The 54840-nt window shown below is 57.4% G+C and carries 60 protein-coding genes (2 of these 60 running past the window's edge); 28 read left to right on the top strand and 32 right to left on the bottom strand.

Features of this window, described 5'->3' with window-relative positions; translation table 11 throughout:
• Positions 1-363 carry the 5' portion of a BLUF domain-containing protein gene (locus tag ABJM11_RS03150; RefSeq protein ID WP_348294694.1) on the bottom strand. Its footprint begins 204 nt before the window's first position, so only the first 363 of its 567 coding nucleotides appear in the window; it begins with the start codon at positions 361-363; the stop codon falls past the left edge of the window.
• A 232-nt stretch (positions 364-595) separates the two neighbouring features.
• Here ABJM11_RS03150 and ABJM11_RS03145 point away from each other — a divergent pair, with 232 nt between their 5' ends.
• From ABJM11_RS03145 to ABJM11_RS03125, 5 genes are all read left to right on the top strand, one after another.
• On the top strand, positions 596-1213 hold the full coding sequence (locus ABJM11_RS03145) for a trimeric intracellular cation channel family protein (protein WP_348294695.1): 618 nt from the start codon (positions 596-598) through the stop codon (positions 1211-1213).
• 130 nt (positions 1214-1343) lie between these two features.
• Entirely contained in the window at positions 1344-2642 is a 1299-nt protein-coding gene (locus ABJM11_RS03140) for an NCS2 family permease (protein WP_348294696.1), read from the top strand.
• A 27-nt stretch (positions 2643-2669) separates the two neighbouring features.
• Complete coding sequence (locus ABJM11_RS03135; RefSeq protein ID WP_292016654.1) at positions 2670-3212, top strand: adenine phosphoribosyltransferase; 543 nt, start codon at positions 2670-2672, stop codon at positions 3210-3212.
• A 39-nt stretch (positions 3213-3251) separates the two neighbouring features.
• Positions 3252-3914, top strand: a complete 663-nt coding sequence (locus ABJM11_RS03130) for a fumarylacetoacetate hydrolase family protein (protein ID WP_348294698.1) — start codon at positions 3252-3254, stop codon at positions 3912-3914.
• A gap of 62 nt (positions 3915-3976) precedes the next feature.
• A complete protein-coding gene (locus ABJM11_RS03125) occupies positions 3977-5293 on the top strand; it encodes an AarF/ABC1/UbiB kinase family protein (protein ID WP_348294699.1) in 1317 nt (438 codons plus the stop codon).
• Positions 5294-5326: 33 nt separating this feature from the next.
• On the opposite strand, the gene mscL is transcribed toward ABJM11_RS03125, so the two are convergent.
• The 4 genes from mscL to ABJM11_RS03105 form a co-directional block, all read right to left on the bottom strand.
• The gene (gene mscL, locus ABJM11_RS03120) at positions 5327-5734 is read right to left on the bottom strand and encodes a large-conductance mechanosensitive channel protein MscL (protein ID WP_348294700.1); all 408 of its coding nucleotides are present in this window, start codon (positions 5732-5734) and stop codon (positions 5327-5329) included.
• A gap of 111 nt (positions 5735-5845) precedes the next feature.
• Positions 5846-6529: a Sir2 family NAD-dependent protein deacetylase gene (locus ABJM11_RS03115; protein ID WP_348294701.1), complete on the bottom strand. Its 684-nt coding sequence runs from the start codon at positions 6527-6529 to the stop codon at positions 5846-5848.
• Positions 6530-6565: 36 nt separating this feature from the next.
• Entirely contained in the window at positions 6566-7072 is a 507-nt protein-coding gene (locus tag ABJM11_RS03110) for a DUF2244 domain-containing protein (protein ID WP_348294702.1), read from the bottom strand.
• Between the two features lie 41 nt (positions 7073-7113).
• A complete protein-coding gene (locus ABJM11_RS03105; protein WP_348294703.1) occupies positions 7114-8517 on the bottom strand; it encodes an FAD-binding oxidoreductase in 1404 nt (467 codons plus the stop codon).
• 179 nt (positions 8518-8696) lie between these two features.
• On the opposite strand from ABJM11_RS03105, the gene serA reads away from it, so the two are divergent.
• Positions 8697-9926: a phosphoglycerate dehydrogenase gene (serA, locus tag ABJM11_RS03100; protein ID WP_348294704.1), complete on the top strand. Its 1230-nt coding sequence runs from the start codon at positions 8697-8699 to the stop codon at positions 9924-9926.
• A 195-nt stretch (positions 9927-10121) separates the two neighbouring features.
• Positions 10122-10406, top strand: a complete 285-nt coding sequence (locus ABJM11_RS03095) for a hypothetical protein (RefSeq protein ID WP_348294706.1) — start codon at positions 10122-10124, stop codon at positions 10404-10406.
• A 100-nt stretch (positions 10407-10506) separates the two neighbouring features.
• On the opposite strand, the gene ABJM11_RS03090 is transcribed toward ABJM11_RS03095, so the two are convergent.
• Positions 10507-11163, bottom strand: a complete 657-nt coding sequence (locus ABJM11_RS03090) for an OmpA family protein (protein ID WP_348294707.1) — start codon at positions 11161-11163, stop codon at positions 10507-10509.
• Between the two features lie 63 nt (positions 11164-11226).
• Positions 11227-12246 (bottom strand): alpha/beta hydrolase, encoded by a 1020-nt coding sequence (locus tag ABJM11_RS03085; protein ID WP_348294708.1) that lies wholly within the window; start codon positions 12244-12246, stop codon positions 11227-11229.
• A gap of 182 nt (positions 12247-12428) precedes the next feature.
• Here ABJM11_RS03085 and ABJM11_RS03080 point away from each other — a divergent pair, with 182 nt between their 5' ends.
• Positions 12429-13322, top strand: coding sequence for an alpha/beta hydrolase (locus tag ABJM11_RS03080; protein ID WP_348294709.1), 894 nt, complete (start codon positions 12429-12431; stop codon positions 13320-13322).
• Positions 13323-13342: 20 nt separating this feature from the next.
• On the opposite strand, the gene ABJM11_RS03075 is transcribed toward ABJM11_RS03080, so the two are convergent.
• From ABJM11_RS03075 to ABJM11_RS03060, 4 genes are read right to left on the bottom strand one after another with little or no spacing between them, the layout of a single operon-like run.
• On the bottom strand, positions 13343-13621 hold the full coding sequence (locus ABJM11_RS03075) for a GIY-YIG nuclease family protein (RefSeq protein ID WP_348294710.1): 279 nt from the start codon (positions 13619-13621) through the stop codon (positions 13343-13345).
• The gene (locus ABJM11_RS03070; protein ID WP_348294712.1) at positions 13618-14523 is read right to left on the bottom strand and encodes a DMT family transporter; all 906 of its coding nucleotides are present in this window, start codon (positions 14521-14523) and stop codon (positions 13618-13620) included. The genes ABJM11_RS03075 and ABJM11_RS03070 overlap by 4 nt, the downstream gene beginning before the upstream one ends.
• A complete protein-coding gene (locus ABJM11_RS03065; protein ID WP_348294713.1) occupies positions 14516-15901 on the bottom strand; it encodes a sigma-54 dependent transcriptional regulator in 1386 nt (461 codons plus the stop codon). Before ABJM11_RS03065 ends, ABJM11_RS03070 begins: the two co-directional genes overlap by 8 nt.
• Complete coding sequence (locus ABJM11_RS03060) at positions 15891-17393, bottom strand: ATP-binding protein (RefSeq protein WP_348294715.1); 1503 nt, start codon at positions 17391-17393, stop codon at positions 15891-15893. The genes ABJM11_RS03065 and ABJM11_RS03060 overlap by 11 nt, the downstream gene beginning before the upstream one ends.
• Before the next feature lie 241 nt (positions 17394-17634).
• On the opposite strand from ABJM11_RS03060, the gene ABJM11_RS03055 reads away from it, so the two are divergent.
• Both ABJM11_RS03055 and dctP read left to right on the top strand, forming a co-directional pair.
• Positions 17635-18033 (top strand): DUF4168 domain-containing protein, encoded by a 399-nt coding sequence (locus tag ABJM11_RS03055; RefSeq protein WP_348294716.1) that lies wholly within the window; start codon positions 17635-17637, stop codon positions 18031-18033.
• Positions 18034-18179: 146 nt separating this feature from the next.
• Positions 18180-19259 (top strand): TRAP transporter substrate-binding protein DctP, encoded by a 1080-nt coding sequence (gene dctP, locus ABJM11_RS03050; RefSeq protein ID WP_348294717.1) that lies wholly within the window; start codon positions 18180-18182, stop codon positions 19257-19259.
• Between the two features lie 18 nt (positions 19260-19277).
• Here dctP and ABJM11_RS03045 read toward each other — a convergent pair whose 3' ends face one another.
• Entirely contained in the window at positions 19278-20120 is an 843-nt protein-coding gene (locus tag ABJM11_RS03045; RefSeq protein ID WP_348294718.1) for a 23S rRNA (adenine(2030)-N(6))-methyltransferase RlmJ, read from the bottom strand.
• Between the two features lie 117 nt (positions 20121-20237).
• Here ABJM11_RS03045 and ABJM11_RS03040 point away from each other — a divergent pair, with 117 nt between their 5' ends.
• Positions 20238-21551 (top strand): MFS transporter, encoded by a 1314-nt coding sequence (locus ABJM11_RS03040; RefSeq protein ID WP_348294719.1) that lies wholly within the window; start codon positions 20238-20240, stop codon positions 21549-21551.
• A gap of 12 nt (positions 21552-21563) precedes the next feature.
• Here ABJM11_RS03040 and ABJM11_RS03035 read toward each other — a convergent pair whose 3' ends face one another.
• The 6 genes from ABJM11_RS03035 to ABJM11_RS03010 form a co-directional block, all read right to left on the bottom strand.
• The gene (locus ABJM11_RS03035) at positions 21564-21929 is read right to left on the bottom strand and encodes a hypothetical protein (RefSeq protein WP_348294721.1); all 366 of its coding nucleotides are present in this window, start codon (positions 21927-21929) and stop codon (positions 21564-21566) included.
• Between the two features lie 65 nt (positions 21930-21994).
• Complete coding sequence (locus ABJM11_RS03030; RefSeq protein WP_348294722.1) at positions 21995-23635, bottom strand: methyl-accepting chemotaxis protein; 1641 nt, start codon at positions 23633-23635, stop codon at positions 21995-21997.
• A gap of 220 nt (positions 23636-23855) precedes the next feature.
• On the bottom strand, positions 23856-25898 hold the full coding sequence (locus ABJM11_RS03025; RefSeq protein ID WP_348294723.1) for a PhoX family phosphatase: 2043 nt from the start codon (positions 25896-25898) through the stop codon (positions 23856-23858).
• Positions 25899-26119: 221 nt separating this feature from the next.
• On the bottom strand, positions 26120-26422 hold the full coding sequence (locus ABJM11_RS03020) for a hypothetical protein (RefSeq protein WP_348294725.1): 303 nt from the start codon (positions 26420-26422) through the stop codon (positions 26120-26122).
• Between the two features lie 139 nt (positions 26423-26561).
• The gene (locus ABJM11_RS03015) at positions 26562-26822 is read right to left on the bottom strand and encodes a hypothetical protein (protein WP_348294727.1); all 261 of its coding nucleotides are present in this window, start codon (positions 26820-26822) and stop codon (positions 26562-26564) included.
• Between the two features lie 115 nt (positions 26823-26937).
• Entirely contained in the window at positions 26938-28740 is a 1803-nt protein-coding gene (locus tag ABJM11_RS03010) for an acyl-CoA dehydrogenase (protein WP_348294730.1), read from the bottom strand.
• A 258-nt stretch (positions 28741-28998) separates the two neighbouring features.
• Here ABJM11_RS03010 and ABJM11_RS03005 point away from each other — a divergent pair, with 258 nt between their 5' ends.
• Together ABJM11_RS03005 and ABJM11_RS03000 are read left to right on the top strand one after the other, a co-directional pair.
• The gene (locus ABJM11_RS03005) at positions 28999-29994 is read left to right on the top strand and encodes a helix-turn-helix domain-containing protein (protein ID WP_348294732.1); all 996 of its coding nucleotides are present in this window, start codon (positions 28999-29001) and stop codon (positions 29992-29994) included.
• 114 nt (positions 29995-30108) lie between these two features.
• Positions 30109-30273 (top strand): hypothetical protein, encoded by a 165-nt coding sequence (locus ABJM11_RS03000; RefSeq protein WP_348294734.1) that lies wholly within the window; start codon positions 30109-30111, stop codon positions 30271-30273.
• 88 nt (positions 30274-30361) lie between these two features.
• Here the strand turns inward: ABJM11_RS03000 and ABJM11_RS02995 are convergent, their stop codons facing one another.
• The gene (locus ABJM11_RS02995) at positions 30362-32416 is read right to left on the bottom strand and encodes an NADPH-dependent 2,4-dienoyl-CoA reductase (RefSeq protein ID WP_348294736.1); all 2055 of its coding nucleotides are present in this window, start codon (positions 32414-32416) and stop codon (positions 30362-30364) included.
• 72 nt (positions 32417-32488) lie between these two features.
• Between ABJM11_RS02995 and ABJM11_RS02990 the strand changes: the two genes are divergently transcribed.
• From ABJM11_RS02990 to ABJM11_RS02945, 10 genes are all read left to right on the top strand, one after another.
• Positions 32489-33301, top strand: coding sequence for a crotonase/enoyl-CoA hydratase family protein (locus tag ABJM11_RS02990; RefSeq protein WP_348294738.1), 813 nt, complete (start codon positions 32489-32491; stop codon positions 33299-33301).
• 232 nt (positions 33302-33533) lie between these two features.
• Positions 33534-35840, top strand: coding sequence for a putative monovalent cation/H+ antiporter subunit A (locus ABJM11_RS02985; RefSeq protein WP_348294740.1), 2307 nt, complete (start codon positions 33534-33536; stop codon positions 35838-35840).
• The gene (locus ABJM11_RS02980) at positions 35837-36262 is read left to right on the top strand and encodes a Na+/H+ antiporter subunit B (RefSeq protein ID WP_348294742.1); all 426 of its coding nucleotides are present in this window, start codon (positions 35837-35839) and stop codon (positions 36260-36262) included. The genes ABJM11_RS02985 and ABJM11_RS02980 overlap by 4 nt, the downstream gene beginning before the upstream one ends.
• A gap of 46 nt (positions 36263-36308) precedes the next feature.
• Positions 36309-36656: a Na+/H+ antiporter subunit C gene (locus ABJM11_RS02975; RefSeq protein WP_027832816.1), complete on the top strand. Its 348-nt coding sequence runs from the start codon at positions 36309-36311 to the stop codon at positions 36654-36656.
• On the top strand, positions 36653-38167 hold the full coding sequence (locus ABJM11_RS02970; RefSeq protein WP_348294745.1) for a Na+/H+ antiporter subunit D: 1515 nt from the start codon (positions 36653-36655) through the stop codon (positions 38165-38167). Before ABJM11_RS02975 ends, ABJM11_RS02970 begins: the two co-directional genes overlap by 4 nt.
• Positions 38164-38637, top strand: coding sequence for a Na+/H+ antiporter subunit E (locus ABJM11_RS02965; protein WP_348294747.1), 474 nt, complete (start codon positions 38164-38166; stop codon positions 38635-38637). The genes ABJM11_RS02970 and ABJM11_RS02965 overlap by 4 nt, the downstream gene beginning before the upstream one ends.
• A gap of 11 nt (positions 38638-38648) precedes the next feature.
• Complete coding sequence (locus ABJM11_RS02960) at positions 38649-38921, top strand: monovalent cation/H+ antiporter complex subunit F (protein ID WP_348294748.1); 273 nt, start codon at positions 38649-38651, stop codon at positions 38919-38921.
• Positions 38914-39327 carry a monovalent cation/H(+) antiporter subunit G gene (gene mnhG / locus ABJM11_RS02955; protein ID WP_348294749.1) on the top strand — a complete coding sequence of 138 codons (414 nt, stop codon included), beginning with the start codon at positions 38914-38916 and terminating at the stop codon, positions 39325-39327. Before ABJM11_RS02960 ends, mnhG begins: the two co-directional genes overlap by 8 nt.
• Positions 39328-39412: 85 nt before the next feature.
• Complete coding sequence (locus tag ABJM11_RS02950) at positions 39413-39694, top strand: pyrimidine/purine nucleoside phosphorylase (protein ID WP_348294751.1); 282 nt, start codon at positions 39413-39415, stop codon at positions 39692-39694.
• A gap of 171 nt (positions 39695-39865) precedes the next feature.
• Positions 39866-41509: a fatty acid--CoA ligase gene (locus ABJM11_RS02945; protein ID WP_348294753.1), complete on the top strand. Its 1644-nt coding sequence runs from the start codon at positions 39866-39868 to the stop codon at positions 41507-41509.
• 183 nt (positions 41510-41692) lie between these two features.
• On the opposite strand, the gene ABJM11_RS02940 is transcribed toward ABJM11_RS02945, so the two are convergent.
• The 5 genes from ABJM11_RS02940 to ABJM11_RS02920 form a co-directional block, all read right to left on the bottom strand.
• The gene (locus tag ABJM11_RS02940) at positions 41693-42046 is read right to left on the bottom strand and encodes a translation initiation factor Sui1 (RefSeq protein ID WP_348294756.1); all 354 of its coding nucleotides are present in this window, start codon (positions 42044-42046) and stop codon (positions 41693-41695) included.
• A 37-nt stretch (positions 42047-42083) separates the two neighbouring features.
• A complete protein-coding gene (locus ABJM11_RS02935) occupies positions 42084-42608 on the bottom strand; it encodes a DUF4136 domain-containing protein (RefSeq protein ID WP_348294758.1) in 525 nt (174 codons plus the stop codon).
• Between the two features lie 77 nt (positions 42609-42685).
• Positions 42686-43291: a YigZ family protein gene (locus tag ABJM11_RS02930; protein WP_348300482.1), complete on the bottom strand. Its 606-nt coding sequence runs from the start codon at positions 43289-43291 to the stop codon at positions 42686-42688.
• Positions 43292-43298: 7 nt separating this feature from the next.
• On the bottom strand, positions 43299-44624 hold the full coding sequence (locus ABJM11_RS02925; protein ID WP_348294761.1) for a HAMP domain-containing sensor histidine kinase: 1326 nt from the start codon (positions 44622-44624) through the stop codon (positions 43299-43301).
• Positions 44621-45307, bottom strand: a complete 687-nt coding sequence (locus ABJM11_RS02920; protein WP_348294763.1) for a response regulator transcription factor — start codon at positions 45305-45307, stop codon at positions 44621-44623. Before ABJM11_RS02920 ends, ABJM11_RS02925 begins: the two co-directional genes overlap by 4 nt.
• A gap of 201 nt (positions 45308-45508) precedes the next feature.
• On the opposite strand from ABJM11_RS02920, the gene ABJM11_RS02915 reads away from it, so the two are divergent.
• Both ABJM11_RS02915 and ABJM11_RS02910 read left to right on the top strand, forming a co-directional pair.
• A complete protein-coding gene (locus ABJM11_RS02915; protein WP_348294764.1) occupies positions 45509-46678 on the top strand; it encodes a GNAT family N-acetyltransferase in 1170 nt (389 codons plus the stop codon).
• Between the two features lie 44 nt (positions 46679-46722).
• Complete coding sequence (locus ABJM11_RS02910) at positions 46723-47376, top strand: hypothetical protein (RefSeq protein ID WP_348294766.1); 654 nt, start codon at positions 46723-46725, stop codon at positions 47374-47376.
• Between the two features lie 18 nt (positions 47377-47394).
• Here the strand turns inward: ABJM11_RS02910 and ABJM11_RS02905 are convergent, their stop codons facing one another.
• From ABJM11_RS02905 to ABJM11_RS02895, 3 genes are read right to left on the bottom strand one after another with little or no spacing between them, the layout of a single operon-like run.
• Positions 47395-48753 (bottom strand): nicotinate phosphoribosyltransferase, encoded by a 1359-nt coding sequence (locus ABJM11_RS02905; RefSeq protein ID WP_348294767.1) that lies wholly within the window; start codon positions 48751-48753, stop codon positions 47395-47397.
• Positions 48747-49295: an isochorismatase family protein gene (locus ABJM11_RS02900; RefSeq protein ID WP_348294769.1), complete on the bottom strand. Its 549-nt coding sequence runs from the start codon at positions 49293-49295 to the stop codon at positions 48747-48749. Before ABJM11_RS02900 ends, ABJM11_RS02905 begins: the two co-directional genes overlap by 7 nt.
• 55 nt (positions 49296-49350) lie before the next feature.
• Positions 49351-49566 carry a dodecin gene (locus ABJM11_RS02895; RefSeq protein WP_348294770.1) on the bottom strand — a complete coding sequence of 72 codons (216 nt, stop codon included), beginning with the start codon at positions 49564-49566 and terminating at the stop codon, positions 49351-49353.
• A 186-nt stretch (positions 49567-49752) separates the two neighbouring features.
• Here ABJM11_RS02895 and ABJM11_RS02890 point away from each other — a divergent pair, with 186 nt between their 5' ends.
• On the top strand, positions 49753-50574 hold the full coding sequence (locus ABJM11_RS02890; protein WP_348294771.1) for a DUF3750 domain-containing protein: 822 nt from the start codon (positions 49753-49755) through the stop codon (positions 50572-50574).
• A 6-nt stretch (positions 50575-50580) separates the two neighbouring features.
• Here ABJM11_RS02890 and ABJM11_RS02885 read toward each other — a convergent pair whose 3' ends face one another.
• From ABJM11_RS02885 to ABJM11_RS02875, 3 genes are read right to left on the bottom strand one after another with little or no spacing between them, the layout of a single operon-like run.
• Positions 50581-50904, bottom strand: a complete 324-nt coding sequence (locus tag ABJM11_RS02885; protein ID WP_348294772.1) for an AzlD domain-containing protein — start codon at positions 50902-50904, stop codon at positions 50581-50583.
• Positions 50901-51650 (bottom strand): AzlC family ABC transporter permease, encoded by a 750-nt coding sequence (locus tag ABJM11_RS02880; RefSeq protein ID WP_348294774.1) that lies wholly within the window; start codon positions 51648-51650, stop codon positions 50901-50903. Before ABJM11_RS02880 ends, ABJM11_RS02885 begins: the two co-directional genes overlap by 4 nt.
• A gap of 53 nt (positions 51651-51703) precedes the next feature.
• Positions 51704-52558 carry an NAD-dependent protein deacetylase gene (locus ABJM11_RS02875; RefSeq protein WP_348294916.1) on the bottom strand — a complete coding sequence of 285 codons (855 nt, stop codon included), beginning with the start codon at positions 52556-52558 and terminating at the stop codon, positions 51704-51706.
• A 236-nt stretch (positions 52559-52794) separates the two neighbouring features.
• Between ABJM11_RS02875 and ABJM11_RS02870 the strand changes: the two genes are divergently transcribed.
• A complete protein-coding gene (locus tag ABJM11_RS02870; RefSeq protein ID WP_348294776.1) occupies positions 52795-53223 on the top strand; it encodes an organic hydroperoxide resistance protein in 429 nt (142 codons plus the stop codon).
• Here ABJM11_RS02870 and ABJM11_RS02865 read toward each other — a convergent pair.
• Positions 53201-53764, bottom strand: a complete 564-nt coding sequence (locus ABJM11_RS02865; RefSeq protein ID WP_348294778.1) for a DUF1415 domain-containing protein — start codon at positions 53762-53764, stop codon at positions 53201-53203. The two genes, ABJM11_RS02870 and ABJM11_RS02865, sit on opposite strands and share 23 nt — an antisense overlap.
• Before the next feature lie 105 nt (positions 53765-53869).
• Between ABJM11_RS02865 and ABJM11_RS02860 the strand changes: the two genes are divergently transcribed.
• On the top strand, positions 53870-54763 hold the full coding sequence (locus ABJM11_RS02860) for a haloalkane dehalogenase (RefSeq protein WP_348294780.1): 894 nt from the start codon (positions 53870-53872) through the stop codon (positions 54761-54763).
• A gap of 2 nt (positions 54764-54765) precedes the next feature.
• Here ABJM11_RS02860 and ABJM11_RS02855 read toward each other — a convergent pair whose 3' ends face one another.
• Positions 54766-54840, bottom strand: partial view of an ABC-F family ATPase gene (locus ABJM11_RS02855; RefSeq protein WP_348294781.1) — the 3' portion only. 1512 nt of this gene lie beyond the right edge of the window; the window shows 75 of its 1587 coding nt (coding positions 1513-1587); the start codon falls outside the window, past its right edge; its stop codon occupies positions 54766-54768.

The raw sequence follows: 54840 nt of genomic DNA, 5'->3' as shown, positions 1-54840 counted from the left end.
TCGAAATTTACTCATTCCCTGCTCGTCCAGAAACAGGTTTACGTCGGACGACAGTGGCACGTATTTCATGGACCAGTTGGTGAACGTCCGGGCGTCGATCGGCTCTTCCAGAAGCGTAATGATATTGCGGTGCCGCCCGTCACTGGCGATGCGGTCGTAGAGGTTGCGAACGGCCTCTTCCTCGCCTTCAAGATACTGGAAAAACTGATCATCGCCGTAATAGAGGCCGCCAACGATTTCCCTTCTGGCGTTATTCCTCCGGGACTCCATCAGAATCCGGGCAACGTTGGGTTCTACCCCTTTTTCCACAGGCTTGGCCTTGAAAGTGGCTTCACTGGCATAAGCCAGACGTATCAGGGACATAATATTCACTCCGTACTGCATCAAACGGTTAAGGTAGGTGTGAAATACGTCTCAAACGTAGAAGATGGATCATAGACGTTCGTATGGGTCTGTCATTCGGGCGCCGTCATCACCGTTCAGCAGCCTCCGCCCCTACACCATTGCCAGGATGAATCCGCCCGCCTTTTCCGCTATCCTGCGCGCACTGTATCCGGGCTGACACCTCTCCTTCGTTGCTCCCTCAGGGCCAGACATGTTCGATATTATCTACGTGCTTGAAATGATCGGCGTGGTTGCCTTCGCGATCTCCGGCATGATTGTGGCGAGATCCAAGAATATGGATCCGGTGGGTATATTCACGATCGGTTTTGTCACCGCACTTGGCGGCGGCACCCTGCGGGACCTGATGATGGACAACCATCCATTGTACTGGATCCAGCATCAGGAGCAGCCGATTCTGATCCTGGGTATGGCGGTCATATTCAGCTACTGGCACCGCGCCGAACGCATCCGCGAATCCCGGATTGTATTCCCCGACGCTATTGGCCTGGGCGTTTTTTCCATCCTTGGTGCCCAGCTTGCGCTGGATCTTGGTCATTCCTGGTTTGTGGCGTCGCTACTGGGCGTAATGACCGGCACCTTTGGCGGTGCACTGCGCGATACCCTCTGTAATGAAGTGCCTTACATTTTCCGCAAGGACCAGGTTTACGCCTCTATCTCCTTTGCCGGTTGCTGGCTTTACTTCGTCTGCCAGTGGCTGCTGGAGAGTGAGGCACTGGCCCTGACTGCCGGCTTACTGTTCATTACCATCACCCGTATGCTGGCCGTACGCTTCGATATTCGCCTGCAACGGGACAGACATCAGAGTTAAGCAGCCTGCCAATGTTGAATCGTCCCTTGGCGTTGACGGCTCCAGCCGGTAACATTGCCGTTTTTTCACGCAACTCCTGAATCCGATTCTTTCAATCCCCATTCAGCATCCTGTGAGGCAGTCACCCGTCATGCTCGAACGACTATTCCAGCTCCAGGCCCATGGCACCACTGTTCGTCAAGAAGTGATTGCGGGCTTTACCACCTTCCTGACCATGGCTTATATCATCGTGGTCAACCCCAGCATTCTCTCTGCCACCGGCATGGACTTCGGTGCCGTGTTTGTTGCTACCTGCCTGGCAGCCACCATTGGCACCATGATCATGGGGCTATGGGCCAACTACCCGATCGCTCTCGCCCCCGGCATGGGCCTGAATGCGTTCTTCTCGTTCACCGTCGTTGGCAGCATGGGCTACAGCTGGCAGGTGGCACTGGGGGCGGTGTTCATCTCCGGTTTCATCTTTTTCCTGCTGAGCCTCTTCAGGGTCCGGGAATGGATCATCAACAGCATTCCCCTGTCCCTGCGCTTCGGTATTTCGGCGGGCATCGGTTTTTTTCTGGCCCTCATTGCCCTTAAAAATGCCGGAATCGTTATCGATAACCCTGCAACCCTGGTAGGTCTTGGCGACGTCAAGGTGGCGGAGAGCCTGCTGTTCTTTGGCGGTTTCGTACTGATCTGCGCCCTGTCATTCCGGCAGATCACTGGTGCGGTGATGATTGGTATTATCGCCGTGACCGCCGCTGCGATGGCGCTGGGCATGGTGGAATACGACGGCTTCGTTTCAGCACCTCCCAGCCTGGCGCCCACCTTCATGCAACTGGACCTGGCCGGTGCGCTGAATGTAGGCATGATCAGCGTTATCTTCGCCTTCCTGTTCGTCGACCTGTTCGACACCTCCGGCACCCTGATTGGCGCGGCCCAACGCGGCGGGTTGCTGGACAAGAACGGCAAACTGCCCCGTCTTGGTCGCGCGCTGATGTCAGATTCCGTGGCAACCATGTCCGGCGCTGCCCTGGGGACATCCACAACCACCAGCTACATTGAATCCACCGCCGGCATTACCGCCGGAGGCCGCACCGGCCTGACGGCGGTTGTTGTCGCCGCCCTGTTCATGGCGTGCCTGCTGCTGTCGCCCATTGCCAGTATCATACCGGCCTATGCCACCGCCCCGGCTCTGCTGTACGTTGCAGTGCTGATGGCCAGTGGGTTGAAACTGATAGACTGGGACGATGTCACCGAAGCCGCTCCAGCGGTTGTGACCGCACTGATGATGCCGCTGACCTTTTCCATCGCCAATGGCATTGCCCTGGGGTTCATCACCTACGCCCTTCTGAAAGCGTTAAGTGGCCGCTGGTCGGACCTGAACGCCAGCGTGGTGATCATCGCCGTCGTCTTCATCCTGAAATTCACTTTCCTGGACGTGGCGTAAGCCGCGTTTTCAGAGCCCGGACACGCTATGGACTACTTTGCAGAAAGCATCAAGAAAGCCATTCGCACGGTGCCTGACTGGCCCAAGCCAGGGGTCGCCTTTCGCGATATCACCACCGTACTGCAGGACCGCACCGCGTTCCGCAAGCTGATCGATGCCTTCGTACACCGATACCATGGCCACAAGATCGATGCCGTGGCGGCCGTGGATGCCCGTGGTTTCATCATAGGCTCCGCCCTCGCTTACGAGCTCAATGCCTCGCTGGTGCTGGTCCGCAAGAAAGGCAAACTGCCGTTCGACACCCTGGTGGAAGACTACGAACTGGAGTACGGCACAGCGTCTGTGGAACTGCACAAAGACGCTTTCAAACCCGGCGACAATGTGGTTCTGGTCGATGACCTGATTGCCACCGGCGGCACCATGCTGGCGGCCTCGCGCCTGATCCGCCGTATTGGCGCCGAGATTGTGGAAGTGGCCGCCATGATCGACCTTCCCGACCTGGGCGGTTCACGCAAGCTGCAGGAAGAAGGGCTGAAGGTTTATACTGTGTGTTCGTTTGAAGGCGACTAGGGAGCGTCAGCTCCCCTCATCATATTTACGGGAGCAGCCATGCCTGACTATCAGCACCACTGGAAAGACGGGACCCCGGTTCACCTGCCGCTGGGCAAGATAGTCTGCATTGGCCGCAATTACGCGGAGCACGCCCGGGAACTGAATAACCCTGTACCGGATGAGCCCCTGCTCTTCATCAAGCCGGCAACTTCGGCAGTGCACATTACCCGCCCTCTGGACTTCCCCAGGGACCGGGGTGACGTCCATTTTGAAACCGAGCTGGCGGTATTGATCGGCCGGCCGCTGACCAATGCCTCAGCCAGCGAGGCCGAAGGCGCCATTCTCGGCTACGGCCTGGCCCTGGACCTGACCCTTCGGGATGTGCAATCCCGGCTCAAGGAAAAAGGGCAGCCCTGGGAGCGAGCGAAAGCCTTTGACGGCGCCTGCCCTCTGTCACCATTCGTTTCCGTTGACCGCCTTCGCCGGGACCACCTGACCTTCACCCTGGATATCAACCGGGAGCGCCAGCAAACCGGCGACACCCGGGATATGCTGAACCCGATCGTACCGCTGATCGCCTATATGAGCAGCCAGTTCACACTGATGCCCGGCGATGTGGTCCTCACCGGCACGCCAAAGGGCGTCGGACCTCTCGTTTCCGGCCAGATATTATCCCTGGAACTGGAAGATGCCTTGTTTGTGGAGACCACCGTGCTCTAGTCTGGGCGCAGGATACTGTAATCAACCTCAGGTCCATTGGCTTTACAGGACGTATATCAGGCATGGCAAAGAAACCGGTTACCACCCGCAGCGGACGATTTTTCAGACTGGCAGGCATGACGGCCTCTGTGGCCGGGCAATATGCCGGGCAGCGTGCGCGCCGGATATTTCGCAGTGAGGAAGACAATGAAGGCGCCCGCTCGGAAAGCTACACCCGTATGGCGGACCAGATCGTCGACACATTGGGCGAGCTTAAAGGCGCGGTAATGAAGGTCGGGCAAATCGCTTCCCAGACCCAGGACCTCCTGCCCAAAGAGTTTTCCGACGCCCTGGAGCGACTGCAGAAAGAAGCCCCCCCCATGCCCTTCGAGGTGATTGTCGGCCAGGTCGAGAGCGAACTGGGCAAGCCAGTTTCGGAACTGTTCGAGTACCTGCAGGAAAAGCCCTATGCCGCGGCTTCCATTGGTCAGGTCCACCGGGCCCGCCTGCATGACGGCACCGATGTGATCGTCAAAGTTCAATACCCGGGGGTGGACGAATCCTGCGACAGCGACCTGAAACAGTTGCGAATGGCGCTGAAACTGGGTGGACTGCTGCGGATGCCCAAGGAACATGTGGATCAGCTGTTCGGTGAAATCCGGGTGCGGCTCAAGGAAGAACTGGACTACGAGAACGAGGCCCGCAACCTGGAACTCTTCCAGTCATTCCATGCCAACGACGACTGGGTGGTTATTCCAACGGTGTTCGAAAGCCATTCATCACGGCGGGTGCTCACCATGGAACTGGTGGAAGGCGACCATATCAGCGAAGTCACCCCGGAAAAATACGATCAGGGCACCGTTAACCTGATCGGCCACCGCATCTTCACCATGATGGCGGACCAGCTTTTCCGCTACCAGTGCATCCATGGCGACCCCCACGCCGGCAACTTCGCCTACCGGCCGGACGGCACCATTATTCTCTACGACTTCGGCTGCGTGAAAAAACTGAAGCCGGAGATTGTCGAGGCCTATCGCAACGCCCTCATCTCGGCCCTTGAGGAAGACTACGCCGCCCTGGATCAACACCTGATTGCCCTGGGCGCTCGCGTGGAATCCCAGCCGGCGGTGGACGAAGCCTACTATGCCATGTGGCGGGACATCCTCATTCAGCCGTTCCGTAGTGACACACCCTATGATTTCGCTGACTCGGAGCTTCACAAGGACGTCGCCGCCAAGACCACGACCGTGTTCAAGTACCTGGATTATTTCAAACCACCGGTGGAAAGCATCTTCATCGACCGCATGATTGCCGGGCATTACTGGATGATGAAGCGGCTGGGTGTGCAGGCGGCATTTCGGGAAGAGCTGGAAAAATACCTTCGGCAAACGCCGGACTGAGTGGTCACCCGGCCCGGCAGAGTGGCAAAAAAACTACTCGGGTTTCTGTTTCAGCAAATCCCGGATTTCCATCAATAGCTGCTCCTGCGCTGAAGGAGCAGGCGGAGCGGCCGGGGTTTCCGCTTCCTTTTTACGCAGGCTGTTCAGTGCCCTCACGGCGATGAAAACGGCAAGCGCGACGATAACAAAATCGAAAACGGCCTGAATAAAGACGCCATAGCGGAGTGCAACTGCCTCCGCACCTTCCTCGGCGGCTTTGAGTGTAATAACGAGGTTGGAAAAATCCACTCCTCCAATAAGTAGCCCGATTGGTGGCATCATGACATCGGCAACAAACGACGACACAATCTTGCCAAATGCGACACCGATGATAATCCCCACCGCCATATCCATGACGTTACCCTTGACTGCAAACTCCTTGAACTCCTTTACGATGCTCATCGTAATCAACTCCCTGATACCAGACCCGGTTGGCCCTTTAAGACAGCAGAGGGCACGCTCGCACGAGCGTCATTGAATTGTAGCGGAGTTTCGGGCGATCACTGCCGGGAATCAGCGGCATCCAAGTCCGGCCACCCACTGGGATACGCCCTCGCAGGCCCCCTTGCGAATAACCCTCGCCCTGGTGAGGTGCGCAGTCTCACCGGGGTCAATCACCGTCACCGGCACATCGAAATCCACCAGGTCCACCAGGCCTGCGGCGGGATAGACCTGCAGGGATGTGCCCACGATCAGCAGGTAATCGGCGGTGGACACTATCTCTGCTGCGACCTCAATCATCGGCACCTCTTCGCCAAACCACACGATATGCGGCCGAAGCTGGGCACCGCGTTCGCAGGTGTCACCGGACTGGATATCCCGGAAGCCGATATCGTAGACCAGTTCGGGATACTTTGAACTGCGGGCTTTGGTGAGTTCCCCGTGCAGGTGGATGACATTGCTCGAGCCGCCCCGCTCGTGCAGGTTGTCCACATTCTGGGTGATAATGGTGACCCGGTAGTGTCGCTCCAGCTCCGCCAACAGGCGATGGGCTTCATTAGGTTGTGCCGACTCCAGTTGCCGGCGGCGCTCATTGTAAAAACGCAACACCAGTTCCTGGTTCCGGGTAAACGCCTCCGGGGTAGCAACGTCATAAACGCTGTGCTGCTCCCAAAGCCCGCCATTATCGCGGAACGTGGAGAGGCCGCTTTCGGCACTCATGCCCGCACCGGTCAGAACCACAATGTGATCTTTCATAAAGCACCACTTCTGGTCTTCCTGTGGATGGATACTTCAGAACCAGAGCTTCTCGGGCCTGCGCCGTTTTTCCACTCTGAGCCCATGCTTTTCAAGGATAGCAACCAATTCTTCTGTGTCATCAATATTCAGGAAAGGCGCGAGGCAAATTTGCTCTCCCCGGAACTGCAGGTGCAGCTTGGGGGGTGTCCAGGGGTGGCGGGGCACATCCTGCCACACGCGGGTATGGCGACGAGGCAGTTTCCACTCTTTTTCCTTGCGGGTAAGACCTTTTTCAAGCCGGATCAGCTCCGGGGAGAAGGTGAGCACTTCCCGTTTCTGGCATTTGCGGGAGGTGTAGTAAAACCCGGCTGCCAGCGCTGTCAGTTCCAGGCCGGCAAATGGCAACACCGGCCATGCCCCTGCCAGGACCATTCCGGTAGAGATCATCAGTTGAAGGAAGACAGCGGCCAGCCAGACGCGGATGTTTCCCTTCCACGTCATGGACTGGTTGGGGGTCAGGAGAAAACAGTCGCCTTCATCTCGGGAAAGCTGTTCTACCATTGCGGTTACTCCCGGGAACCACCCTCACCGCCTGGGCACCGTCAGTCGAAGATCTTGCCGGGATTCATCACCCGGTTGGGATCGAAGACCTGCTTGATGCCCCTCAGGTAGTCAATTTCAGCGGCGCTGCGGGTGTACTCCAGATACGCTTTCTTGGTCATGCCAACGCCATGTTCGGCAGATACGCTGCCCTGATAGCGCTCGACAATCTCGAAGACCCATTTGTTCACCTGCTGGCACTTCTCGAAGAAATCCTCCCTGGCCATGTCTTCCGGCTTGAGGATATTCAGATGCAGGTTGCCATCGCCGATGTGGCCGAACCAGATGATTTCAAAATCCGGATAGTGCTCTGCCACTACGGCATCAATTTCCTCCAGGAAGCCCGGTACGCGGGAAACCACCACGGAAATATCATTCTTATACGGCGTACGCGGCGCAATGGACTCGGAAATGCGTTCCCGCAGTTGCCAAAGGTTCTGAGCCTGGGTTTCGTTCTGGCTGATCACCCCGTCCAGCACCCAGCCGTTCTCGACGCACTGCTCGAACAGTGTCATCGCGTCGTCCATCACCTGATCAGACACCGCCTCGAACTCCAGCAGCGCATAATAGGGTGCTTCGGTATCGAAGGGGGCCTGCACCTGGCCGTGGGCCAGGACATGCCCCATGGCCTGGTGGGAAAAGAACTCATAAGCGGTCAGATCAATCTGCTTCTGGAAGGTCTGCAGCACATCCATGGTGTTGGTGAGGTCGTTCAGACCCAGCACCAGAACCGTCAGGTTGTCCGGCTTGCGCGACAGCTTCATGGTGGCCTCGGTAATGAACCCCAGGGTCCCTTCAGCACCAATAAACAGGTGGCGCAGGTCATACCCGGTATTGTTCTTCTCGAGATCCTTGTTCAGGTCGAGAATATCGCCCTTGCCGGTGACGACCTTGAGGCCGGCGACCCAGTCCCGGCTCATGCCGTAGCGGATCACTTTGATACCGCCGGCATTGGTGGACAGGTTACCGCCAAGCTGGCTGGAACCGGCAGAGGCAAAATCCACCGGGTAATAAAGGCCGTTTTCTTCCGCAAAATTCTGAAGCTGCTCAGTCACCACGCCTGCCTGGCATTTAACGGTGCGGTCACTGGCGCTGAAATCCAGGATCTGGTTCATGTTGTCAAACGCCACCACAACCTCACCATTGGCGGCGACGGCGCCGGCACTCAGGCCCGTACGTCCGCCCGAAGGAACCAGTGCTACCTGATTTTCATTGGCGAACTTTACCAGTACCTGCACCTGCTCGGTGGTTTTTGGCAGTACGATAGCCACCGGTTTGGGCGGATAGATCCTGGTCCAGTCCTTGCCGTAGTTTTCCAGGTCGGCCGGGTCGGTCAGCACTTTCCCGGGTGCTGGGCCCGTTTCCATCAGGGCGCGAAGGGAGGCAACGATCTGTTCAGAGTTCATGGGTAGTCCGGTCTCGCAAAGGTTAGTCAGGGCGCCAGCAGGCGAAGTTGATTCAGGTAACCTGACGCGCTGTGAAAATCTCTGTTTATGGTATCATACCGCCCCTGTTCTGTGAGCCCGCCCGCCAACAGCGGTGCTCGCGGGTCATTTCACGTGACGAAAGGTTCGGAAGCAAGCCCATGTCAAATACGTCTCTTGAAAAGAGCAAAATCCGCATACTGCTGCTCGAAGGCGTGCACCAGTCGGCCATTGATACGCTGAATGCCGCAGGTTATACGAATATCGAGTATCTGACTCACTCGCTGGCCGAAGATGAGCTGATTGAAAAAATCGCTGACGCTCATTTTGTGGGTATCCGCTCACGCACCCAGCTGACCGAGAAGGTATTCGAGGCCGCCCAGAAACTGGTGGCGGTGGGCTGCTTCTGCATCGGCACCAATCAGGTTAACCTTCAGGCCGCAACCCGTCGCGGCATTGCTGTTTTCAACGCACCCTTTTCCAATACGCGCAGTGTGGCGGAACTGGTTCTTGCCCAAGCCATTCTTCTGCTTCGCGGCGTGCCGGAGAAAAATGCCAAGGCGCATCGCGGCGAGTGGCTGAAGTCGGCCAAAGACAGCTATGAAATCCGTGGCAAGAAGCTCGGCATCATCGGTTACGGCAACATCGGTACCCAGTTCAGTGTGCTGGCGGAAGGCCTGGGCATGGATGTCTACTTTTACGATGTGGTATCGAAGCTCTCCATCGGCAACGCCACCCAGGTCGGTACCATGCAGGAGCTGCTGAACACCTGTGACGTGGTCAGCCTGCACGTACCGGAAACGCCGGCCACCAAGTACATGTTCAAGGCCGAGCAGTTCGCCCAGATGAAGCCTGGCAGTATCCTGATGAACGCCTCCCGGGGCACTGTGGTTGATATCGACGCCCTGGCGGATGCTCTTGGAAGCGGCAAACTTCTCGGCGCGGCTATCGACGTGTTCCCGGTTGAACCCAAGTCCAACGACGAAGAGTTTATCTCCCCGCTGCGGGAGTTCGATAACGTCATCCTGACCCCGCACGTCGGAGGCTCCACCATCGAGGCCCAGGAGAATATTGGGCGCGAAGTGGCAGAGAAGCTGGCCATGTACAGCGACAACGGCACCTCTGTTTCCTCCGTGAACTTCCCGGAAGTGGCGTTACCCTCGCACCCGAACCAGCATCGTCTGCTGCATATCCACGAGAACGTGCCAGGCGTGATGTCGGAAATCAACCAGGTGTTCTCGGAAAACGGGATCAACATCTGCGGCCAGTACCTGCAAACCAAGGAAGATATCGGTTATGTGGTGATCGACGTCGACAAGGAATACGGCGAGCTGGCGCTGGAAAAGCTGTTGAAAGTAAAAGGCACCATCCGCTGCCGGGTACTGTTCTGATTAAGGCACGTACCGCATGACAGAAAGCCGGGGCTGAAAAGTCCCGGCTTTTTTATGGCCAATCAGGCCAAGTCCCGGGGCTGATCGCCTTTTGAAGTAATTTTGAGGATTTTACCCTTGAGATGTCTCCAGATGCAGCCATGATGGAAATGAACGCTTTAACAGTCGTAGCACATTCACTCCAGGGAGCATCTCATGTCACTGAAGGAGTCATTGCAGAAAAAACTGGAAACCCAGACCGAATACTGGAGCAAGCAGATACAAAGCTTGCAGGCGGATGCGGAAGAGAGGATGGCAAAGGCCGAAGATGATCAGGCGGAAGCTGAAATACAGAAAGACTTCTCCGAGCGCATTCAGACCCTGGAAAACCGGGTTGAGGAAGCTCGCAGGAAGATCTCGGAGATTCGGGATTCCGGAGAAGATCAGTTGAACGACCTGAAGGCGCGGATTGATGAGTGGTTGCCTGGCGGCAAAAACTAGATAGCGAATCGAGGTGACAACTTCAGAAGGGGATTCTGCAAGGGATGGAACGGCTCCAGACAAAAGGTCGTCCGGAGCCTCTCAATGTCACTGCATGCCGTTACTGCATCGGCACCAGTGTCAGCTCAACGCGGCGGTTCTGCTCACGGCCAGACGCGGTGTCATTGGACGCAATGGGATAACGCGGTCCATAACCTACTGCCCGTGTGCGCTTGGGCTCTATGCCCTGGTTGAGCAGGAAATCCCGCACTGAGCTTGCACGGCGCTCACTCAGCAACTGGTTGTAGTCCCTGGAGCCGGTGCTGTCGGTGTGGCCTTCGATCTGGATGATGGTCTTGTCGAATTCCTTCAGTACAAGCGCGACGGATTCCAGAGTGTTACTGAAAGACGGCTTGATGGTGGACTGGTCTACATCAAAGGTGATGTTACCCGGCATGACCAGTTCTATTTCGTCGCCGTTACGCACCACGCGAACGCCGGAACCTTCCAGTTTACGGCGCAACTCGGCTTCTTGCTTGTCCATGTAGTAGCCGATACCACCGCCAACCGCGGCGCCGGATGCGGCGCCAATCAATGCACCCTTGCCCCGGTCACTGCTGCTGGAGGTTGCCGCGCCCACGGCCGCGCCGCCAATGGCACCAATGATACTGCCCTTGGTAGCGTTCGACGTTTTCTCTTCCCCGGTGTAGGGGTCGTATGTCATACAGCCGCCCAAACCAACAGTGGCGACAGCAAAAGCAACAATTGTTTTCTTCACGGCATTCTCCAGAGTCTTTCCTGTGTATTACTGAGTGCGGCAAGTCCGCGCCCTTTGTTTTCCCTAACAGGCTTCCGAAAGGAAGCTGTCATGGTCGCCTTCAAAGGTATCCACAATGGTGTTGAATACCGTTGCCTGCAAATCCTGGGCTTCATTCACTAAATGATGACGACCGTCGGGGATACGGAGTTCCTTAACCGCGGCAAATTTATTGCGGATAATCCGCAGATTGTGCTGCCAGTCGACGGTCAGGTCTTTCTCCCCCTGAACCACCGTCACCGGAAAATCGACGGGGCGGGCGGACTCGATATGGGGCACCCACTGTCTCAGCGCCGATACCCAGTCCACGTGTACGGCCCTCGCCTGGAGCGGATCATACTCCTTCAGGAACGTCAGAAAACGGGAGTTTCCACTATTGGCGCCAAACACACGGGCCCATCGTGAAACAAACGGTTTGACCAGACTGTGGAGCACCTTTGCTCCCAGCCACCCCATCGGGCGTATCAGCGGAGCCAGCAACACCACGCGCCGGAAGTCGGAGGTTTCGGCCGTATGGTGATTGGTCAGCAGATAATCAATCAGGATGGCGCCGCCGGTGCTCTGCCCCACGGCGTACCACGGCGCCCTCACCTTGCCTCTCACATTGGCCATCACATCCGTCAGCACCGCCTGGTACTCAAGGAAGCTGCCAATCGCTGCCGGCGTTCCGCTCGACAGTCCGTGGCCCGGCTGATCGTAGGCCAGCACATCAAATCCTGCGCCCAGGCAGCGGTCAATCAGCTGGCTGTACAGCCCCACGTGATCAAAGTAACCATGGAGCACGAACACTGTGCCTTTGGGCTGGCTTTTATCAGGTAGCCGGAAATAGTGCACCATAACCTGATGCCTGTCCGCCAGGACATAGCCCTGATGGTAGGAAACATCCGGATGCTCCACCCAGAGATCCAGGCCGTAGAATCGGCAGTAAGCAGTCATATCCTCGCCAAGCGCTTCCCGGCGCTCGGGATCAAATGGCTCCAGCCTGTCCAGTAACGATGACCTGTTCCAGTTCGGAATTTCTATGGTATCTGTTTTCCAGTACACGTAGAGTTAAACGCCTGTTATCAAATAGGTACAAAAATGCCAGCCTGGCCGCCAGATGCTAAGCCGTTAGGTTAGCACACCAAGACACTTTTGCGGCTGTTAAAGCGGTGGCACCATGGCCATTGCCGCAGCGGTCGCATCCGCCTACGTTATTCCAGAACCATTCAGCCCCGGAGTGAACAATGATACAAACTGCCCTGGAAACCGGACTGCGCCAGACCATGCGCCGCCTGGTCCGGCCTTTGCTGCATCCGGCCGTTCCGGTAGGCATTCAGCGCAGCCTGGTGAGCAAGGCCTACCTGACCTCGATCCCTCCTCGCGGCACTCGCTTTGAGGACATTGAGGCCGAGGGAATTGCCATGACGCGGGTCTGCCACAGTGACAACCCGGATGGAGTCGTGCTGTATTTCCATGGCGGTGGTTATATCATCGGTTCCCCGCGAACCCACCGCGGAATTACCGGCCACCTGGCCAGGGCCAGTGGCACAATGGTGATCGTACCTGACTACCGGCTGGCCCCGGAACACCCTTACCCGGCAGCCCTGGATGACGCGGAATCCGTTTATCTGGCTCTGCTTGATGAGGGCCATCCGCCAGCGTCACTCAGCTTGGCGGGCGACTCCGCCGGTGGTGGGCTCGCTATCGCACTGGCAATGCGCCTGCGTGACAGGGGACTGCCGCTGCCCTCGTCAGTGGTGGTTATGTCGCCATGGACCGATCTTTCCAATGCACACCTGTACGCCCCCGAATGCGAGCCGGTCCTGCAGAGAGCCTGGATCGACAAAGCCGCGCGGCTGTATTGTGGCAGCGAGCCGGTGGCTACCCCTTACGTGTCCCCGGTATACGGGGATTTGTCTGGCTTACCACCCCTGCTGATCCAGGTGGGCAGCCAGGAAATCCTGCTCAACGACGCCCAGCGCCTGGCAGAGGCGGCCAACCGGGACAGCGTTGAAACCCGCCTGGAAATCTACAACAGTCTCTGGCATGTGTTCCAGGTACACGCCGGCCAGCTGGACCGGGCAACCGAAGCACTGGGAACAGCAGGCCAGTTTATCCGGCGACACCTGCCCGGTTAATGGCGGGGCAGCCTGGTCCTTCACCCGGGCATTTCAGGCAATGATAGCTCGCCCCGAATCAGTGCCTCTTTCTGACCACGCGGCCAGCGCTTTATCTGCCACTCAAGCCTGGAGGCGGTTGCCCTGTCACTCGTCTCGGCGAAAAACACCAGCTCAAGGGGACCCTTGCCCCGCAGGCTTCTGGCTCCCTTCGGGGCACCGGCCTGATGTTCGGAAAAACGACGGGGCACATCCGTTGTGATGCCCGTGTACAAAGCCCCCCTGGCCGTTCGCACCATATAGATAAACCACTGGCTCATACGGACGATGCCCTGACCATTTTATCCCTGGCTTTGCGTTGCTGAATCCATAATCCGGCCACAATCAGTACCAGGCCTATGTAGGTGGACGGCAGAATGATTTCGCCGAGAATAAAATAGATAAACACCAGAGACAGAAACGGGGAAATGAAAATCAGGTTACTCACCCGTGCGGTATTTTCAGCTTTTTTCATGGCGTAGGACCAGAGAACGAAGGCAACTCCCATCTCGAAAACACCGACATAAAGAGCGGCGTAAAGCCCGGTATCCAGACTGACGTCGAAACCGTCGGTGATGGCACAGATCACCAGAATCACCGGCAGGCCACACAGAAAGTTCAGAAACAGACCCACCACCGGGTCCCGGGTATCGCGAGTGGCGATAATCCAGTAGGACGCCCACACCAGAGTACTGCCCATGGCATATGCCACGCCGAGAGGGTCGGAGAACGTGAGTGAGAGAACGTCACCACGAGTTGCAATCACAACCACGCCGCTGTAACAGATCAACCCTGCAATAATATCCGCCCTCCTCAGCCGCTGCCCGAGAAAAGGCACCGAGAGGTACGCCAGCACAAGTGCCCATGTGTAGTTAAGGGGTTGTGCCTCCTGGGCAGGGAGCCGGTCAAAGGCGCCGAAAAGCAGGAAGTAGTATAAGCAGGGGTTAATCAGCCCCATGCCAATGGACTGCAGGTACTGGCGTTTACTCAACCGGAAAACCAGATGCCAGCGCCTCTGCACCAGCAGCACCAGTGCCATAACCAGCACCGAAGCGACACAGGCGACAGCCAGCATCTGTATCGGAGTCAGCTCCCGCAATGACAGCTTGAAAGCAGTCGCTACGGTGGACCAGAGCAGAACCGTGCCCAGGCCATAGAGCATGGCCTGTTTCTGGTTAGTCATTGGCCTCATCCTTTTCACTATCCAGCCAGCGGTAAAGGGTGCGGCGGTTAACCCCCAGTATCTGTGCCGCCCGGCGTTTGTTGCCGTCTACGGCATTGATAACACGCCTGACATAGTCCTGATGAACCTGATCCAGGGTGGGCCAGTCTGCCAGGTTTCCCGCGGGCAGCCCCGGCCTCGCGTCAGGCGTGTCAGTCTGCCGTTTGCGTATCCTGACAGGAAGATGCTCTGGCAGAATTGTATCGCCATCGCAAAAGGTCACTGCCCGCTCAATGGCACTGCCAAGTTCCCGGACGTTGCCGGGAAACGGGTAATCGGAGAGGATCTGTGAGGCCACCTCGCTCAGTTGCAGGAAGCCCCGATTGTGTCGTTTTGCGGACTCCCTCAGAAAGTGCATGCCAAGAAGATCCACGTCGTCTCCGCGCTCTCTGAGCGGCGGTACCATCAGGGTCAGCGTTTCCAGCCGGTAATACAGATCTTCCCGGAAATTGCCCTCCTCCACTGCCTTGATCAGATCCTGGTGAGTTGCTGCAACGATGCGCACATCGACTCTCTGTTCCTGGTCGGCGCCCACCGGCTTGATGGTGCCCTCCTGCAGGACGCGCAATAATTTTGCCTGCAATGCCAGGGGCATTTCACCGATCTCGTCCAGAAGCAGCGTGCCACCGTCCGCTTCTGAAAACAGGCCCGGCCGTGATGACCGGGCTCCCGTAAAGGCACCCGCTTCATGGCCGAAGAATTCGCTTTCCATCAACTCGTGAGGAATGCCCGCGCAGTTCACCGGAATAAACGGGCGGTCTCTGCGCTCACTCTCTGCGTGGATAGCGCGGGCAACCAGCTCCTTACCTGTTCCGCTTTCCCCACTGACCAGAACGGCAGCCTGGCTTCTGGCCACCTGCCTGATATCGCTCCTCAGTTGCATCATTGCCCGGCTTTCACCCACAAGACCGAGCGATGTGTCTTCCGGCGACTGCGATTTGTAACGGGCGAGTTCGCTGGTGATGGCGGCATGGGCCAGCAACCGCTTGATTTTCAGCCTTAGATGATCGGTCGATAGCGGTTTGGTGAGAAAGTCATCGGCACCGGCCTTGAGTGCCTCGACGGCCTGATCCACGGTGCCAAAGGCGGTAATGATGATAAAGGGTACTGATCTGCCCTCCGCCTGCAGTTGACGGAGTATCGACAGCCCGTCACCATCAGGAAGCCGTAGATCAGAGACAATCAGGCCGGCATCTGACTCCAGTGCACGCCGGCGTCCTTCTTCGGCGGTTCCTGCACAGGTAACGCGGTAGCCATCCACCTCGAGCTCTTCTGCCAGAAGTGTTCTCAAACTGGCGTCATCTTCCACCAGCAGGATTGACGACGGATTACTGGTCATGACTGACCTCCTTATGAGACTCATCCTGCGGGTAGTCCGGCCAGAAAGTAGACATCCGGCAACCCCCTGACGGGTTCGCGCCAACCTCAATCCGACCGCCGTGCTCCTTGAGCACACTGCCTACCACGGCAAGTCCCAGCCCGGTCCCCTCACCCGCGGCACGGGTACTGAAGAAGGGTTCAAATATCCGGTCTCGCATGGCTTCCTCTATTCCAGGGCCATCATCATCCACCCGTAACTCCCACTGTCCGTCGTGCCTGGCAAGTGTCACAGTCACCATTGAGCGGGCCGCCTGGCAGGCATTACGGATGATATTCACACATGCCATCTGGAGGCGGGTCGGCTCTGCCAGAATGTCTGCCGGGCCCTGGGGTATCTCCGACCGGATCTCCACACCCTGGCACCTGGGCTCTTCACGGATTCGGTCCAGCAGCTCCTTTACGGTTGCCACCAGATCAGTCTTGCGACGAGAGTCGGGGACGTGGCGGAAACAATCCAGCAATTGCTGGATAATCAGTGTCATGCGCTCAACCTGACGTTCTATGTCTTTCAGGTGCCGCCGGTCGCCATCTGCCATCTCCCCCCGCCCGAGTATATTCGCGCGACCCTGGATAACACTCAGGGGAGCCCCAAGCTCATGGGCAACACCGCCGGCCACGCGGCCAATCATTGCAACCTTTTCCTGATATTCCAGTTGCTCCGCCAGCTCCCTTTCACGTGCCACGCTCTCCCGTATTTCGGTTTCCGCATTCATCATGCGCTCGCCCATATTACGCAGGCCTTCGTGAATCTCGCGCAGTTCCCGTGGGCCAGCAGGCTCTTCATCAACCTTCCATCGGCCGGGCGCCATTCGTTCCATGATTCCCAGCAGTCGGCTGACATGGCGTCCCACCGCGCCATAGTGCCCAAGGACCACAACGAAGATGACCATCAGCGATACCATCGACCAGATGGTAACGGCCCAGACACGACTGGACGCCACCAGCTCGTGGAAATCGCTACGTTTACGGGTCACCTGCAGCAGCCCCTGGATTCGGCCATCGGCGGCAATCAACGGCGTGAACTGGGAGAAAACGGAAACACCGTCAACCCGACGAAAGGCGCCCCCAACTTTACCGCTGGCAATAACCCGCTCTGCACTGTCACTGCGGGTGACATCCGAGTCGGCAACCCCCAGGCTCGCCACCTGCTGACCATCCTCATCAAAAACCGAGGCCCCGAACACGCGGCCAATCCGGAAAATCGATTTCAGTGATTCACCCATGACGATTTCATCGCCGTCAGACATGGCCTGTGAAAGAGGACCGCTTACAGCCCGGGCTACCAGCTCCAGATCTTCCCTCAGACGGTCATTGAGATTTTCTTCGACAGCACCAAGCCCCAAGTAGATGGCAACGCCGCTGAACACCATCAACGGAACGACAATACTCAGCACCAGAGTCAGTCGCAGCGAACGGAACATTTTTTGTGCAGTGAGCACAGGCCTTTTCATGAGGAACTCCGACAAAGTGTCACACACCTATGCCACATGTGACATTTGGCCACAACCGAGATTACCCACCAGTAACCTGAAATTTTTACCAAGATATTGATATTAAGGGATTTAATTTCAATTCAGAAAACTGGCACAGGGCTTGATTAGGAGTAATCACAGTCATCCAGAACCGCTCAAGGTTCGACAGAATTGTCTGTGAGACATGCAGACAATCCAATCACTGCAAAAGGAGAAAGTTATGAACAAGCTTCTCGTTTCACTGACCGCATCCCTGGCCCTGCTTGCTGCTGGCCCGGCCATTGCACAGGAAAACCAGCAAAGCCCGGAAGCAGCCGATACTGACGGCGGCTACAGCGACCCGGCTGCTGCAGGCACCCAGAATACGAATTTCTCCGATCAGGAACTGAAGCAGTTTGTCGAAGCCCAGGAGGGTATCAACGACATCCGTGACGAGTACATGGAGAAAATTGAGGCTGCCGACTCCCAGCAGAAAGCCCAGGAACTTCAGATGGAAGCCAACGATGAGATGGTAACCGTGATTGAGGATGCCGGTATGGATATTCCCACCTACAACTCAATCGCTACGGCTTACAACAGCGAGCCACAGGTAAGGAATCGTGTAGACGCGCTGATGTAAACAACGCCCTGTGATCGTACCGTTTATGGGCCCCGCAGTTGCGGGGCTTTTTTGATTGCGGCCGATCAATGGAGGGACAACCACTGCGCCGGCTTATTGTGGTACCTTGCTTCCAGGGATAAGTTGATAACGGCCGGAGACAGGACATGCGACGATTTTGCCATTGGCGAACCCCATTGTTTGCGATGGTTATCCTGCTATTGGCAGGCTGTTCGGACAGCCCATCCCCAACCGCAGCCAGTGACGACGCCGGAGAGAAGCCCACCTACCCGGTCACCTGGCGGTTCGCCCTGGAGGAGATTGAGGGCAGCGTCCAGCATCACTACGCCCTGGAATTGAAAGAGCGCATTGAAAGCATTTCGGACGGCAATATCCTTATCGACATCTTCCCCTACGGCTCGATCGGAACCTCCCTCCAGTTGACGGATCTGGCCCGCGAGGGTTCTGTCCACCTTGCCTTTGCATCGCCGGGACATCTCGCCGATGTGGTTCCGGAAACCGGTGTTTTCACACTCCACTTCCTGCTGTCGGACGACGAACATGTTAACCGGAACATTCTGGCCAGTGACGAGCTGATTCAGGCATTCAGCAAGCCTTACGCCGAACAGAACCTCGAGCTCCACGGCTTCGTACCCGAAGGCTGGATGGTCTGGACTGCAAACAAGCCCCTGAGAGAACCTGCCGATTTCGACGGCCTCGCATTCCGCACCATGGCTTCGAAGATTTCAGCGGAAGCCTACAAGGCGTATGGGGCAACACCCACCCCGGCGCCCTACTCCCAGGTCTACAGTGACCTGCAGTTACGCCGTATAGAAGGACAGGCCAACCCGGTTTTCGCAATCGAAGAAATGGGGTTTTATGAGGTCCAGAGTACCATGACATTTGCCAGGCCAGCCCAGTTCGTCACCTCCGTGGTTTCGAACAGGGACTGGTTCCGATCCCTCCCCGACGATCAGAAGCGCTGGTTGCAAGATGCCCTGAACGAGGTCGCACCTCTTGCCTGGGAGGTACAGGCGGAACTCAATGCCAGCCGCCTTGATACCATTCGTCGGAACAGCGGTATTCGCGTCATTGAACTGACTGAAGAGGAACGGGACCGTTTCCGCAAAGCCAGCCTGCCGGTTCGGGAAACCTATACCCGCATGGCAGGGGAGCGGGGCAAAGCAATTCTGGAGCGTGTCACGGAAATGGTCGACAAGGCCGAGTCTGAAGTCCCTGCTACCTGACCCTACAGGTGCATCGCTTTACTCAGGCACCAGCCAGTTCATGGTCGGGGTAACATCGAGACATTGCCTGGCGGCCACTGCTTCCATCATCGCCGCAAACCTGGCATCAAACCCCCAGGGCGGATTGATTACCAGCATCCCGGAGCCCGACATACCACGCTCCGGAGGCTGGTTCAGCCTTGTTTCACTGCAAAGCACTTTACGCACCGGCCCAGCGGATAGTGCATTTTTAAGTCTTTCGTGGGGACTCCCTGCCAGAATCGGATACCAGATCAGGAAAACTCCGTGGCGACATTTTTGCCAGGCTCGCGTCAGGGTGTCTGCCACAGCTTCATACTCGCTTTTTACTTCGTAGGAAGGATCCGTGAGCACCAGAAGCCTTGGTTGCCTGGGCGGCAGATGACGAAGCAGCCCTTTCAGGCCATCCTCCTGCCAGACTCTCACACCGGAGCGGCCCGCAGCCCACTGAGACAGGGTTTGACCTTCGGCCGGGTGCAGCTCAAAGGCGGTCAGGCTGTCCTGCTCCCGGAGATAACGGTGATACCATTGGGGTGACCCGGGATACCGCCCGATTGTACCACCTGGCCTGGCTCCCGCTGTCAACTCGCCCACAATGGGGAGCCAGTCTTCCGACTGCAACTGTTCCCTGCAGCGCCAGATCTTCTGGACTCCGGCACGTGCCTCACCGGTTTTCAGCGCCCTTTCACCCGCAAGATCATAGCTCGCACTGCCTGCGTGGGTATCGAAGCAGGCAATGGCGGACGGCTTGGCCTGCATCATTCGCAAGACCAGCACCAACGCTGAATGTTTCTGGATATCGGCAAAATTACCAGCGTGGAAAGCGTGGAGGTAACTCAGCATTATAAGGGCTCCCGGTTGATCGACGCTTATTAGGCATCACAGAAACACAGCAGGCAACACTTGAGAACCTGTTCCTGACTGATATCCTTTAGCCCTGTTTTTCGTGAGGACACCGATTTGCAAAATCCGAAAACTGACACTGCCGATCGCCTGTACAACCTGATCGCCAACGAGGAAGACGCTCGTGTCTGCACCGATATTCCCGACGAAGCCTGCCGGGAGGTACCCCGTAACTTTTTCCTGATCCTCGGCAGTAATGTACTGACCAAGCTGGGGGATCTGCTGATCAGCCCCAAGACAGTGCTGGCATGGCTGCTGAGTGCGATCGGTGCGCCTGCACTGGTGGCCTGGCTGGTGCCCATCCGGGAATCCGGTTCGATGGTCCCCCAGATGGTCATCGGTGCGTGGGTAAGGCGAAAGCCGGTGCGCAAATGGTTCTGGACCCTGGGCAGCTTCGGTCAGTCAGCCAGTGTTCTCGCCATGGCCGCAAGTGTCTGGTTTTTGGAGGGCTACGCTGCCGGTTGGGGCGTGTTGGGCGCGCTGGTGCTGTTCTCTCTTGCCCGCGGCTTCTGCTCCATATCGATGAAAGACGTGCAGGGCAAATGCATACCGAAAAAACGCAGGGGCAGGCTGGCCGGTCTTGCCTCCACCATAGGTGGTTCGGCAACTGTGGTTTTGACAGTGGTATTGTTCTGGGATCGTGGAGAGCCCGGCGTGCTCTTCTACACGCTGTTGCTGTTGCTGGCCGCGGGCCTGTGGATCGTCGCAGGTCTTCTGTTTGCGTCGGTAGACGAGTATGAAGGCGAAACCGGCGGCGGAGGCAATGCGCTGCGGGAGGCGGTAAAAAGCCTTTCCCTGTTGCGGGATGATGCTCTGTTCCGCCACTTCGTGATCACCCGCGCCTTGCTGCTGTGTTCGGCACTGGCGTCACCCTATTTCGTCGTGCTTGCCCAAAAGAACACCGACAATGGATGGCTGCTGGGAGTGTTTTTGCTGGCAAGCAGCCTGGCCAGTTCGGTCAGTGCGAGCGTCTGGGGCTGGATGGCCGATACATCTAGCCGTAAGGTTATGATTCGCGGCGGCGCCATGGCCAGCGGCGTGTGCCTGATAGTGGGTATTACGGCGGTGGTTGCCGGAACCGACCTGGGCAGCGTGTGGTTCTACCCTGGTGCTTTTTTCGTACTGAGCATTGCCCACGCCGGTGTCAGGCTGGGCAGAAAAACCTATCTGGTGGATATGGCAGGAGGCAATAAACGGACAGATTATACAGCCGTAAGCAACACCGTTATCGGCTGCCTGCTGTTGCTGACCGGCGGCCTCACTGCGCTGGTATCAATGGTGTCCAACGTGGCGGTGATTCTTGTTCTGGGGCTCATGGGACTGGCGGGCATGCTCAGTGCCTTGCGACTACAGGAAGTGACCGCGGATTGAATCACCGCAGGTTCACAACGGCGACTTGCCGTCATTCAGGGCCAGAGCGCCCTTTACAATGCGGTAGATTATCCAGATGGATATACCCAGTAGCACAAACCAGCCAATGATAAGCGGCGTGGTGACAATGCCGACAACGGTCCATAGCAGCCCGATCCAGAAGGTTCGGATCTGCCAGCGAAAATGGGGCTCAATCCAGGTATCCCTGACATCATTGAGCTTGACGTAATTGATGATAACACCGGCAAGGCCGGTGATACCTCCGACAAAAAACGATAACGCCTGGAGGATATAGACCAGCACGGCCAGGTTGCGACCCGGCTCCTCGCGGCGGGCCACACGGTCTTCATCGGCGGGGATGTATTCAGGCTCGGACAAGGGGCTCTCCTTTTACAGCGTACCGGAAGTGTATCACAGCGCCCGGTCCTGAAAGGCAGCGCTGTTCAGTGACTCTCCGGTTTGTAACCCAGGCGGAAACCGCCCCAGTGCTTGCCGTTCACATAAACCGGCACCGACAGGTCATGCATGATTTCCCCGGTATCGCGCCGATAGGTCTGCAACAGCATACTCTGGGTATGGCTGCCACAACGTGCGCCGGTACGGTCGTTGAACAGCCGCTTGCTGCGGCTCTTCATGAGATCCACTTCCGGGTCGCCTGTCGGGGCATGGGCAAAATCGCGATTATGGGTAGGCACATAACCATCGGGTGCTATGGCAATCGCATACACCATGGACGGATGAGCTGACTTGACGGCCTCCTGCACAGCGGGCAGCTGCTGGTCCGTATACCGGTCATAACTGCTTGAATACTTTTGAGGATCGGTATTAGGTACGGGAGCCCTTTTCTTGTCAAAGAGATCGCCCTCGGACAACTGTCCGTCACGGACTGCCTGCTCGAAGAGTTTGCCGATACGGTCTGCCCCCTGCCGCGCCTGATCATAGAAGGTCCGGTGATAGCTTTCATCACTGTTCAGGGCAAATGCGGCATTCGCCTCTTCCGCCAGTTCCATTAGCGTCGCGGCCTGCTGAGCAAGTGAAGCAACGCTGGAATCACTTTCCGTGATCTGGTCGCGTACGGTCTCAATAGCTCCGGACACCTGCTGCAGACTTTGTTCGTTGTTCTGATCAATCTCGGCGATGCGGGCCACCTGCTGCTGAACCCGGTCCGATTGATCGCGGATCTGGTCCAGCCGCTCACCAACACTTTCAACCGACGCCAGGCCAGCCTCTACACTTTTGGCCAGATCCTCGATCCGCGAGACAATCAGTGAGGTGTCAGAGCGGATTTCCTGAAGGGTTTCAGCCACCTCACCCGTTGCCTGCGCGGTTCGACCAGCCAGCTGCCTGACTTCATCAGCAACAACAGCGAACCCCCGGCCCTGGTCTCCAGCACGGGCGGCTTCGATGGCCGCGTTCAGAGCCAGCAGGTTGGTTTGTTCAGCAATTCCCTGGATGGTAGTGGTAACACCCTGGATCTTATTGGACTTTTCGTTGAGCTCCTGAATCAGCCTCAGGTTCTCACTCGACTGTTCGTGCACCGCTCGCACGCTGTCAATAGCAGATGTCAACGCTTCCCGCCCTTCCGTGCTGACCTGACGATTCTGCAGGGCCATGGTGGCTGCGTCGGTAGCCTGCTGGGCGGATTCCCGCACGCTTTCGGTAATCTGACCGGCATACTCCGCCATCTGGACAGTCTCAGTGACCTGACGGTCCAGGCGAACTTTTAACTGATCTGCTGCAAAAGAAACCTGGGCGGCGGAAATCGCGCTCTTGTCGGCGCTTCCAGCTAACGCCTCAATCAACGCACGGCCAGCCTTCGCCTCAGCAAGGATGCCGGCACACTGTTTACCCAGAGCGCTATCCGCACTCAACTCACCGGTGTTCAGTTGCCTGAGAGAACGCTCAACCGGTTCCAATACCCGCAATACCAGATAAGCGGTGGCCACCACCAGCCCGACGACCAGGCCCGCCAGAACGGACGAGCCGTCCAGCCCGATCAACGACGCCCCCAGTGTGGCCACGATGGCAACAACAACTGCAACCGATACCCCCAACCACAGAACAGGTCGACTGAGCAAACCCATAGCCACCTCTTTATTATCATTATTAATGAATACATCTTTATTGGATATTACCCGAGAGAGTAATGAATTGATCCGCGTTAATAACTGCTACTTTAGTGCAGCAGTTATTGTTTTTCGGCAGGCAGCTACAAATCTGAAACAAAAAAAACGCAACCCCGAAACTTCCAGGCAGAAGAATCCGGGTTGCGTTCGGTTTCATGCGAAAGCGTGGCAGCCGGTATCAGGCGCCGATAACACCTCCGTTATCTCTCGTTACGATCACGGTTGCGTCTCTCGGACGAGCCTCCGCCGCGTTCGGCCAGTTGCCGTCCGGGTGCTGGATATTGACGAACATGGTTTTCACATCCGGTGTCGATACCACGCCGGTCACCTCACACCCCTGAGGCCCTACAAAGAACCGCTTGATTTCACGGGTAACCGGATTGGCCGCCAACATCATGTTGTTCTGGTACGGTGCGGCGTCACTGCCATCGGTCTGGATCCACAGGCGTCCGTTGTCATCAAACCAGAGGCCGTCGGGACTGTTGAAGATATTGGTATCGTCCAGCGTCACCACAGCTTCCCCGTCAACCACGGTTTCGGTTCCCTGTTCTCCGGGGAACACGAAGATGTCCCAGTCAAAACTGGTCGCCGCATGATCGTTGCCGGCCTCCGTCCAGCGGATAATATGCCCCGTAGCGTTCTCAACAATGGGGTTCGCCGCATTCACGTCGTCAAACCCGTCTTTGCCACGATTACTGTTGTTGGTCAGTGTGAAGTAGACCTCGCCGGTGTTCGGGTCAATCGCGCCCCACTCCGGGCGGTCCATTGTTGTGGCGCCTGCTATATCGGCGGCCAGACGGGTGTTGACCAGCACGTCTGCCTGATTCTCGAAGCCGTCGAACTGGATATCGCCCACCATCGTGCCTTCAGCTGCTGCCACCCTGGCGGCAAAGTCAGCATCTTCCAGATCCAGCGCCAGCCAGTCCCCGCTACCGTCGTCATTGAAACGGGCAACATACAGCGTACCCTCATCCAGCAGGTATCCGCCTGCGGTCGCCGCATGATAGGGCTTGGAAGAAACAAACTTGTAGATGTATTCGAAACGGGAGTCATCACCGGAATAGCAGACCACGGGCTCTCCTTCTTTCGCTTGCGCGAAAATCACACCTTCATGGCCGAAACGGCCCAGAGCCGTCCGTTTCTGGGGTTTGCTCTCGGGGGTAAAAGGATCAATCTCAACCATGTAGCCGTACGTATTCGCCTCATTACGATAATCCTCGGCCACTGACGCGCCGGTGGTTGATACATTGAAGCGCATGTATTCATCGGCACTGGTATCCGCCAGCTCCCAGTCATAACGAGAGCTGTCGCCAACACCATGGCGCAGATATTCACGCGGGCGCTGGGCGTCTGCGGTGGCAAAGTAGCCGTGCCAGTTCTCTTCCGCAGCCAGGTATGTTCCCCAGGGTGTGGGGCCCATTGCGCAGTTGTTGAGGGTACCCCGGGTTTCGGTGGCACTCGGGCTGTATCGGGTGATCAGCTTGCTGTAACCACGAACCGGACCACGTATGTCCATGGGGGTGTTGCCGGTGATGCGCCGGTTGAATGGGCTTCCGAACACGACATCCCATGTTCCCTCGCTGTCCCGTTTGATGTGAATAACCGAAACACCGTGGGCTGCAATTTCCTTGCGAACCTCGTCCGACGGACGAACACCGCCGTTATCAGCAGCATTCGTCGGTCCATTGGCATGCAGTGCACTCTGGTTTATGTATTCGTGGTTCATGACCAACAGCCCTTCGACAGAACTGTTGCCGCCGGACTTCTGGTCAATCGGAAAAAAGTGCACCCCATCGTGATGCATGCCTACCTGGTTTTCCTGGTCTTCACCAGTGTTGGTGCCATCAGCACGGTATTCCGGATAACTTCCGGTAATGGGGGTGCCCCAGGGTACAAAAGTCTCTGCGGAGTAGCCTTCCGGAACCACAACACGGTTCTCGGTGGACACCGCTACGGGTTTGAATCCCAGTTCTGTACCGGGCTGGACCTCCCCACTGCTGCCCCCGTTGTCGTTGTCGTTATCGTCGTCATCACTGTCCGAACAACCGACGAGGCCCATTCCCATAATACTTGCCAGAGCGGCGCCAACACTGCCCTTCATCAGAGTTCGCCGTTGCATTCTTGCGCTCAGCACCGATGCGAAGGAAGTGTTGCCGGAATGGTTTACAACGGGCTCGTAATTAGGATCCAGGTAATTGGGATCCAGATCATGCTTTGCCATGGTCCTGTCTCTCTCGGGTGGTTTGTAGGTGTTTCCCGAGGCCCAGTGTCGTTCGCAAACGTGACAGGTTGCAGACAGTCAGAAGTCAGTTTCTTTAACGTTTTTTGACAACCCAAACAAAAAGAGCCTGTCCCTTCGGGCAGGCTCTTCAGGCGACTATGCGCGTCTGCGAGGCTATCAGGTGTCCTCAACCAGATCCCGTCATCCGAGACCCGGCGATGTTATTGCATGGAATCGCCTGCTTCTTCTGCGGCTTCTCCCATCTCCTCGCCAGCTTCGTCCATCGCTTCGCCGGTTTCTTCAGCGGCGTCGTCCGCAGCGTCCTTGGTTTCATCCCAGGCACTGTCGTTCTGTCCGGTTGCATCTTCGTAAGTTTCTTCTACAGCATCGCCCGCGTCATCCGCCATTTCCTCGACGTTGTCACCGGCTTCTTCGAAGTCTGCGCCTTCGTTATCGTCCTGGCTGCAGGCTGCAAGGCCCAGTGTCATCAGTAGTGCCAGCGCGCTCAGTGTCAGCTTGTTCATAACCATGTCCCTTATTTGGTTTGGCGTGTGAAAACAACAGCGACAAGTCTACGGCTGTGGCAGAGCCGGTACAATTACCTGCTGATTACGTTTTTGTTAGTACCGACAATAAGTTAGCAAAAGCAACAACCTGTTGATCTCAATTGGTATAAGCCACTGTCCTGCCGTCCAGCGTCAGCACATGGTCCAGCCGTACCATGTGCCCGCGCCCCAGGAAAACAAACTCCTGGCCCGCCCTGCTGAACAGGTCACGGATGACATCGTGGGTCGTCTGGATCTGGCCGGCGTCGTCGCGATAAACGATCTCCGCCAGCCGGGAGGAAGTCAGGTACTCCCTGAGCAGGCTTTGTATTTCACAGCGTACCGGGTGGTAGCTGTTAGAGGTGTTTTCCCGGGTCATGGCATACGCTTCCCTGTGGATACCGACAGGACAAAAAATGCCCCGGTGCGCCGAATACGGCGCCAAAACCGGGGCCTGCCTACAGTCTGGTTCACATTACGTCAGTCTGCCAGTTTCAGAACCATTCAGCTTTCATGTTCATGCAGGTGTCATCCTGGTTCCTCAAAAGCACCAGGTCCTGAGCGACCGTTGGCAGTTCCCAATGGAAGAAATACTGGGCGGCCTGCAGTTTGCCTTGGTAGAAATTGCGTTCGTCATCACTGTTTGCAGAACCCAGCGCCTTCGCGGCCGCGTTGGCCTGACGCAACCACATCCAGGAAACGATGATGTGACCGAACAGATGCAGATAGCAGGAGGCATTGGCCAGAACCCGGTCCGGATCTTCCGACATCAGGGATTTACCCAGGCTCTGGGTGACCTTGACGGCCTGCTGCAAGGTTTCACTCAGTGAAAGCGCCCACTGCTGGCAACGATCGGTCGTGGCCGCTTCCAGGTCCACCTGCATTTCCTGCATCAGCAATTGCAGGCCGTGGCTCTGGTCCTGCCAGATCTTGCGGCCCAGCAGATCCAGCGCCTGAATGCCGTTGGTGCCTTCGTGGATAGGGTTGAGGCGATTGTCTCGCCAGCACTGTTCCACCGGATATTCGCGAGTATATCCGGCCCCGCCGTAGACCTGGATCGCCAGATCGTTGGCCCTGGGGCCGAACTCAGAGGGCCAGGCTTTGATAACGGGCGTCAGCAGATCCAGCAACTTGCCGGCCTCTAATCGTTTCTGCTCCTCTGGATGGGTATGCTGATCGTCCATCAGGCGAGCGCCATAAAGGCATAGCGCCAGACCACCTTCACTATAGGCCTTTTGGGCCAGCAGCATGCGGCGAACGTCTGCGTGTTCGATGATGGGCACCTGGGGAGCTTCGGGGTTCTTTTCCGACGGTTTGCGGCCCTGCAATCGGTCCTTGGCATACTCCAGGCTGTGCATATAGCCACGGTAGCCAATAACGGCGGCACCAAAACCCACGCCCACGCGAGCTTCATTCATCATCTGGAACATGTACTTTAAGCCCTGATGGGGCTCTCCAACCAGATAACCATGACAGGGTGCGTCGTCGCCAAAGCTCAAGGCCGTGGAGGTGGTTCCACGGTAGCCCAGCTTGTGGATCAGGCCCGCCAGATTTACGCCATTGCGTTCTTTCGGGTTGCCGTTTTCATCAACAATGAACTTCGGCACGATAAACAGGGAGATGCCTTTTACGCCCGCCGGTGCGCCTTTGATTTTGGCCAGCACCATGTGAACGATGTTTTCGGTGATGGACTGTTCGCCACCGGAGATATAGATCTTGGCGCCCTTGATCAGGTAATGACCTTCGTCGGTTGGCGACGCGGAGGTGCGGATATCCGCCAGTGAGGAGCCGGCATGGGGTTCGGTCAGGGCCATGGTGCCGCTGAAACGGCCACTGAGCATATGGGGCAGAAAGGTGCTCTTCTGCTGATCGTTGCCCAACACGCGGATCAGGTTGGCCGCGGCGGTGGTCAGGAACGGGTAGCCGGCGGTGCCCGGGTTGGCCGCGGTGAAGAAGCCGTTACAGGCAGCCATCACGGATTCCGGCAGTTGCATTCCACCAAGCTCGTAGTCGTAGCGGCCAGCGATAAAACCGGCATCGGCGTAGGCGTCGAAGGCTTCTTTAACCTGGGGAAGCATTTCGACCTGGCCGTTCACGAATTTGGGTTCGTCTTTGTCGGCAGCGCTGTTGTGGGTGGCAAATTTGTCCCGGGCGATCCTGTCGGCGGTTTCGATAACGGCGTCGAAGGTGTCGCGGCTGTGTTCGCTGAAGCGCTCGCGTTCGCTGAGGCTTTCGGTATCAAGTACTTCGTAGAGCTGGAACGCCAGGTCGCGGCGGTCAATCAGGGTGTCTGTCATTTGAGTCGTCTCCTGTTTATGGCGTATAGCCTCTCATACGGTTGTTTTTGTTGAAACCGGCGTTAATGACATAATTATGGTTGAATTCGCCACTCATGCGCCTTGGCACCACTTCGTGGTGCAAGCCAGACGGCCTTCAACCGGGAACACCCTCCCGGGACACGCTGTTAATACGTCCGTGTACGCTTGACGGCAGCGTCCATGCTGCCGACAGTCCCGGGAGGGTGTTCCCGGCTGATGGCCTGATATGGAGTTGGCATGCGAACTGTTTCTGTTATTGGGTTTGATGGTGCGCTCGCCAGCGCGATTACTGGTGTGATCGACCTGTTCCGACTTGCCGGGGTGACCTGGGCGCGGATCAACGATATGCCGCCGGAGCAGGAGTTTACGACGCGGCTTTTGACCGACGGCAGCAAGCCCTGCCGGTGTATCAACGGCATAACATTACTTGCGGACGGGGACTGGCGGGAGTACGCTGCCGGCGACTCAAAGGCAGATCTGGTCATTGTGCCGACCATTGGCGCCCCGATTGCCACGGTATTGGCCGCCAATTCCGACCTGGTTCAGTGGCTCCGGGACTTTCAGAACGCCGCTTCCGGGCAGGTGGGAGTGGCCAGTAACTGCACCGGAGCGTTTCTGTTGGCCGAGGCCGGGTTACTGGATGGGCGGCAGGCGACAACGCATTGGGGGTTCAGCAACCAGTTCCGGCAGCGTTTTCCGGCGGTGGATTTGCAGCCGGACAAGCTGATTACGGTAGACGGGCACATTGCCTGTGCCGGTGGCGGTATGGCCTGGTGGGACCTGGGAGTATACCTGGTGGAGCGTTTTGCCGGGGCGAAGGTGGCGCGGGAGTTGGCCAAGGCGTTTGTGATTGATGCAGGGCGGACCAGTCAGGCGCCGTACGGTGCCCTGCAGGCCCGGCGTTATCATTCCGATGTGGCGGTTCTCCGACTACAGGACTGGCTGGATGCCAACTATACCAGGCCAGTGACGCTTGAATCGCTGGCTACGCTCGCTGGGTTGACGGAGCGTTCTCTGATTCGTCGGTTCAAGGCCGCCACCGGAGACACTCCTACCGGTTATCTGCAGATTCTGAGAATCGAAGCGGCGCGACAGCATCTGGAGAATTCGCGGGCGGCGGTAGAGGCAATCACACGATTGGTGGGTTACGAAGACGTCAGCTCGTTCAGCCGTCTGTTCCGAAAACACACCGGCCTGGCCCCCGGTGTCTATAGGGCCCGCTTTGGTCGCTAGCGCACCGACCCAACAGTTTGGCCCGGGTTATGCTTAGTTTTAAGTACAAGGCCAAAAGCCGACGCCAAACGTAAAAATTTCCGACACAGGTTATTTCCCGCGGAGGGTAATGCCATGACAGCACTGCAAAGAAACCAGCAATCCGATCTACTGAGCCGCCTCTACGACATGAAGCAGAAACAGCTGCTGAAGGCCAGCCAGCAGGCCGACAGTCTTCGTTACCGCGTACTGTCAGCCGAAGCCGAGGCCATCAGCGAGGCCCTTAAAGCCATCCGTTAACGGGCAGCCGGGACTGTAACGGTACCTGACTGCCACCGGCGCCCGACTGAAACAGGCGCTCACTTTGTGACCAAAATTGTCCACCCGGTCAGATCCGGGCAGCAACTTCCGTCCCCTGACGGATCGCCCGCTTCGCGTCCAGCTCTTCAGCCACATCCGCACCACCAATCAGATGCGTCTGAATTCCCCGCTTCACCAAATCATCAAACAGGGCACGGAACGGCTCCTGACCTGCGCAAATAATGACATTATCCACTGCCAGCACTCTGCTTTCCGTAACCTCACCGTCCTTGTCGGATAGGGTGATGTGCAGGCCTTCATCATCAATCTTCTGGTAGCTGCAGCCCCGGAGCATTTCCACGTCCCGGTGCTTCAGGCTGTTACGGTGAACCCAACCGGAGGTTTTGCCCAGGCCGCCACCCACCTTGCTGCTTTTGCGTTGCATCAGATAGATCTTGCGGGGTGACGACGCTGGCTTGCGTTCGGCCAGACCGCCCGGCCCCTCGAATTTCGGGTCCACTCCCCATTCCGCCTGCCAGTCGGCGACGCTGACCTGCTCGCCCTCGGGGTGGCGGCGAGCTTCGTGGGTCAGGAACTCGCTGACATCGAAGCCGATCCCTCCGGCACCGATCACGGCCACTGATTTGCCAACAGGCTTGTTGTGACGAAGCACATCAAGGTAGCCCAGCACTTTCGGATGATCGATCCCCTCGATCTGCGGAGTTCTTGGTTTCACTCCCGTGGCGATGATGACGTCATCAAAGCCCGCTTCACTGAGCGACCCCGAGTCAACGCGGGTATCAAGCCTGAGCTCGATACCCAGGATTTCGATCTGGCGCTGGTAATACCGCAGTGTTTCGTAGAATTCTTCCTTGCCAGGGATACGCTTGGCATAGTTGAACTGGCCGCCAATTTTGTCGTCGGCTTCAAACAATGTCACTTTATGCCCCCGCCTGGCGGCGGTGGTGGCTGCAGCCAGTCCTGCAGGCCCGGCCCCAACCACGGCAACGCGGCGGCTGACGGGCGCCACGGTAAGCACCAGCTCGGTTTCATGGCAGGCACGCGGGTTGACCAGGCAGGACGCGCGCTTGAGCTGGAACACGTGGTCCAGGCAGGCCTGGTTGCAGGCAATACAGGTATTGATTTCGTCACTGCGGTTCTGCTCGGCCTTGCGGACAAACTCGGAATCCGCCAGCAGCGGTCTTGCCATGGAAACCATGTCCGCCTTGCCGGCTGCGATTATTTCCTCGCCTTTCTCCGGGGTGTTGATGCGGTTGGTGGTGCACACCGGGATGTCTACCTCACCGTAGAACTTGGCCGTTACATCGGCAAAGCCACCCCGGGGCACGGAGGTTACGATCGTAGGCACCCGGGCTTCGTGCCAGCCAATGCCGGTATTGATAATGGTTGCGCCGGCCTTTTCAATTGCCTTACCCAGTTGAACCACCTGATCCCAGGTCTGCCCGCCCTCTACCAGGTCCAGCATGGAGAGGCGGTAGATAATGATGAAATCGGGGCCAACGGCTTCCCGCATCCGGCGAACGATCTCCACCGGCACCTGCATACGGTTCTCGAAGGGCCCTCCCCACTTATCGGTACGTTTATTGGTACGCTCACACAAAAACTGGTTGATGAAATAGCCTTCCGAGCCCATGACCTCGACACCGTCGTAGCGGGCCAGCCGGGCCAGTTTTGCGGCGTCGACGAAGTCATTGATCTGTTTGTCCACGCCTTTGGTGGACAGGGCGCGGGCCTTGAAGGGGGTGATCGGCGCCCTGGTTGCCGAAGCCGAGACACTGAAGAGCTGATAACCATAGCGGCCGGCGTGAAGCAACTGCAGGCAGATCTTGCCACCGGCATCGTGAACCTCGCTGGTGACATGACGATGAAGAAGGGCAGTACCGCGATGGTTCATCGTAGACGCCAGGGGAGAAAGCTGGCCGACGAAGTTGGGCGAAAAGCCCCCCGTCACCATAAGCCCCACACCACCCTCTGCGCGCTCGGCAAAGTAGCGGGCGAGTTTATGGATATTCCAGAAGCGGTCTTCCAGACCTGTGTGCATGGACCCCATAAGCACACGGTTTTTCAGCTCGGTAAAGCCCAGGTCCAGGGGCTTGAGCAGGTTCGGGTAGGCTGCAGTCATGTAGTCTCTCCTTCAGGAGGCAACATGTTAGCATAGCGCCCTACGACTAATGTATGACACGGAACCGACAATATGAGCGCAAGCGATTCTGAACGGGTACTGATCGATATTGAGGACGGCATTGCTATCGTTACCCTGAACCGGCCGGAGAAATACAACGGCCTGGACATGCCCATGTTCGAGGCCATCACCCGGGCCGCCAGGACCCTGAAGAAAGATCGCAGTGTGCGCGCCATTATCCTGCGCGGTGCAGGAGAAGCCTTCTGTTCCGGACTGGATGTAAAAACCGTATCGAAGAACCCGGTGAATTTTCTCAAGCTGCTGATCAAGCCGGGCCGAAAAATCAGCAATCTGGCACAAGATGTGGGGTACCTCTGGCGGGACGTGCCCGCGCCCGTTATTGCCGTTACCCATGGCTACTGTTTTGGTGGCGGCTTCCAGGTGGCGCTCGGTGCCGATTTCCGGTTTTCCACCGCCGACTGTGAGTTCTCCATTATGGAAAGCAAGTGGGGTCTGATCCCGGACATGAGCCTGACCGTGACCCTGCGGGAACTGATCTCCATTGACCTGGCCAAGGAACTGACCATGACTGCCCGACGCTTCAGTGGCACGGAAGCCAAGGCCATGGGCCTGGTCAGCCGTATCAGCGATGATCCGATGACAGAAGCCCTTGCCTTCGCCCGGGAACTGGCCACCCGTTCTCCAGATGCGGTCGCCGCCAGCAAGCTGCTGTTCAACCGTGCCTGGAGCGCCCCCGACAAAGTAGCACTGGACTGGGAAACCCGACTGCAGAAAAAAGTCCTGGGGCGGGCCAACCAGCGTGTCGCGGTCGCGAGGAACTCAGGCTCTCCGGACAAACCCTACCTGGACCGCCGGGGTTTCTGAACAGCATCGAAAATTTAACGCAGGGTTGTGGTCCGACCACCCTGCAAAACCGTACTCAGGCGTCTATGCTTGCAATCAGACGGACTGCAACCTGTCTTGCCTTTAATCAAGCTGTCGGATAGGCTCTCAGGCGTCTGAATACGGGGTAATAATCAACACTCCATGTGGATCCGTTCCAGCCCCGGAGCGATCCAGCCAACTTTAACGGGCCTGACTGGAGCGCAATCTAAACATGCTACTGGCTGTGTTATCAGGGTTTTTGCTGGCGATCGTGGCACCAGCGCTGCACCGGCTAACAGGCAGGTATATCGGCTGGACACTCGCAATACTGCCCGCCAGCCTGACCGCCTACTTTGCCAGCCTCATTCCGGACGTTCAGACCCAGGGTTCACTGGTGCTGGAGTATCCGTGGATGCCGAGCCTGGACATCAGCCTGAACTTTCTGGTCGACGGCCTCTCACTCGTATTTGCCCTGCTGATCAGCGGCATCGGCACGTTTATCCTGATTTACGCGGGCGCCTACCTCGCCGGCCACAAATACCTGGCACGTTTCTTCGTGATCATGCTGTCGTTCATGGCCTCCATGCTGGGGCTTGTGCTTTCCGACAACCTGATCTCACTGTTTGTGTTCTGGGAACTCACCAGCATCACCTCGTACATGCTGATCGGCTTCAACCATGAAGACATGGAAGCCCGCAAATGTGCCCTTCAGGGCCTGTTTGTTACTGTAGCCGGGGGCCTGGCGCTGATGGCAGGTCTGATTCTTCTGGCCTTCATGGGGGGCAGCTACTCGTTGTCTGAGATCCTTGCGTCGGATTCAGCGCTCCATGAGCACGCATTCTACACCGCTGCTGTGCTCTGTATTCTGGCCGGGACATTCACCAAGTCTGCCCAGGTGCCTTTCCATTTCTGGCTGCCCAACGCCATGGCCGCGCCCACACCGGTTTCCGCGTTCCTGCACTCCGCTACCATGGTGAAAGCCGGCGTTTACCTCATGGCCCGCCTGAACCCGGCTCTGGGCGAGGGCGACCTCTGGAGCCAGGCACTGATGCTGTTTGGGGCCGCGACCATGTTCACCGGCGCTTATCTGGCCTTTAGCAGTACCGGAATCAAGAAGGTACTGGCCTATTCCACCATCATGGCCCTTGGCACGCTGACCATGCTGATTGGAGTGGGTACCGAACTGGCCCTGACCGCCTTCATCTGCTTCCTTGTGGCCCACTCCCTGTATAAGGGAGCCCTGTTCATGCTCGCCGGCGCCCTGGATCATGAAACCGGAACCAAGGACATCACCCGCATGGGCGGCCTCAGAAAGGCCATGCCGGTGACCGCGACAATCGCGTGTCTGGCGGCGTTGTCACTGGCCGGCCTCCCGCCCCTTTTCGGGTTCGTTGCCAAGGAACTGATGTTCGAGTCGCTGCTCGACTCCCCACTCTGGTCTGCCGGCCTGACCACCGCAGCCGTTGCCGCGTCCGTGCTGATCGTGGGCGTCGCCGGCCTGGTCGCCATCAAGCCTTTCTTTGGCCAGATCGGAAACATGCCGAAAACGCCCCATGAGGCACCCTTCGGCATGCTGGTGGGGCCTGCTGTACTGTCGCTGACGGCCCTGGTGTTTGGCCTGGCACCGTTCCTGCCCGAGGGAGCTCTGCTCCGGTCAGCGGTGGGTAGCGTCTATGGCGCGCCGGTGGAGACTTATCTGGCACTCTGGCATGGCGTCAATGTGCCACTGATACTGTCTATCGGCAGCCTGGTGCTTGGCCTGAGCCTGCTGGCGGGGTGGAATCGGCTGCAGCCCTCTATCTATGCCATCAATACTTCCGCTGCCCGGTTCGGCCCGGAGGCGGGTTACTTCCGCTTTATGGAAGGCATCACCATTGTCGCCGCCTGGCAAACAAGAGTGCTGCAAAATGGCGTGCTCGGCCTCTACCTGCTGTTGCTCGTGGCGGTGACCTTTGGCCTCACCGGGTACACCCTGCTGACCCATCATGGCATCAACCTGACCCTGGACCTCAGCTACAGCCACTTCTATGAATGGGGCATTGCCCTGTTACTCGTCGTTGCCGCGGTTTTTGCCAGTGCCACTCACTCGCGCCTGGGTTCTGTTGCTTCCATGGGTGTGCTCGGCTTCGGTGTCGCCCTGACCTTTATTCTGTTCAGTGCGCCTGACCTGGGTATTACCCAGTTACTGGTGGAAACGCTGACGGTGATTCTGCTGGTCCTGGTGCTGTTCAAGCTGCCGGAATTCGTCAATCTGTCGTCGCCGTTTGAACGTTACCGTGACCTGGCAGTAGCCACCTTTGCCGGAATAGTCATGACGCTTCTGATCCTGGCCGCTCTGGATGTGCAGTACTTCGAAAGCATCTCAAGCTACTACATCGAGAACAGCGCGCCGCTGGCCTATGGCCGTAACATCGTCAACGTGATCCTGGTGGATTTCCGTGCACTGGATACCCTGGGCGAAATCTTCGTTCTGTCCCTGGCGGCACTGGGCGTCCTCTCGATGATCAAACTCAAGGCGGAGGGTCAGCACAAGCCATGAAATCCAATACCCTGATTCTGCACACCGCCGCCCTTTTCATCATGCCGCTGCAACTGATGTTCTCGGTATTCCTGCTGTTCCGGGGCCACGATGAACCTGGCGGCGGCTTTATCGGAGGGCTGGTTGCCTCGGGAGCTTTTGTCCTCTACGCCTTTGCTTTCGGATCGGAACCGACGCGGCGGATTCTCCGGGTCTCACCACGGGATCTGCTGGCTGCGGGGCTGCTGTTTGCCATTGCTTCAACCATTCCCGCATTTCTGGCCGGGCAGCCCATGTTGACTGCGCATTGGTGGGAAGTGCCGTTGCCCGGCAGCGGCTACCTCAAACTGTCGACGCCGCTGATCTTTGATATCGGCGTCTACGCCGCGGTTCTGGGCACCATCATGACATTCGTGATCAACCTGATGGAGGCCGATGAATGACGCGGGGCTTCGAAACTTATTCTATATACCCGGAAGGAGGGTCGTTATGGAAAGCCTGATGGCTTATGTCGTCGGCATCCTGTTCGCGGCAGCGATTTACATGATGCTGCGTCGCTCCATCGTCAAACTGGTTATTGGTCTGATGATCCTGAGCAACGCCGCCAACCTGCTTATATTCGTGGTCTCGGGCATGACCCGGGGCGCACCACCTCTGCTCCCTGAAGGCGCCGAGGCACCAGCAGGCGCAATTGCTGATCCATTGCCCCAGGCCCTGATACTCACTGCCATCGTTATCGCCTTCGGCGTTCTGGCCTTTGCTGTAGTTCTCATACGCCGCGCGTATGAAGTTGTGGGAACCGATGACCTCGACCAGATGAAGGATACGGACACTTGAACCCGGAGCTCGCCCTACCCATTCTGATCCCGCTGATTTCCGGCGCGCTGTCCGTAGCTCTGTGGCGGTCGGTCCGCTATCAGCGCATCCTTGCGGTTCTGGCTACCGCCCTGCTCCTGGCAGCCAGCGTCTGGCTGCTGCGCTCAACCATGGAGCAGGGCTTCCTGGTGATGGAAATGGGCAGTTGGCCCGCGCCGTTCAGCATTGTGTTTGTCTCCGACATACTCAGCGCCATCATGATCGTGCTGACGGGCATAATCGGCCTGGCGATTGCGGTCTATTCACTGGCATCCACACCCAGCGGGCATGAGAAGTTCGGATACTATCCCCTTATGCACCTGCTACTGGCCGGAGTAGCGGGCTCCTTTCTGACCGGCGACATTTTCAACCTCTTCGTCTGGTTCGAGGTGATGCTGCTGGCCTCTTTTGCGCTGCTGACCCTGGGCGGCGAACGGGCGCAGATGGAAGGGGCCATCAAGTACGTAACTCTTAACCTGTTTTCCTCCGCTATTTTCCTGTCGGCGGTGGGCTTGCTTTATGGCACCGTGGGCACGCTGAACATGGCGGATATTGCCCAGAAAGTGGCAACGCTGGAAGACCCGGGGATGGTCACGGTAATTTCGATGATGTTCATGGTGTCCTTCGGTATCAAGGCAGCGGCGTTTCCACTGTTTTTCTGGTTACCGGCCTCCTACCATACCCCTCAGGTAGCTGTGTCCGCGCTGTTTGCCGGGCTGCTGACCAAGGTGGGTGTCTACGCTCTGTACCGGGTATTCACCCTGATCTTTACCCAGGATGTGGAGTACACCCATACTATCCTGTTGTGGGTGGCGACGCTGACAATGCTGACCGGTGTTCTTGGAGCCGCCGCCCAGTTCGAGTTTCGCAGAATCCTGTCGTTTCACATTGTCAGCCAGATCGGCTACATGATCCTTGGCCTCGCATTGTTTACGCCCCTGGCCATTATTGGCGGCGTGTTCTACATCATGCACCACATCATTGTTAAGACGAATCTGTTCCTGGTCAGCGGCATCACTTACCGTCTGCTGGGCAGCTATGAACTGAAAGATCTGGGCGGCCTCTACAAAGACCGACCAATGCTTGCCCTGCTGTTTCTGATCCCCGCGCTGTCACTGGCAGGCGTACCGCCCCTGTCGGGTTTCTTCGCCAAGTTCGTAGTCATTCGCGCGGGCCTGGAAACCGAAGCCTATGTTGTGACCGCCATCGCCCTGTTGGTTGGCTTGCTGACTCTCTACTCGATGATCAAAATCTGGGCCGAGGTGTTCTGGAAGAAAACACCGGAACACGTCGAGACACTGAGCGTGTTGAGGGGCGAAGTAAAACGCAGCCACAAGTGGGCCTATTACGTTCCGGTGGTCGGCCTTGCGGCCTGCACACTGTATATTGGTCTTAACGGGGAACCCATTTATGAACTGGCAGAAATGGCCGCCGACCAGTTAATGACCCCTGAACTGTATATAGAGGCAGTTCTGGGAGGTGCGCAACAATGATCGGTTTCTTCTGGAACATCATGCTGGCCCTGGCCTGGGTGGCGTTGAGCGGCAACTTCTCGGCAATGAATTTTCTGGCCGGTTTCTTCTTCGGCTATCTGGCGCTGATGGTTCTGCAAAGACAGGTACCGGTACTCAAGGGGTACTCAAGGCGCATTCCACGGGTGGTGGCATTTCTGGTGTTCTTCGTGAAGGAGCTGGTGAAAGCCAACTTCCGCGTAGCCTATGACGTCGCCACCCCGGTCTGGTACATGAAGCCGGGCGTGATCGCCTTTCGCCTCGAAGCACACACGGACGTCGAGATCATGTTCCTTAGCAGCGTGATCTCGTTGACGCCGGGCACATTGAGCCTCGACGTTTCCGACGATCGCCAGGTGCTTTTCATACACGCGATGTTTCTCCAGGATGAAGAACAGTTGCGACAGGATCTCAGGGAACTTGAGCGCCGAATCCTGAAGATCTTGCGCTGAGGAGCCAACACGTGATTCCGTTTGTTATCAATATCGTCTATTTCATGCTTTCCCTGGCGCTGCTGTTTGCGTTCATTCGTCTGACCAAGGGACCGTCGCTGCCTGACAGAGTGGTTGCCCTGGAGCTGGTAGCGTCCATCGTGGTTGGCTATGTTGGCGTTCATGCAATCGACACCGGCGTGTCGAGCCTGCTGGATGTTGCCATTGTTATCGCCCTGACCGCATTCCTGGCGGCCATCGGTTTTGCCCGCTTCCTGGAGCGAGGGGGACGCCGGAATGACTGAAATTATTGTATCCATTCTGCTTCTGGCAGGCGCTTCCTTCATGCTACTCGCCGCCGTTGGCATCCTTCGGCTTCCGGACCTGCCCACCCGCATGCATGCGTCTACCAAGGCGGGCGCCATGGGGGCCATGTTCACCATGGGCGGTGTGGCTTTCTTCTTCCTCGACAGCATCGTGTTTGCCCGCGCTTTTGCCATCGTGGTATTCATCCTGATCACCTCCCCCATCGCAGCCCACGTTATCGGCCGCGCCGGGTACTTTACCGGCACCACACTCTGGGACGGCACCGTCAAGGACGAGCTCAGAGCAAACTACGATGCCGATACACACAAACTCAGCAGTGGCTACGAGGGCAGCCCGGAGAGCGTGACACCCCCGCCAGAGCCCGAGCCACCCGAGGACCAGTAGGCTTCCTTCTGCCGCGGTTGTTTTTCACAACGTGGCAAACCAATTTCGCGTATAGTGCGCGCACCGATTATGAGGAGATGCTTTCATGCTGAAAGTGAATGAATACTTTGAGGGAAAGGCCAAATCCATTGCCTTTCAGACGTCCACCCTGCCAGCCACCGTGGGCGTGATCAGTCCGGGTGAATATGAGTTCGGCACCAGTAAGAAGGAAACCATGACCGTCATCAGCGGTGCACTTACCGTGCTGCTTCCGGGCATGGAGGAATGGATGACCTACGGTTCCGGCGAGTTTTTCGAAGTAGCCGGGCAGGCCAGCTTCAAGGCGAAGACGGACATCGACACCGCTTACCTTTGCACCTACGAATAACATCCGCCCGTCATTGCTGAAACGCGAAACGGGGACAGACAGGCCAACAACAACCTGCCGCTCCGGTTCCGCGTTTTTTTAACCGTTAAAGGTTTCCGTGGATGTAAAACTGTGTCAGATTTAGGACTCTTCTCGTTATAAATTAAACAATTGAGAATGAGGTACCGAGTTATGGCACAGACCCGCATCCTGCCACCAGCAGACAACGCCCATCAGTACCCACTGCTGATCAAGCAACTGCTGATGTCTGGCCCCAGGTACTCTCCTGACCAGGAAATTGTTTACGCCAACCGTTCAAAATACACCTATACCGATCTCGTTGAACGTATCCATCGCCTGGCAAACGCCCTGACCGATGCCGGCGTCAAACCGGGTGATACCGTTGCCGTGATGGACTGGGACACCCCCCGCTACCTGGAATGTTTCTTTGCCATTCCGATGATCGGCGCAGTACTGCATACCGTAAACGTACGCCTGTCCCCGGAACAGATCGTTTACACCATGAACCATGCAGAGGATGACGTGGTCATGGTTCATGATGACTTCCTGCCCATCCTGGAGGGCGTGAAAGACGAGATCAAAACCGTCAAAAACTACATCCAGTTGAGTGACGAGCCGAGCGCAAAATCCACGTCCCTGGCAGCCATCGGTGAATATGAAGAGCTGCTGGGCAAGGCTGGCGCTCACTTCGACTTCCCGGATTTTGACGAAAACAGCATTGCCACCACTTTTTACACCACCGGCACCACCGGGAATCCAAAGGGGGTTTTCTTCAGTCACCGGCAGCTGGTACTGCATACTCTGGCCATGACCGGCTCCCTGTCCGCCTATGATGAAATACCATTGTTACGCTCTACATCCGTGTATATGCCGGTAACACCAATGTTTCACGTACACGCCTGGGGTGTGCCCTATGCCGCCACCATGATGGGCATCAAGCAGGTTTATCCGGGTCGCTATGAGCCGGAGCTTCTGGTGGATCTGCTCAAGGAGCACAAGGTAACTTTCTCCCACTGTGTACCCACGGTGATGCAGATGATGATGGCCACCGAATCCATCAAGACTGCGGACCTGAGCAACTGGCACGTACTGATTGGTGGCAGCGCCCTCACCCGGGGGCTATGCGATGCGGGCGCCAGGCTGGGCATACGGATGTATACCGGTTACGGCATGTCGGAAACCTGTCCGCTGCTGAGTGTGACCCACCTCAAGCCGGAGGACCTGGAACTGCCGTTGGAACAGCAGACATCCAAACGCATCAAAACGGGCACCGCAGTGCCCATGGTCAGCCTTGAAATCGTTGATCCGGACGGTAAGCCGGTGCCCCACGACGGCGAAGCCAAGGGCGAAGTGGTCGCCCGCGCCCCTTGGCTTACCCAGAGCTACTTCAAAGAGCCGGAAAAAGGGGAAGAGTTGTGGCAGGGTGGCTGGCTGCACACCGGTGACGTGGCCAGTATGGAGCCGGACAACACACTGGTCATCAAGGACCGTATCAAGGACGTGATCAAGACCGGCGGTGAATGGCTGTCATCCCTGGATCTGGAAAACCTGATCAGCCAGCACCCGGCCGTTGCCGGAGCCGCAGTGGTCGGTGTGCCGGACGAGAAATGGGGCGAACGTCCCCACGCCCTGGTCACCCTGAAGCCCGGCGAGGAAGCCAGCCTGGAAGACATCCAGAGCCACCTGAAGCAATTTGTGGACGCTGGCGAAATCAACAAATGGGCCATTCCCAACCAGATTGATTTCGTCGAGGATATCCCCAAAACCAGTGTTGGAAAGATCAACAAGAAGCTGATCCGGGACCAGTTGAAGTAAGCCTCTCGATAACAGCGCACCCCATGCCCTTTCAGGGGTGTGGGGCTGTATACCCGCACCGAGCACCAGCATGTGCATTCACTTCCTCCCCTGACCTGCGCCTGAATAAAGCTCACTAGTGTAACGGCTGGCGCAACAGATTGCGTGTCAGACCATTCGCCACGGTCGTGGGAGTATCAGTGTTCAGCCACCGGCTTTTTTCACCTCCCAGCCTTTCTCCTTTAACAAGGGCACAAGAACCTCCCGCTGGTCGCCCTGAATCTCCACCACCCCGTCCTTGACGGTGCCCCCTGTTCCGCATTTGGCCTTGAGAATCTTGGCGAAGGCTTTCAGCTCCTTTTCGTCAAGCGGAATACCGGTAACAAGGGTAACCCCCTTGCCCTTGCGGCCCTTGGTTTCCCGGCTGACGCGCACAATTCCGTCGCCAGCAGGGCGGGACGGCGCCCCGCAGACACACTCATCAACCGGTTGCCGGCAACCGGGGCACATACGCCCCTGCTCAGTGGAGAACACCAGTCCTCCGGAACGGTTCTTCATAATGCCCTCTTGTTCACTACGATACCCGCCCAGGGTGTCACGCTCCCGGTGGGTACTTTTCAAACATGTCTGCGACGATTTCATCGATCAACTTGCGCCGTGACTCTGACGACTGGTTTTCGTTGAGGTAACGGCGACTGGCAGCTCGCCAGACGACGCGATCGGTGTCTGTGTCTACCAGTTCCACAACCAGCTTGCCTTCCTCTATTTCCCGGATCGGGGGCGCAGACGAAAGCCCCCAGCCAAAGTTGCCACTACCGAAACCAAATCCAAGGCCAACGCCGCTGCGTTCGAGGCGCTCTTCTTCAACAATCTGCCAGGTGACGAGCAGATCTGCCTCGCTCTGCTCTACCTTGCGCATGGACTTCCGGTTGAGTTCCCGCTCAACGGCATTTTCGATTCGGCCACCGTCGAGTGACATGAAATTCTCACCCTCACCCTTTGGCGCAAACGCCCAGGACGCGTAATTGCCGAAAACCGCTCCGGAATCATAATCCGTTACAACGTTGCTTGCGCACCCGGCCAAAGCCAACATCAACAAGGAAACAAGGATAACTCTCATGATTACATCTGCCCCTCTTCATAGTGTCTGTGTTCAGTATACGCACAGTAGACGCGCGGAGTTTCGGTAAACGTTCCCTAGCTTTCAAAACTGTAATCCATTCCGCGGGCGTCACAAAATGCGCGGAGATCACCATTCCTGTCTACAGGCATGGTGATCTCCGCTGCCACCCGCGTACTGTAGTCGACCCGTTCTACCCGGGCGCCATTCTGATCGCACCAGTGTCTGAGCGCCTGTTCATCGCCGAAGGTCATGGTAATGGTCACGCGCGATAACGGTTGCTGGATCACGCGGTCCACTGCAGACAGCACCGCCTCGGTGGCGCCGGCATACGCTCTCACAAGGCCTCCTGCACCCAGCTTGACACCACCGAAGTACCGGATGACCAACACCAGTACATCTCCCATATCCTTGTGCTGGATCACGCCGAGGATAGGCTTCCCAGCGGTTCCGGATGGCTCGCCGTCATCATTCATGGCGGCTTCGGCAGCCGCGCCCGGCCGGCCGATCTGATAGGCCCAACAGATATGACGGGCATCGGGGTGGTCCTTATGGGCCTGCGCAAGCCAGGTCTTGACCTCATCCCGGGACGTAACCGGTACAACCCGGGCTATAAACCGGCTCTTTTTCACTTCGGTTTCCCGCTCCAGGAAGCCTGCCGGCACTGGATAATCCCTGGACATGGGCGCCTCAGTTCGTTCCGGTGAAGACGGGCAGCCGCAACAGGACCACGAGGCCACCGGGCTCCGCGTTATAGGCATCGATCTGGCCGTCGTGAATGGCCACGATATCCCGGGCGATGGCAAGACCAAGCCCCCAACCCTTGCCGCCACGGGACTTGTCAGCACGGTAGAAGGGCTCGAACAGATGGGGTAACACGTCATCCGGAACTCCCGGCCCCTCGTCGCGAATCTCCAGGACCAGTTGCTGGTGCTCCGAAAGCATAGCCACATGTACTCTCCTGCCCGGAGGAGTGTGATCCAGTGCGTTCTGCAGGATGTTGTCGAACGCCCGCTGCAGCAGCCCCCGGTCTCCCAGCACAGAGGCATGCCTGCAATCCGGGCTGATGGTCAGCAGGCAGTCAACACCCCGGTGTTCGGCATAATCGGCGGCATCCCTGAGCACATCGTTGATGACCCTTACCGGCTGAACCCCGTCACGCTGGATGTCTCCGCCCTGTTCGGAGACCCGGTAAAGGGTCAGTATCTGCGATGTCATGGCTTCCAGGCGCTCGTTCTGGCGCAGAATCGAGGCCATCAGATCCTCGTCCGCGCCACTTTCACTGGCCAGCTCAATGGCAATCCGTTGTCGCGTCAACGGTGTTCGCAGGTCGTGGGAGATATCCCTCAATAGGTGGGTCTGGCGATCCAGCAGGTTGCAGAGCTGCTCTGTCATGGCGTTAAAGGCCGTGGCAAGCGCGCCTACTTCATCCCGACGACTGGCGATGCCTTCGCTGACACGCAAGGTATTATCCCCGCCAGCAATGGCCCGAGCCGTTGATTCCATGTGCTTCAGGGGGCGTGACACCAGTCGTGCTACCCATACGCAAGCCAGGGTTATGATCACAAAAGCCAGGCCGAGCTCCAGCCACTGAAAAATCCGGGGGCTCAGCCAAGCGTCGCCATTCAGGCGTGGCCAGGCAACAAGCCGGTAGTCATCGGCCACCTCGATAACAGCAGGCCGCTGCTGATACCAACCGACAGATTCCATGCGTTCCCGGATGGATTCGGGCAGGCTGCCGTCATCGTTGTCTGCCTCAATGAGGAACAAGTGCAGATCCAGTTCGCTGCCACGCTCTTTCAGGAAACGCCAGGCGTCGCCCCGGCTCTGGTTTTCACGCACCGCCAACGCCTCGACTGCAAGTTCCTGCAAACCTGCCTGGCGTTCGATTGCCTGCCTCTCACGATCTTTCAGGGTGTAGGTCACCAGGTTCCCGACAATCATTGTCAGAGCCATGGCAAGCCATATGGAAATGAATATCCGCCAGAACAGCGGGAATCTAAGCCCCCTTCTCACGTTGGCACCCGGTAGCTGTACCCGAGCCCTCGCACTGTTTCAATTCGTGGCGGATCATCATTCCCCAGTTTCTTTCGCAGATTGCTGATATGCATATCCAGTGTGCGATCATAAGCTTCCAGGCGGCGCCCCAGCGCCCACTGCATCAGGTCCGTCTTTCTCACCACACTGCCGGCATGGGCCAGCAACACCTGTAACACCTCGTACTCGGTGGCAGTAAGGTCCAGCGCTTCATCGTTCTGGAAGATCCGCCGGTGTACGGGCTCCACCCTCAGATCACCATAGGTTCTCGACTCGTCCAGCCCGACTTGCTGATCCCACGCTACCCGCCTGAGCAGCGCCTGCAGCCGGGCAATAAGTTCACGGGGGTTGCAGGGTTTGGGGATGTAGTCGTCTGCGCCAACCTCAAACCCCACGATGCGGTCTGTCTCGTCACCGCGGGCGGTCAGCAGTACAACGGGAAGATGAGTTTTTGCCCGTAACTGGCGCAACACTTCCAGCCCGTTGATATCCGGCAGCATGATATCCAGCACCACGATATCGCAGTGCTGCCCCATGGCCAGTGACAGTCCATCCTGACCATTGGAGGCTTCACGCACGGTAAAGCCCTGATTGGCCAGATAGCGGGACAGGAGTTCCCGCAGTTCCTCGTCGTCTTCAACCAACAGCACCCGGTTCTGCATGGCAATCCTCCGTCGTAACTGGCTGCAGTCTACCACGTCACTGAAAGGAGCCTGTTTTGTAACATTTTTCTTTGCATAACCTTTACACGCTGCTGTCGTGCCTCCCAAATCAACTGACCAACAGAAATTTAACCCTCTATCAATGATCGGGGACAGGAATGTAACGTATGGTAGTGCATCAACTTATGAGCAGCCCAGACCATGCCAGAACCCGGTAGCCCAGAACTGACAATCCATGCGGCCCGATCTATCTGCGAGATTCCCCCGGACGACTGGAACCGGTTCGCAGGCAACGACACCCCGTTTCTTCGCCATGACTTTCTGCTGGCACTGGAAGCATCCGGAAGTACAACCGCTGCCACAGGGTGGAGCCCGTCTCACCTGATGATATACCTGCAGGACAGACTTGCAGGCGTGATACCCGGGTACCTGAAAACCCACTCCATGGGGGAATATGTTTTCGACTGGGCCTGGGCCGAGGCCTATCAGCGTTATGGCGTAGGTTACTACCCCAAACTGCTGATGGCTGTTCCATTTACTCCTTGCCAGGGGCCGAGGCTGCTGTTTTCCGAGGAGTTACGCCAGTGGATGACACCGGAACGCATTCATCAGGTGCTAGATGAAGTCACCGAGGAGCTCGGTGCCCATTCATGGCATCTGCTATTTCCGGACAGGCGGGATCAGGAACTGCTGAATATGCCGAAGGCACTTCACCGGATCGGCTGCCAGTTCCACTGGCATAACTGGGGGTATCAGACGTTCGACGAGTTCCTGGCGAGGCTGACGTCGCGAAAGCGTAAATCCATTCGGAAGGAACGAAGGCTGGTGGCGGATCAGGGCATTACTTTCCGGCATTTTTCAGGCACGGACATGCCCGATCACGTCATCTCGACATTCTATGTTTTTTACCAGGCCACCTATCTGAAGCGGGGGCAGAGGCCCTATCTGAACAAAGAATTCTTTCAGCAACTGAAGGAAAGACAACCAGAGCAGCTTCACATTATTATGGCCGCCAGAAACGAGCAAATGATTGCGGGTGCACTGTTTCTCCAGGGCGGTGATACCCTCTACGGCCGCTACTGGGGCTGCCTGGAGGAATTCGACCATCTACATTTTGAAACCTGTTACTATCAGGGGATCGAGCTGGCCATTGAGCAGGCACTGACACGTTTCGACGCCGGTGCACAGGGAGAGCATAAACTGGTTCGGGGCTTCGAGCCGGTTATAACTCACTCCTGGCACGGCATACTTCATCCCGGTTTCCGCGACCCTATCGCCAGGTTTGCCCGGGAAGAAGCGGAGCATGTGATGACCTATGCCGAGGATGCTCGGGCGGTACTGCCTTTCAGGCAAGTCGAGCCGAACCAGTAGCAGACCTCACGATATTACTGACATTTAACGGAGCGGGCAGCCATATGGAACCGGACAAGCTTTTCGACTTTTTCAGCGGCAATCACGTCATTCTCCTGGTCGCTGTTGCAGCGCTGATTGTTGCCATCATTTCAGTGTTCTCCAGCACCACAGCCAGGCGCAAGCTGGCTGACCGGGTCGACTCGATAAAACTGCGGGTGGACAGCCTGTGGACCGACATGGATGAACTTCGGGTATCGCATTTCAACGGCCCCAGAGCGAGCGGCGGCGGCACCGACACCACGGCCAGCGAGCGATTCTCGGCGGAGAAAGCCGCCTACGAAGCCATCTGGCCGCTGGTCTGGTCACTGCACGACAAACTTGGCATGTTTCTCAGGGCGGTAGAGGCTGACGATCAGGCCGGCGAGCTTCGGCTAGAGGCACGAAATGCGGCGCTGACCGCCCGCAGTACCCTGAATCGGGTGCGGCCCTTCTGCCACGGTGAAATTGACGAACTCATCACCCAACTGATTGATAACCAGATAAAAGCACATCTGGCCGCCTGTCAGTACATGGATTTGCGTAAAGACTCCCTGTCGTCAAGCTCCAATCATGAAAGGGCCGTACAGAAAGAGAAATTCCGCATGCTCTATGATGGCCAGTCCAAGGAAATGCTGGACCAGCTGGTTTCCATCATCAGGCGCAGGATGCTTCAGTAGTGTCCGGAAGAGACCTTGTCAGGCGCTTCTGATCTTTTCCAGAGTATCCCGCTGCAACGCTTTCAGAAAGTCACTGATTTCGACCGGCACCTTGCTGATGGGAGCCAGGGAACGAAACCGCTCCGGCAGGCTGGCAATTGCCTCGCTGGCATTACGAACCTGATCATCCAGCGGCTCTATGGCGCCCTCAATTATCCGCCCCTGCTTCATCACCGGTTTAAGCAGGGGTGTGCCGTCATAGACCTCATCCCTGCCACTGACAACGTCCTGGACGATCTCGCCGTCCGGCCCCAAACGCCGGTAAATCTGTTTCGGCCCCGGGAACGACTGCTTGCCCGGTGAATTCTTCATACGCGGGAGACTGCCATATTCCGTCAGCTTGAAGGCAAGTTCCAGTGCTGGCGCATCGTTCGAAACCCCGATGGCGGAGCCCACTCCGAAACCATCGATGGGCGCTGCGGATGAGAGCAGCTCGGCAATTCCATATTCATCCAGACCGCCACTTGCCATTATTTTTATGTCAGTCAGGCCCGCTTCGTCCAACATGGTCCGGCAGTCGGTGGCTTCTGCGGCAAGGTCTCCGGAATCCAGGCGAATACCGCCAATACTCACCTCCGGGTTGCTCTTCAGCCAGGCGATGATTGCCCTGACAGCCGTGCGGGTATCGTATGTATCAACCAGCAGCGTTGTTCCCGGATAAAGATCGGCATAAACCCGGAACGCTGCCTGTTCATCCTTGCATGCCTGCACAAAGCTGTGAGCCATGGTGCCGTAGACGGGCATATTGAAATCCAGGCCGGCCAGAATATTGCTGGTGCCTGTCAGGCCAGCCAGGCGGTAAGCACGCACGGCACGGTGAGCCGCATCCAGCCCATGGGTCCTGCGCAGGCCAAAATCGACCACTGGACGTCCCTGGGCTGCGAATGTCAGTCTGACGGCCTTCGAAGCCAGCACGGATTCGAGATGCACGTAGTTCATCACCAGGCTTTCGAGCAGCTGTACCTCAGCGATCGGACCTTCAATTTCTAACAGAGGCTCTTGGGGAAACAGGGGCGTACCCTCCGGTACGGCATATACCGACCCACTGAACCGGAAGCCCCGCAGCCAGTCGAGAAACTCCGGGCGGAACCGGTCAAGGGAAGCCAGCCGCTCAATGTGCTCATCGGTGAAGCGCAGGGACTCAATGATGGACACAACGCTCCGTTGTCCGCAGGCGAGGACAAAGTTCCGGTTATCCGGAAGTGCACGAAAGAACAGGCTGAACACCGCCGTGTCGTCCATGCCCTCGGCCCAGTAAGCCTGGGCCATGGCCAGTTCGTAGAGGTCCACCATCAGTGACAGGTCACCCTCTCTGACAAGCGGCGGTTGTTTCAGCACAGGTCAGCTCCCTCCTCTTTCAGTTCCTCAAGGACAGCAGGCGCCTCATCGGCTTTGACCGCGCGGGTGCCATCGGTAATAAGTTCGACTTCAAAACCGTGTGTCAATGCATCCTTCACCGTTGCCTGAACACAAACGTCAAGTGCCAGGCCCGCCACAAACAGGCGATGTATGCCGTGACGGCGAAGATAACTGTCGAGCTGGGTGCCGTCGAAAGCAGAGTAGGCGTCTGTATCGAACGCCGTTCCCTTGCTGACTCTGATCGCGGACTCCGGAAGCTGCATTTCCGGATGGAATTCAGCGCCCCGGCTGTCCTGAACGCAATGGACCGGCCAGGGGCCGCCACGATCCTCGAAGCTTATGTGATCAACGGTGTGCCAGTCACGGCTGGCAATGATTGGCCAACCTGTCTCCTGCGCTTTGCTGATCCACTGATTGATGGCGGGAAAGATCTCACCACTGCCGGGAACAGCCAGACTGCCGCCTTCGCAGAAGTCGTTCTGAACATCAACCAGTAACAGAGCATTCGGTCCAGTACCCATAAGACTGCCTCCCATGGTTTTACCAGAAACAGATGTTCGCTCAGATCACCGGATGTCAGCTTCCCTCAATCCGGAAGCCTATTTTAAGCACGACCTGATAATGTCCGACTTTACCATCAGCAACATGGCCGCGGGTTTCCTGTACTTCAAACCACTCGATGTTCCGAAGGTTCTTGCTGCATTCGGCGATCGCATTTTCGATGGCGTCCTCGATGCTTTTCTTCGAAGACCCAACGACTTCCACCTTCTTGTAAACATGATGGTCGGACATAGCACCTCCTGATATAAGGCTGTGTATAGTCAGGCAAAAGATCTGACTGCCTGCTATTTCAGCCTATACCAGTAAACTGTAACCAGCAAACAGCCGGATGTATTTGTAAGGGAACTTTGCGGTACAACTGAACTCTGATACGTCCCGTGTCGTACACTGACGGTCACACACTTTGCCCGGACTCCCATGAGAAGAATCAAGCGCTGCTTTATCGGCATCACCCTGACACTCGCACTGTTACTGGCCGGCCCTCTCTTCCTGGCAGCCTGCGCAGGCTTCCAGGACACCGGTAGCTGGCGAACGGCGGATCGCTCAAGTGCAGGCATTGCTCCAGCTCCTGAACAGGAAAACGGCGCGGTGGTTCAGGTGTATGGAGCACGGGCCTATAACTGGCGGGGTTATTTTTCATTACACACCTGGATCAGCACAAAAGAAGCAGGCGCCAGCCGGTACTATGTCCATGAGGTAACCGGCTGGCGTCACTATGTGGTCCAATCGAGGCCTGACGATCCTGACCGCGCCTGGTACGGCGCCCCACCGGAGCTGATCGCGGATATTCGTGGAGAGCAGGCCGGACGTATTATTGAACAGCTTGATGAGGTGATCGCGCAGTATCCCTACCCCACGGAATACAAGGCATGGCCCGGGCCTAACAGCAATACCTTCGTGGCCTGGGTGATCCGCCAGATTCCGGAGATGGAAGTGGCTCTGCCCAACCATGCCATTGGCAAGGATTATCTGGGTAATGGCGTACTGTCGGAAGTGCCCGGTGGAGCCGGCTATCAGCTTTCTCTGGGTGGTTACGTCGGTGTCCTTGCAGGTGTGCGGGAAGGTCTTGAAGTGAACATCCTGGGGCTGTCCCTGGGAGTCAATCCCATGGGGCTTGGCATCAAATTGCCGGGCATTGGGGAGTTGGCACTACGCAATACCAATCCTATGCCAAAAGCCTCCAAATCGGTGCCTGAACCAGTTGCGGCCGAGACGGCCGGGGCAGGACAGGCTCAGTGAATGGGGCTAGAATCCGGCGATGCCCGCGTAACGCACCAGGCCTGCAGCAGCAATCCCTGCCGCTATAGCCGGCAGCGGTTTTTTGGTCGCCAGCATAATAACCGCCGTGACCACCAACGCCGCCAACGATCCAGCATCACCGCTGAACGCCATGGGAACAATAATGGCGATCAACACCGAGCTGGCCATGGTGTTGATGAAGCTTTCGATGCGGGGGTTGATCGTCACGAAGGACATCAGAAACACGCCGCCGAAGCGGGTCACCAGGGTGACCAGGGTCATGACCGCGATCAGGGTCAAGATACCGGCTGTGGTGGTTTCGACTGTCATGTTGAGCCCACCTCGTCACAACCCTCTTCCTTCTCGCTGCCGGGTTTCTTTTCGAGCCAGAAGAAACCGATTGCGCCACCCGCCAGCGCCCCAACCACCACATGGGTATTGGGAGGCAGCCATTTCCAGGCAGCCAGTGAAGACAATGCGGCAACTGTCCAGGCCACCAGTGTTCGGGGTGACTTGTTACCGCCCAGGGCCATAGCCAGCAGGAAGCAGCCCAGCACCATATCAAGGCCCAGGGATTTGGGGTTCTGAAGAAGCCCCCCGAAGTAAACGCCGAGCCAGGTTCCGATGAGCCAGGCCAGCCAGAGGGCAAGCCCGCCACCAAGAATGACTTCCAGGTTGCGTTTGCCACTCTGGTACTCCTGGGCAGAAATAGCCCAGTTGGCATCGGTCAGAAACAGCAGCAGGCCGTAGCGGCGGCCGGGGGACATATCCCTGAGCATGGGGTACAGCGAGGCACCCATAAGCAGGTGTCGGGAGTTGATGGCAAACACCACGGCGATCAGGGGAATCAGGGAGACTTCGCTGCCCCACATGTCCACGGCGGCAAACTGGGACGCACCGGCAAATACGGTGAAGCTCATCAATATGGCTTGCAGTGGCTCTAGCCCTTTCTGCACGGCCGCCAATCCGAAGGCAGCACCGAACGCCACCACGAATAATGAGATGGGCAGTAACCGGAAAAACTCCGTACGGACTTTTTCCGGTTGTAACTGGTAGGAATATGTACTGGCGTTCATCTAAGCAAGCTAATGAAACCGGCACCAGTTGCGTATAGGTAAATGCCGAAGTCTCAGAGTTGGCCGAGTGTCACTGCCAGAGTTTCACTGATACCGGCGTTCAGCTTCAGGTCTACCAGTGAGTCCGCGCGGGTACGGCCCAGGTTCAGGGTGGCCATGGGTTTGCCCCACTCCTTGGCATAGCGACAGAAACGGAACCCGGAATAGACCATCAGCGAGGACCCGATCACCAGCAGGCCATCGCTGGCCTTCAGCGTATCCAGCGCGGAGTGCACCCGGTCCCTGGGCACATAGTCACCGAAAAAGACCACATCCGGCTTCAGAATCCCGCTGCAACAGGGGCAGTCGGCAACAAGGAATTGCGAGAAGTCCACGTCAAGATCCGCATCGCCATCCGGTGCGGCATTTGCCGAATACTGTTCAAATCCCGGATTCATATCCACGCAACGTTCGTGAACTTCATCCCGCTTGCACCGGTACCCGCAGCTCATACAGACAACTTCGTCTGCCCTGCCGTGCAAGTCCGTTACTGAACAGCTGCCGGCCTGTTGGTGAAGGCGATCCACATTCTGCGTAACAACAAGGCGGCTATGGTTGCGCAATTCCAGCTCAGCCACATGGTGATGGGCGGTATTTGGCCGCGCATTGCGAATAACCGGCCAGCCAATCAGGCTCCGGCCCCAGTACCGACGGCGGACCTCCATGCTTGTCATGAAGTCATTGTGCTGTACCGGCTGCTTACGCTTCCAGGCACCGTCACCATCGCGATAGTCGGGAATACCGGAATCAGTACTGACGCCGGCACCGGTGAGTATCATCAGGCCCGGGTGGCGATGAATGAACTCCGCCAGCATAGCGCCAGCTTCTTGCGGAGTATTGAGCGCCAGCGGCTGATCAGCGGCCGCCATGGTTGGGCCTTTCGTGGGCTGTGGAACTGCAGGCATCCGATTCGCACCTCCTGGAAACACTTCCTACTTTAGGGAGTAAACATTGGCTTGCCAATGCTGACAGCAAGGAAACCGCTTCACGCTGTAGTACTTTCTTTCTCGTTTACATTGTACACAATACAATTGTATGCAATTATAATAATTCCGAAGCACCAGATCCGATGCTTCAAAATACACCAGCAGGGAGAATCAGGACCATGTCTATTGAACAGGTTGTTTACCGCGCTTCGGCAGAAGCCACCGGCGGCCGTGATGGTCGGGCCATTTCCTCGGATGGCATACTGGATGTTGAACTGAGCACACCGAAAGAACTCGGTGGCGCCGGTGGCAAGGGCACCAATCCGGAGCAGCTGTTCGCAGCAGGCTACTCCGCCTGTTTTATCGGTGCCATGAAGTTTGTAGCGGGCCGGGACAAGCTGAACATGCCGGAAGACGCATCCATTGAGGGTGTGGTTGGCATCGGCCAGATTCCCGGTGGTTTCGGGGTTGAGGTGGAACTGAAAATCTCATTGCCCGGCATGGACGATGCCCAGGCACAAAAGCTGATGGATGAAGCCCACAAGGTGTGCCCTTACTCCAACGCAACCCGGGGTAACATCGACGTCACTCTGACCCGGGTTGATTGATCATCATCTGTCCGGATAGCCTGCGGCGCATCTCTTCGGCGCCCAGGCGATTCATCAATGCAATGTTCTGCTCCGGTATGAATTCCGCGCCCGGGTAGCCGGCGATGGCGCGTTCAAGGCCTTCTTCCCGCAGCAGATGCAACATCGGGTACGGCGATCGATTGGTAAAGTTCTCCGCGTCCTCCGGTTCGGTACCACCGAACTGGTAGTCGGGGTGGAAACTGGCAATCTGGTAGACCCCCTCCAGTTCAAGCTGAACCAGAAGCCCATCCGCTGCGGCAAGAAAGTCGTTGTAAACCATGAAGTCCTGCAATACGCAAGGATGCACCAACAGTGTTGTTTCAACCTCTGGATGCTCCTGCAAATACAACAGTTCATCCTGCAGTACGATCAGCAACGCCTCTTCCGAGGGGGCATCCGTCACTTTGAAAAGAACCCGATCCCTCACCAGTTCCCTGCGCGCGAAAGGGCACAGATTCAGACCCACTACCACATCGGATACCCATCGGCGGGTAGCATCAATAATCGAATTCGGGTCCACGTGAAGACTCCCGCGTACTGAGAAAAAGAACAGACACGCCCGGGGCGAGTCATGATATGTTGAGCAAGCTTACAATAATTCCGTTACCAGGACCGGAGACCAGAAATGGACGTGGTGAGAACCCCTGAAGAACGATTCAAACGTCTGCTGGACTACCCCTTCGACCCGCACTATCTGGAAGTCGATGGCTTGCGCATGCATTATGTCGACGAAGGTCCCTCCGACGCCAGACCTGTACTGATGATGCATGGCGAGCCATCGTGGTCCTATCTTTACCGCCACATGATTCCAGTATGCGCAGCGGCCGGCCACAGAGTGGTTGCGCCGGACCTGATCGGCTTTGGCAAGTCCGACAAGCCTACGGATATAAACGCCTACAGCTACCAGAAACACATGGAATGGATGCAGGCGTTCCTGGACCAGACCGGCCTGCAGGATATCACACTGGTCTGCCAGGACTGGGGCTCACTGCTGGGCCTGCGCCTGGCGGCGGAGAATCCCGACCGGTTCCGTGCCATCGTTGTGGGCAACGGCATGTTGCCAACCGGCGACCAGCCAGTGCCAAAGGCCTTTCAGCTATGGAAGAACTTTGCCCTGCACAGCCCCTGGTTCCCCATTGCCCGCATCATCAACACAGGCAGCTTCCGCACGCTTGGCCCGGATGAGCGCCGCGCCTACGATGCGCCCTTCCCCGGAAAAAAATACAAGGCCGGTGCCCGTGCTTTTCCAAAACTGGTACCCGTCAAGCCCGACGATCCTGCCAGCGAGCCCAATCGGGCAGCATGGAAGGTACTTGAGCAGTGGGATAAACCCTTTCTGACCACCTTCAGCAACGGTGACCCCATCACCCGGGGTGGCGACCGCTACATGCAGGAGCGGATTCCCGGTGCCAAGGGCCTGCCCCACACCACCCTGACCGGCGGGCACTTCCTGCAGGAAGACTCACCGGTGCAGTTCGCCGGCGCCATCAACGATCTGCTGGCCCGTCTGGACCAGTAAGATCAGAGGTAGCCCTGGCTGCGCAAGTAATCGTCGTAGCTGCCGCTGAAGTCGGTGATGCCATCGGCTTTCAGTTC

The organism is Marinobacter sp. (genome assembly GCF_039977835.1).
In the GTDB taxonomy this organism is placed as follows: domain Bacteria; phylum Pseudomonadota; class Gammaproteobacteria; order Pseudomonadales; family Oleiphilaceae; genus Marinobacter.
The sequence above is the reverse complement of the archived record's forward strand: the minus strand, read 5'-3'. Positions and strand labels throughout refer to the sequence as shown.

Excerpts from the sequence above, each read along its gene's own strand:
- ABJM11_RS02995 (WP_348294736.1), bottom strand. The coding sequence starts at position 32,416 with ATGACTGCAGCCTACCCGAACCTGCTCAAGCCCCTGGACCTGGGCTTT.
- ABJM11_RS02940 (WP_348294756.1), bottom strand. The coding sequence starts at position 42,046 with ATGAAGAACCGTTCCGGAGGACTGGTGTTCTCCACTGAGCAGGGGCGT.
- ABJM11_RS03075 (WP_348294710.1), bottom strand. The coding sequence starts at position 13,621 with ATGAGCCAGTGGTTTATCTATATGGTGCGAACGGCCAGGGGGGCTTTG.
- ABJM11_RS03010 (WP_348294730.1), bottom strand. The coding sequence starts at position 28,740 with ATGACAGACACCCTGATTGACCGCCGCGACCTGGCGTTCCAGCTCTAC.
- ABJM11_RS02895 (WP_348294770.1), bottom strand. The coding sequence starts at position 49,566 with ATGTCCGACCATCATGTTTACAAGAAGGTGGAAGTCGTTGGGTCTTCG.
- mnhG (WP_348294749.1), top strand. The coding sequence starts at position 38,914 with ATGACTGAAATTATTGTATCCATTCTGCTTCTGGCAGGCGCTTCCTTC.
- ABJM11_RS03025 (WP_348294723.1), bottom strand. The coding sequence starts at position 25,898 with ATGGCAAAGCATGATCTGGATCCCAATTACCTGGATCCTAATTACGAG.
- ABJM11_RS02860 (WP_348294780.1), top strand. The coding sequence starts at position 53,870 with ATGGACGTGGTGAGAACCCCTGAAGAACGATTCAAACGTCTGCTGGAC.
- ABJM11_RS02965 (WP_348294747.1), top strand. The coding sequence starts at position 38,164 with ATGATCGGTTTCTTCTGGAACATCATGCTGGCCCTGGCCTGGGTGGCG.
- ABJM11_RS03005 (WP_348294732.1), top strand. The coding sequence starts at position 28,999 with ATGCGAACTGTTTCTGTTATTGGGTTTGATGGTGCGCTCGCCAGCGCG.
- ABJM11_RS03045 (WP_348294718.1), bottom strand. The coding sequence starts at position 20,120 with ATGCTGAGTTACCTCCACGCTTTCCACGCTGGTAATTTTGCCGATATC.
- serA (WP_348294704.1), top strand. The coding sequence starts at position 8,697 with ATGTCAAATACGTCTCTTGAAAAGAGCAAAATCCGCATACTGCTGCTC.
- ABJM11_RS02930 (WP_348300482.1), bottom strand. The coding sequence starts at position 43,291 with ATGTCCAGGGATTATCCAGTGCCGGCAGGCTTCCTGGAGCGGGAAACC.
- ABJM11_RS02985 (WP_348294740.1), top strand. The coding sequence starts at position 33,534 with ATGCTACTGGCTGTGTTATCAGGGTTTTTGCTGGCGATCGTGGCACCA.
- ABJM11_RS03140 (WP_348294696.1), top strand. The coding sequence starts at position 1,344 with ATGCTCGAACGACTATTCCAGCTCCAGGCCCATGGCACCACTGTTCGT.
- ABJM11_RS02990 (WP_348294738.1), top strand. The coding sequence starts at position 32,489 with ATGAGCGCAAGCGATTCTGAACGGGTACTGATCGATATTGAGGACGGC.
- ABJM11_RS03070 (WP_348294712.1), bottom strand. The coding sequence starts at position 14,523 with ATGACTAACCAGAAACAGGCCATGCTCTATGGCCTGGGCACGGTTCTG.
- ABJM11_RS02910 (WP_348294766.1), top strand. The coding sequence starts at position 46,723 with ATGGAACCGGACAAGCTTTTCGACTTTTTCAGCGGCAATCACGTCATT.
- ABJM11_RS03115 (WP_348294701.1), bottom strand. The coding sequence starts at position 6,529 with ATGAAAGATCACATTGTGGTTCTGACCGGTGCGGGCATGAGTGCCGAA.
- ABJM11_RS03015 (WP_348294727.1), bottom strand. The coding sequence starts at position 26,822 with ATGACCCGGGAAAACACCTCTAACAGCTACCACCCGGTACGCTGTGAA.
- dctP (WP_348294717.1), top strand. The coding sequence starts at position 18,180 with ATGCGACGATTTTGCCATTGGCGAACCCCATTGTTTGCGATGGTTATC.
- ABJM11_RS03020 (WP_348294725.1), bottom strand. The coding sequence starts at position 26,422 with ATGAACAAGCTGACACTGAGCGCGCTGGCACTACTGATGACACTGGGC.
- ABJM11_RS03000 (WP_348294734.1), top strand. The coding sequence starts at position 30,109 with ATGACAGCACTGCAAAGAAACCAGCAATCCGATCTACTGAGCCGCCTC.
- ABJM11_RS02920 (WP_348294763.1), bottom strand. The coding sequence starts at position 45,307 with ATGCAGAACCGGGTGCTGTTGGTTGAAGACGACGAGGAACTGCGGGAA.
- ABJM11_RS02935 (WP_348294758.1), bottom strand. The coding sequence starts at position 42,608 with ATGAGAGTTATCCTTGTTTCCTTGTTGATGTTGGCTTTGGCCGGGTGC.
- ABJM11_RS03065 (WP_348294713.1), bottom strand. The coding sequence starts at position 15,901 with ATGACCAGTAATCCGTCGTCAATCCTGCTGGTGGAAGATGACGCCAGT.
- ABJM11_RS02900 (WP_348294769.1), bottom strand. The coding sequence starts at position 49,295 with ATGGGTACTGGACCGAATGCTCTGTTACTGGTTGATGTTCAGAACGAC.
- ABJM11_RS02950 (WP_348294751.1), top strand. The coding sequence starts at position 39,413 with ATGCTGAAAGTGAATGAATACTTTGAGGGAAAGGCCAAATCCATTGCC.
- ABJM11_RS02885 (WP_348294772.1), bottom strand. The coding sequence starts at position 50,904 with ATGACAGTCGAAACCACCACAGCCGGTATCTTGACCCTGATCGCGGTC.
- ABJM11_RS03055 (WP_348294716.1), top strand. The coding sequence starts at position 17,635 with ATGAACAAGCTTCTCGTTTCACTGACCGCATCCCTGGCCCTGCTTGCT.
- ABJM11_RS02870 (WP_348294776.1), top strand. The coding sequence starts at position 52,795 with ATGTCTATTGAACAGGTTGTTTACCGCGCTTCGGCAGAAGCCACCGGC.
- ABJM11_RS02880 (WP_348294774.1), bottom strand. The coding sequence starts at position 51,650 with ATGAACGCCAGTACATATTCCTACCAGTTACAACCGGAAAAAGTCCGT.
- ABJM11_RS02875 (WP_348294916.1), bottom strand. The coding sequence starts at position 52,558 with ATGGCGGCCGCTGATCAGCCGCTGGCGCTCAATACTCCGCAAGAAGCT.
- ABJM11_RS03130 (WP_348294698.1), top strand. The coding sequence starts at position 3,252 with ATGCCTGACTATCAGCACCACTGGAAAGACGGGACCCCGGTTCACCTG.
- ABJM11_RS03125 (WP_348294699.1), top strand. The coding sequence starts at position 3,977 with ATGGCAAAGAAACCGGTTACCACCCGCAGCGGACGATTTTTCAGACTG.
- ABJM11_RS03105 (WP_348294703.1), bottom strand. The coding sequence starts at position 8,517 with ATGAACTCTGAACAGATCGTTGCCTCCCTTCGCGCCCTGATGGAAACG.
- ABJM11_RS03030 (WP_348294722.1), bottom strand. The coding sequence starts at position 23,635 with ATGGGTTTGCTCAGTCGACCTGTTCTGTGGTTGGGGGTATCGGTTGCA.
- ABJM11_RS02890 (WP_348294771.1), top strand. The coding sequence starts at position 49,753 with ATGAGAAGAATCAAGCGCTGCTTTATCGGCATCACCCTGACACTCGCA.
- ABJM11_RS03080 (WP_348294709.1), top strand. The coding sequence starts at position 12,429 with ATGATACAAACTGCCCTGGAAACCGGACTGCGCCAGACCATGCGCCGC.
- ABJM11_RS02915 (WP_348294764.1), top strand. The coding sequence starts at position 45,509 with ATGCCAGAACCCGGTAGCCCAGAACTGACAATCCATGCGGCCCGATCT.
- ABJM11_RS02945 (WP_348294753.1), top strand. The coding sequence starts at position 39,866 with ATGGCACAGACCCGCATCCTGCCACCAGCAGACAACGCCCATCAGTAC.
- ABJM11_RS03095 (WP_348294706.1), top strand. The coding sequence starts at position 10,122 with ATGTCACTGAAGGAGTCATTGCAGAAAAAACTGGAAACCCAGACCGAA.
- ABJM11_RS03060 (WP_348294715.1), bottom strand. The coding sequence starts at position 17,393 with ATGAAAAGGCCTGTGCTCACTGCACAAAAAATGTTCCGTTCGCTGCGA.
- ABJM11_RS02980 (WP_348294742.1), top strand. The coding sequence starts at position 35,837 with ATGAAATCCAATACCCTGATTCTGCACACCGCCGCCCTTTTCATCATG.
- ABJM11_RS03145 (WP_348294695.1), top strand. The coding sequence starts at position 596 with ATGTTCGATATTATCTACGTGCTTGAAATGATCGGCGTGGTTGCCTTC.
- ABJM11_RS03135 (WP_292016654.1), top strand. The coding sequence starts at position 2,670 with ATGGACTACTTTGCAGAAAGCATCAAGAAAGCCATTCGCACGGTGCCT.
- ABJM11_RS02975 (WP_027832816.1), top strand. The coding sequence starts at position 36,309 with ATGGAAAGCCTGATGGCTTATGTCGTCGGCATCCTGTTCGCGGCAGCG.
- mscL (WP_348294700.1), bottom strand. The coding sequence starts at position 5,734 with ATGAGCATCGTAAAGGAGTTCAAGGAGTTTGCAGTCAAGGGTAACGTC.
- ABJM11_RS03110 (WP_348294702.1), bottom strand. The coding sequence starts at position 7,072 with ATGGTAGAACAGCTTTCCCGAGATGAAGGCGACTGTTTTCTCCTGACC.